General features: G+C 65.7%; 55 protein-coding genes, 5 tRNA genes and 1 pseudogene (2 of these 61 running past the window's edge). 53 read left to right on the top strand and 8 right to left on the bottom strand.

Translation table 11 applies throughout. The annotated features are described in order from the left end of the window. The 18 genes from rpoE to G332_RS0103540 all read left to right on the top strand — a co-directional run. On the top strand, nt 1-9 hold the 3' end of the coding sequence (gene rpoE / locus G332_RS0103625) for an RNA polymerase sigma factor RpoE (protein WP_019625631.1). Its footprint begins 573 nt before the window's first position; the window shows 9 of its 582 coding nt (coding positions 574-582); the start codon falls outside the window, past its left edge; its stop codon occupies nt 7-9. A 12-nt stretch (nt 10-21) separates the two neighbouring features. Further along, entirely contained in the window at nt 22-582 is a 561-nt protein-coding gene (locus G332_RS0103620; RefSeq protein ID WP_019625630.1) for a sigma-E factor negative regulatory protein, read from the top strand. Nucleotides 583-589: 7 nt separating this feature from the next. Further along, nucleotides 590-1579, top strand: coding sequence for a MucB/RseB C-terminal domain-containing protein (locus G332_RS0103615; protein ID WP_019625629.1), 990 nt, complete (start codon nt 590-592; stop codon nt 1577-1579). A gap of 40 nt (nt 1580-1619) precedes the next feature. Continuing rightward, a complete protein-coding gene (locus G332_RS0103610) occupies nt 1620-2108 on the top strand; it encodes a SoxR reducing system RseC family protein (RefSeq protein WP_019625628.1) in 489 nt (162 codons plus the stop codon). A gap of 234 nt (nt 2109-2342) precedes the next feature. Beyond that, on the top strand, nt 2343-3770 hold the full coding sequence (locus G332_RS0103605) for a DegQ family serine endoprotease (protein ID WP_019625627.1): 1428 nt from the start codon (nt 2343-2345) through the stop codon (nt 3768-3770). Nucleotides 3771-3873: 103 nt separating this feature from the next. Then, complete coding sequence (locus G332_RS0103600) at nt 3874-4113, top strand: glutaredoxin family protein (protein ID WP_017940958.1); 240 nt, start codon at nt 3874-3876, stop codon at nt 4111-4113. Next, complete coding sequence (lepA, locus tag G332_RS0103595) at nt 4110-5921, top strand: translation elongation factor 4 (protein ID WP_019625626.1); 1812 nt, start codon at nt 4110-4112, stop codon at nt 5919-5921. The genes G332_RS0103600 and lepA overlap by 4 nt, the downstream gene beginning before the upstream one ends. Before the next feature lie 66 nt (nt 5922-5987). Further along, complete coding sequence (gene lepB, locus G332_RS0103590; protein WP_019625625.1) at nt 5988-6758, top strand: signal peptidase I; 771 nt, start codon at nt 5988-5990, stop codon at nt 6756-6758. A 74-nt stretch (nt 6759-6832) separates the two neighbouring features. Then, on the top strand, nt 6833-7189 hold the full coding sequence (locus G332_RS0103585) for a DUF4845 domain-containing protein (RefSeq protein ID WP_019625624.1): 357 nt from the start codon (nt 6833-6835) through the stop codon (nt 7187-7189). Between the two features lie 38 nt (nt 7190-7227). Then, the gene (gene rnc, locus G332_RS0103580) at nt 7228-7905 is read left to right on the top strand and encodes a ribonuclease III (RefSeq protein ID WP_019625623.1); all 678 of its coding nucleotides are present in this window, start codon (nt 7228-7230) and stop codon (nt 7903-7905) included. Next, complete coding sequence (gene era, locus G332_RS0103575) at nt 7902-8822, top strand: GTPase Era (protein ID WP_019625622.1); 921 nt, start codon at nt 7902-7904, stop codon at nt 8820-8822. Before rnc ends, era begins: the two co-directional genes overlap by 4 nt. A 22-nt stretch (nt 8823-8844) precedes the next feature. Further along, complete coding sequence (locus tag G332_RS0103570) at nt 8845-9501, top strand: DNA repair protein RecO (protein WP_019625621.1); 657 nt, start codon at nt 8845-8847, stop codon at nt 9499-9501. A 32-nt stretch (nt 9502-9533) separates the two neighbouring features. Next, on the top strand, nt 9534-10301 hold the full coding sequence (gene pdxJ / locus G332_RS0103565; protein WP_019625620.1) for a pyridoxine 5'-phosphate synthase: 768 nt from the start codon (nt 9534-9536) through the stop codon (nt 10299-10301). Between the two features lie 5 nt (nt 10302-10306). Beyond that, the gene (gene acpS, locus G332_RS0103560; protein ID WP_019625619.1) at nt 10307-10690 is read left to right on the top strand and encodes a holo-ACP synthase; all 384 of its coding nucleotides are present in this window, start codon (nt 10307-10309) and stop codon (nt 10688-10690) included. A 437-nt stretch (nt 10691-11127) separates the two neighbouring features. Continuing rightward, on the top strand, nt 11128-12345 hold the full coding sequence (gene hflK, locus G332_RS0103555; RefSeq protein ID WP_019625618.1) for an FtsH protease activity modulator HflK: 1218 nt from the start codon (nt 11128-11130) through the stop codon (nt 12343-12345). Beyond that, the gene (hflC, locus tag G332_RS0103550; protein WP_019625617.1) at nt 12345-13226 is read left to right on the top strand and encodes a protease modulator HflC; all 882 of its coding nucleotides are present in this window, start codon (nt 12345-12347) and stop codon (nt 13224-13226) included. Before hflK ends, hflC begins: the two co-directional genes overlap by 1 nt. A gap of 117 nt (nt 13227-13343) precedes the next feature. Then, nucleotides 13344-14534: an ATP phosphoribosyltransferase regulatory subunit gene (locus tag G332_RS0103545; RefSeq protein ID WP_019625616.1), complete on the top strand. Its 1191-nt coding sequence runs from the start codon at nt 13344-13346 to the stop codon at nt 14532-14534. After that, nucleotides 14534-15835, top strand: coding sequence for an adenylosuccinate synthase (locus tag G332_RS0103540; protein WP_019625615.1), 1302 nt, complete (start codon nt 14534-14536; stop codon nt 15833-15835). The genes G332_RS0103545 and G332_RS0103540 overlap by 1 nt, the downstream gene beginning before the upstream one ends. 169 nt (nt 15836-16004) lie before the next feature. Here the strand turns inward: G332_RS0103540 and G332_RS0103535 are convergent. Continuing rightward, a tRNA-Leu gene (locus tag G332_RS0103535) sits at nt 16005-16091 on the bottom strand. Between the two features lie 376 nt (nt 16092-16467). Between G332_RS0103535 and rnr the strand changes: the two genes are divergently transcribed. From rnr to G332_RS0103460, 15 genes are all read left to right on the top strand, one after another. After that, nucleotides 16468-19041: a ribonuclease R gene (gene rnr / locus G332_RS0103530; RefSeq protein WP_019625614.1), complete on the top strand. Its 2574-nt coding sequence runs from the start codon at nt 16468-16470 to the stop codon at nt 19039-19041. Between the two features lie 97 nt (nt 19042-19138). After that, on the top strand, nt 19139-19936 hold the full coding sequence (gene rlmB / locus G332_RS0103525; protein ID WP_019625613.1) for a 23S rRNA (guanosine(2251)-2'-O)-methyltransferase RlmB: 798 nt from the start codon (nt 19139-19141) through the stop codon (nt 19934-19936). Between the two features lie 31 nt (nt 19937-19967). Then, nucleotides 19968-20747: a hypothetical protein gene (locus tag G332_RS0103520; RefSeq protein ID WP_019625612.1), complete on the top strand. Its 780-nt coding sequence runs from the start codon at nt 19968-19970 to the stop codon at nt 20745-20747. A gap of 43 nt (nt 20748-20790) precedes the next feature. Beyond that, nucleotides 20791-23733 (top strand): hypothetical protein, encoded by a 2943-nt coding sequence (locus G332_RS0103515; protein ID WP_019625611.1) that lies wholly within the window; start codon nt 20791-20793, stop codon nt 23731-23733. Then, nucleotides 23717-25147, top strand: coding sequence for a hypothetical protein (locus G332_RS0103510; RefSeq protein WP_019625610.1), 1431 nt, complete (start codon nt 23717-23719; stop codon nt 25145-25147). Before G332_RS0103515 ends, G332_RS0103510 begins: the two co-directional genes overlap by 17 nt. After that, on the top strand, nt 25113-25727 hold the full coding sequence (locus G332_RS0103505) for a hypothetical protein (RefSeq protein ID WP_019625609.1): 615 nt from the start codon (nt 25113-25115) through the stop codon (nt 25725-25727). Before G332_RS0103510 ends, G332_RS0103505 begins: the two co-directional genes overlap by 35 nt. Nucleotides 25728-25893: 166 nt before the next feature. After that, nucleotides 25894-26298, top strand: coding sequence for a 30S ribosomal protein S6 (gene rpsF, locus G332_RS0103500; RefSeq protein ID WP_019625608.1), 405 nt, complete (start codon nt 25894-25896; stop codon nt 26296-26298). A gap of 42 nt (nt 26299-26340) precedes the next feature. Continuing rightward, nucleotides 26341-26565: a 30S ribosomal protein S18 gene (rpsR, locus tag G332_RS0103495; RefSeq protein ID WP_019625607.1), complete on the top strand. Its 225-nt coding sequence runs from the start codon at nt 26341-26343 to the stop codon at nt 26563-26565. Between the two features lie 35 nt (nt 26566-26600). Continuing rightward, on the top strand, nt 26601-27527 hold the full coding sequence (locus tag G332_RS0103490; protein ID WP_019625606.1) for a hypothetical protein: 927 nt from the start codon (nt 26601-26603) through the stop codon (nt 27525-27527). A gap of 240 nt (nt 27528-27767) precedes the next feature. Continuing rightward, a complete protein-coding gene (gene rplI / locus G332_RS0103485; RefSeq protein ID WP_019625605.1) occupies nt 27768-28217 on the top strand; it encodes a 50S ribosomal protein L9 in 450 nt (149 codons plus the stop codon). A 79-nt stretch (nt 28218-28296) separates the two neighbouring features. Then, nucleotides 28297-29661 carry a replicative DNA helicase gene (gene dnaB, locus G332_RS0103480; RefSeq protein ID WP_019625604.1) on the top strand — a complete coding sequence of 455 codons (1365 nt, stop codon included), beginning with the start codon at nt 28297-28299 and terminating at the stop codon, nt 29659-29661. 8 nt (nt 29662-29669) lie between these two features. After that, a complete protein-coding gene (alr, locus tag G332_RS0103475) occupies nt 29670-30779 on the top strand; it encodes an alanine racemase (RefSeq protein ID WP_019625603.1) in 1110 nt (369 codons plus the stop codon). Nucleotides 30780-30813: 34 nt separating this feature from the next. After that, nucleotides 30814-32049 (top strand): O-succinylhomoserine sulfhydrylase, encoded by a 1236-nt coding sequence (locus tag G332_RS0103470; protein WP_019625602.1) that lies wholly within the window; start codon nt 30814-30816, stop codon nt 32047-32049. A 198-nt stretch (nt 32050-32247) separates the two neighbouring features. Continuing rightward, the gene (locus G332_RS0103465; protein WP_019625601.1) at nt 32248-34746 is read left to right on the top strand and encodes a heavy metal translocating P-type ATPase; all 2499 of its coding nucleotides are present in this window, start codon (nt 32248-32250) and stop codon (nt 34744-34746) included. 19 nt (nt 34747-34765) lie between these two features. Beyond that, complete coding sequence (locus G332_RS0103460) at nt 34766-35608, top strand: ferritin-like domain-containing protein (RefSeq protein WP_026340562.1); 843 nt, start codon at nt 34766-34768, stop codon at nt 35606-35608. 292 nt (nt 35609-35900) lie between these two features. Here G332_RS0103460 and G332_RS13845 read toward each other — a convergent pair. The 3 genes and pseudogenes from G332_RS13845 to G332_RS0103450 form a co-directional block, all read right to left on the bottom strand. Then, nucleotides 35901-36106 (bottom strand): annotated as a pseudogene (locus tag G332_RS13845) (hypothetical protein). A gap of 413 nt (nt 36107-36519) precedes the next feature. Next, nucleotides 36520-37269 (bottom strand): UDP-2,3-diacylglucosamine diphosphatase, encoded by a 750-nt coding sequence (locus G332_RS0103455; RefSeq protein WP_019625599.1) that lies wholly within the window; start codon nt 37267-37269, stop codon nt 36520-36522. 7 nt (nt 37270-37276) lie between these two features. After that, nucleotides 37277-37792, bottom strand: coding sequence for a peptidylprolyl isomerase (locus G332_RS0103450; protein WP_019625598.1), 516 nt, complete (start codon nt 37790-37792; stop codon nt 37277-37279). Between the two features lie 227 nt (nt 37793-38019). Between G332_RS0103450 and gltX the strand changes: the two genes are divergently transcribed. Beyond that, the gene (gltX, locus tag G332_RS0103445; RefSeq protein WP_026340561.1) at nt 38020-39453 is read left to right on the top strand and encodes a glutamate--tRNA ligase; all 1434 of its coding nucleotides are present in this window, start codon (nt 38020-38022) and stop codon (nt 39451-39453) included. A 30-nt stretch (nt 39454-39483) separates the two neighbouring features. Here the strand turns inward: gltX and folD are convergent, their stop codons facing one another. After that, complete coding sequence (gene folD / locus G332_RS0103440) at nt 39484-40347, bottom strand: bifunctional methylenetetrahydrofolate dehydrogenase/methenyltetrahydrofolate cyclohydrolase FolD (protein WP_019625596.1); 864 nt, start codon at nt 40345-40347, stop codon at nt 39484-39486. A 242-nt stretch (nt 40348-40589) separates the two neighbouring features. Here folD and G332_RS0103435 point away from each other — a divergent pair. The 5 genes from G332_RS0103435 (at nt 40590) to G332_RS0103415 (ending at nt 41659) form a co-directional block, all read left to right on the top strand. Then, nucleotides 40590-40666: transfer RNA gene (locus tag G332_RS0103435), tRNA-Pro, on the top strand. A gap of 69 nt (nt 40667-40735) precedes the next feature. After that, a tRNA-Arg gene (locus tag G332_RS0103430) sits at nt 40736-40812 on the top strand. A 37-nt stretch (nt 40813-40849) separates the two neighbouring features. Beyond that, nucleotides 40850-40925 (top strand) — tRNA-His (locus G332_RS0103425). 17 nt (nt 40926-40942) lie between these two features. Next, a tRNA-Lys gene (locus G332_RS0103420) sits at nt 40943-41018 on the top strand. Between the two features lie 188 nt (nt 41019-41206). Beyond that, entirely contained in the window at nt 41207-41659 is a 453-nt protein-coding gene (locus G332_RS0103415; RefSeq protein ID WP_369699369.1) for an RT0821/Lpp0805 family surface protein, read from the top strand. 95 nt (nt 41660-41754) lie between these two features. Here the strand turns inward: G332_RS0103415 and soxB are convergent, their stop codons facing one another. From soxB to G332_RS0103400, 3 genes are all read right to left on the bottom strand, one after another. Then, nucleotides 41755-43563 (bottom strand): thiosulfohydrolase SoxB, encoded by a 1809-nt coding sequence (gene soxB / locus G332_RS0103410; RefSeq protein WP_019625594.1) that lies wholly within the window; start codon nt 43561-43563, stop codon nt 41755-41757. A 136-nt stretch (nt 43564-43699) separates the two neighbouring features. Then, entirely contained in the window at nt 43700-45094 is a 1395-nt protein-coding gene (locus G332_RS0103405; RefSeq protein ID WP_051080524.1) for a M48 family metalloprotease, read from the bottom strand. Nucleotides 45095-45197: 103 nt separating this feature from the next. After that, on the bottom strand, nt 45198-45551 hold the full coding sequence (locus G332_RS0103400; RefSeq protein ID WP_019625592.1) for a hypothetical protein: 354 nt from the start codon (nt 45549-45551) through the stop codon (nt 45198-45200). A 189-nt stretch (nt 45552-45740) separates the two neighbouring features. Here G332_RS0103400 and G332_RS0103395 point away from each other — a divergent pair, with 189 nt between their 5' ends. From G332_RS0103395 to G332_RS0103330, 14 genes are all read left to right on the top strand, one after another. Next, nucleotides 45741-46070, top strand: coding sequence for a rhodanese-like domain-containing protein (locus tag G332_RS0103395; protein ID WP_019625591.1), 330 nt, complete (start codon nt 45741-45743; stop codon nt 46068-46070). A 141-nt stretch (nt 46071-46211) separates the two neighbouring features. Then, nucleotides 46212-46442: a sulfurtransferase TusA family protein gene (locus G332_RS0103390; RefSeq protein ID WP_019625590.1), complete on the top strand. Its 231-nt coding sequence runs from the start codon at nt 46212-46214 to the stop codon at nt 46440-46442. 189 nt (nt 46443-46631) lie between these two features. After that, nucleotides 46632-47306: a 4Fe-4S dicluster domain-containing protein gene (locus G332_RS0103385; RefSeq protein ID WP_017941141.1), complete on the top strand. Its 675-nt coding sequence runs from the start codon at nt 46632-46634 to the stop codon at nt 47304-47306. Nucleotides 47307-47349: 43 nt separating this feature from the next. Further along, nucleotides 47350-48756, top strand: a complete 1407-nt coding sequence (locus tag G332_RS0103380; protein ID WP_019625589.1) for a heterodisulfide reductase-related iron-sulfur binding cluster — start codon at nt 47350-47352, stop codon at nt 48754-48756. Nucleotides 48757-48779: 23 nt separating this feature from the next. Next, on the top strand, nt 48780-49808 hold the full coding sequence (locus G332_RS0103375) for an FAD-dependent oxidoreductase (RefSeq protein WP_019625588.1): 1029 nt from the start codon (nt 48780-48782) through the stop codon (nt 49806-49808). Continuing rightward, the gene (locus G332_RS0103370) at nt 49783-50619 is read left to right on the top strand and encodes a hypothetical protein (RefSeq protein WP_019625587.1); all 837 of its coding nucleotides are present in this window, start codon (nt 49783-49785) and stop codon (nt 50617-50619) included. Before G332_RS0103375 ends, G332_RS0103370 begins: the two co-directional genes overlap by 26 nt. Before the next feature lie 49 nt (nt 50620-50668). Continuing rightward, complete coding sequence (locus G332_RS0103365; protein ID WP_019625586.1) at nt 50669-51385, top strand: 4Fe-4S dicluster domain-containing protein; 717 nt, start codon at nt 50669-50671, stop codon at nt 51383-51385. Beyond that, complete coding sequence (locus tag G332_RS0103360) at nt 51378-52289, top strand: CoB--CoM heterodisulfide reductase iron-sulfur subunit B family protein (protein WP_019625585.1); 912 nt, start codon at nt 51378-51380, stop codon at nt 52287-52289. The genes G332_RS0103365 and G332_RS0103360 overlap by 8 nt, the downstream gene beginning before the upstream one ends. A 109-nt stretch (nt 52290-52398) precedes the next feature. Beyond that, a complete protein-coding gene (locus G332_RS0103355) occupies nt 52399-52845 on the top strand; it encodes a glycine cleavage system protein H (protein ID WP_019625584.1) in 447 nt (148 codons plus the stop codon). 8 nt (nt 52846-52853) lie between these two features. Continuing rightward, nucleotides 52854-53261 (top strand): DsrE family protein, encoded by a 408-nt coding sequence (locus G332_RS0103350; protein WP_026340558.1) that lies wholly within the window; start codon nt 52854-52856, stop codon nt 53259-53261. 37 nt (nt 53262-53298) lie between these two features. Then, nucleotides 53299-53736, top strand: a complete 438-nt coding sequence (locus G332_RS0103345; RefSeq protein ID WP_081618895.1) for a glycine cleavage system protein H — start codon at nt 53299-53301, stop codon at nt 53734-53736. A gap of 104 nt (nt 53737-53840) precedes the next feature. Continuing rightward, nucleotides 53841-55019 (top strand): radical SAM protein, encoded by a 1179-nt coding sequence (locus G332_RS0103340; protein WP_019625582.1) that lies wholly within the window; start codon nt 53841-53843, stop codon nt 55017-55019. Beyond that, the gene (locus G332_RS0103335) at nt 55012-56103 is read left to right on the top strand and encodes a biotin/lipoate A/B protein ligase family protein (RefSeq protein ID WP_019625581.1); all 1092 of its coding nucleotides are present in this window, start codon (nt 55012-55014) and stop codon (nt 56101-56103) included. Before G332_RS0103340 ends, G332_RS0103335 begins: the two co-directional genes overlap by 8 nt. 31 nt (nt 56104-56134) lie before the next feature. Continuing rightward, nucleotides 56135-56346, top strand: the start of a protein-coding gene (locus G332_RS0103330; protein ID WP_019625580.1) for an NAD(P)/FAD-dependent oxidoreductase. It continues 871 nt past the right edge of the window; the window shows 212 of its 1083 coding nt (coding positions 1-212); the start codon lies at nt 56135-56137; its stop codon lies off the right edge, out of view.

Below are 56346 nucleotides of genomic sequence, written 5' to 3'. Positions count from 1 at the left end.
GACAACTGAACGAGTAGCGCCATGAATGAACAAGTCTCCAAGAATGAACGTCTGTCGGCTCTGGTAGACGGCGAAACGGATGACTTCGAGACGCGTCGTTTGATGGATGAACTGGTGAAGTCGGAGCGGGACCGGGCTCGCTGGGAGCGGTACCACCTGATCGGCGACAGTCTGCGTGGCGGCATGCGGCGCACCGCACCCGCTCGTTTCATGGACGATATTCACAAGGCCCTGGCCGATGAGCCCGCGCTGCAGGTGGCACAGACTCCGGCGCACCCGCGCTGGCTGAAGCCCGTCGCCGGCACCGGTGTTGCTGCGGCCGTGGCCATGGTGACCCTGGTGGGCATGCAGATGATCGGTCCGGAATCCGGGTCTCCGGAGGCGGCGCCGGTCGTCAGTGAAAGTACGGCTCCCGCACAGGTGGCCGACGGGGCACAGCGTGTCAGTACCGGCGAGGCGCCGGGAAGCGAACGCGAGACCCTGGACCCGCGCTTTGCACGCTACCTCGAACAACACGCGGAACTGACCGGTCTGGGTTCTCCTGCGCTTGGGCGCGTACGCTATTCGATGGGCGACGAGTAACGCGATAATGCGCCGCAGTCTGCCGTTTGCCCTGGTGGCAGCCACTGCGCTCTGCTGGCTACCGCTTTCGTTGCTCGCCGGGGCTGCCTCCGCGAGCGACTGGTTGCAGCGCATGACGGCCAGCCTGCATGCCGAGAGCTACCAGGGGACCTTTGTCCTTCAGCGCGATGACCGACTGGACACCATTCGTGTCGTCCATGCGGCCGATAACGGCGGTTATCGCGAGCGCCTGGAAACCCTGACCGGCAGCCCGCGCGAGATCCTGCGTTCGGTTGATCGCCTGAGTGCCCTCAAAGGTGCCCGAGCCGACTCCAAAGAGGATACAGCGCCCCACTGGCCAGCCTCGGCGCCAGTGTTTCTCCTCAAGGGACACGATCGCTATGCCCTGGAGGATATGGGCATGGACCGCGTGGCCGGGCTCGATTGCCGGATGATCCTCGCGCGGGCGCTCGATACGTTGCGCTACAGCCATCGTTACTGCCTGCATGCCGATACCGCGCTGCCCCTGCTGAGCGAGCTCTACGCCGGGGACGGCGCCCTGCTGGAGCGCCTGGTGTTTACCGAGCTGGAACGCCTGGACGGGGTCCCTGATGATGCGCTGGAGCCCCGCCGCGCGGATGTCGAGCGGATCGAGGTGCGGGCCGACCGCGGCCACGAGAGGCTGGAATGGGATGACCGCACCGGCATGGGCGGGTGGGGCTTCAGCGGTCTGCCAGAAGGGTTTACGGCGATTGCGGCCACGGAGCGCCGTGTTGGTGAAGACGGCGCGCGGCAACGCCATTTCGTATTGAGTGACGGGCTGGCCTCGATCTCTGTTTATGTCGAATCGGGCCGAGGCGAACAGATGTTCGAAGGGACGACCCGTGCCGGCGCTACCCATGGTGCCGCGCGCTCCGTCGCCGGGCACCAGGTCACCGCAGTCGGTGATGTCCCGCGGCAGACCGTGCGGGGGGTGCTGGGTGCGGTGGTCTATCATCCTGGCGAGAAAGGCGAGTAGGGCGGCTATCCGCTGCGCTCGCGTCCCATGAATGTCCACCATGAGTGAATGGATTCGTGAACAGGGTACGGTGCTGGCGGTGGCCGGTTACGAGGCCCGTGTGCGTATCGAGCGGCAGTCGACCTGCGGCAGTTGCTCGGCCCGCAGTGGCTGTGGCAGCGGCGTTTTGTCGGAGGTTCTGGGGCGCAAGGCGGTCGAGGTGACAATCGGCCATCCCGGCAACCTGCAGCCGGGGGATACGGTCACACTGGGTGTTCGTGATCAGGCGCTGGTTTCCGGGGCTCTGGCGATGTATCTCCTGCCGCTCGCGGGACTGGTGGCGGCACCCGCCTTGCTGATGTGGGTTGCACCCGGTCTGAGCGAGGGCTATCACCTACTGGCCGGGGCCCTGGGGTTCACGGTCGGTCTGCTGGGCGTACGCGGCTGGCTGCGCCGCAGGGCCCCCGATCTGGCCCCGGTCTTACTGGAGCGTCACCCGTCTGCCGGTCGTCATCGCGTTGCCGCCCCCGGGGTGGTATCAAGAAACTGATCCGGGCGGGAACTTGCTTGTCCGATTCCTTCTCTAGGAGTTTGTCGGGTTGAGGCGATCGTCGCGAGCGTGTTGGGAGATTGAGGGCCTTTTTTCGGTCTCTTGAGGCGCACAGCGGGGCTATGCAGTGAGAGAGAGCGGAAATAGGGCCGTGCTCCCGCACGCGCAGCCGATCCGCCCCAAATCCGACAGGCTCCTGGAGCGATGAATCCACGTTTTTCCAATACGGGTTGGATGATGATGAAATCGATGCAATGGGCGCTGGTCGCCCTTACTTTTCTGGCCCTGTCGCTGCCGGCGTCCGCGCGCATGCTGCCGGACTTCGTGCCGCTGGCGGAGGAGCACAGCCCGGCGGTCGTGAATATCGCGACGACCCGCGAGAGCGAACGTCAGCATCGCGGTCAGATCCCGGATTTCGAGGGTACGCCGTTCGAGGATCTGTTCGAGCGGTTCTTCGGAAGCCCTGGCGGGGAGGAGGGACGTCGGGCCCCGGAGAGCTTTCAGCGTAACTCGCTGGGTTCCGGCTTCATCTACAGCGAAGACGGCTACATCATTACCGCAAATCACGTGGTCGAGGGGGCCTCGGAGGTTGTGGTGCACCTGTCCGACCGCCGCGTATATGACGCCGAGATCGTCGGAAAGGATCCACAGAGTGATGTGGCCCTGCTGAAGATCGACGCGAACGACCTCCCGACGCTGGCGCTGGGTTCCTCGGCCGATCTGCGCGTGGGCGAGTGGGTGCTGGCGATCGGTTCGCCGTTCGGCTTTGATCATTCGGTGACGGCCGGCATTGTCAGCGCCAAGGGCCGCAATCTGCCGACCGAGAACTACGTACCCTTTATCCAGACCGATGTGGCGATCAACCCCGGTAATTCCGGCGGGCCGCTGCTGAACATGGATGGCGAGGTGATTGGCGTGAATGCCCAGATCTACAGCCGTACTGGCGGCTTCATGGGGCTTTCGTTCGCGGTGCCGATCGAGATCGTGGAGGACGTGGTGCGCCAGCTGCGTGAGCAGGGCGAAGTCAGCCGTGGCTGGCTGGGCGTACTGATCCAGGAGGTCACGCGCGAACTCGCCGACTCCTTTGGCATGGACAAGCCCACCGGCGCCCTGGTCGCGCGGGTGCAGTCCGACAGCCCGGCGCAGAAGGCAGGCTTCGAGAGCGGGGATGTGATCCTTTCGTTCAACGGGATCGAGGTGCCCAACTCCTCGGCACTGCCGCCGATCGTCGGGCGCACGCCGGTGGGGACCGAGGTCGAGGTCGAGGTGCGCCGCGGGGGCGAGACCCTGACCCTCGAGGTCGAGATCGAGCGTCTGCCGGAAGATATCTCGGCCCAACGCGGTGGGCCGCGTCCGGAGCAGCCGGACCCGGTTCAGCCGCAGAGCCTTCTGGGAATGGTCCTGGAGCCGCTGGACCGTTCCGCGGCCGAGGAGCTGGATGTTACAGGTGGCCTGGTGGTGCGCGAGGTGGTCGATCACCCGGCGCGCGCGGCCGGGGTGCGTTCCGGTGATGTGATCGTGCAGATCGGGGGCGAGGCGGTGGATTCGCTGGAGACCCTGGAGCGCCTGCTCGACGCGGTCGGTGACCGCCGCACGGTGCCGGTACTGGTCTACCGGGGCGGTAATCCCACCTATATCGCCCTGCGCGTCCCGCGGGACTGATGCGACGGTTGTACCAACCCGGGCCGGGTCGGTGCGGCCCGGTCGCGGGGTTTGTCGTGTCCGGTGCTTGCCCCGGGGGGGCGGGCGTCATGCAGGGCCGGGCATGACCGAGCTGACGCTTTATCACCGCGAGAGCTGCGGTCTTTGCCATGACATGCTGGCCGAGATCATGGCGCTCAAAAGCCGTTATACTTTCGCGCTTACGGTCGTCGACATCGACGAGGACCCGGAGCTGCAGGCGCGTTTCAACGTCAAGGTCCCGGTGCTTGCGGTCGACGGCGACATTCTCTGCTGCCATTTCCTCGACCGAAAGGCACTGCTGGACCAACTGGCCCCTGCATGACCGAAACCCGTCTCACCCGTAATTTCTCCATTATTGCGCATATCGATCATGGCAAGTCGACGCTGGCCGACCGCCTGATCCAGGGCTGTCACGGCCTGACCGACCGCGAGATGTCGGAGCAGGTGCTGGATTCAATGGACCTGGAGCGCGAGCGCGGGATTACCATCAAGGCGCAAAGCGTGTCGTTGTATTACGACGCCCGGGATGGTCAGCGCTACCAGTTGAACCTGATCGACACGCCCGGACATGTGGATTTCTCCTACGAGGTCTCGCGCTCGCTGTACGCCTGCGAGGGTGCGTTGCTGGTGGTGGATGCCTCGCAGGGCGTCGAGGCGCAGAGTGTTGCGAACTGCTACACCGCGATTGACCAGGGGCTGGAGGTCGTCCCGGTGCTGAACAAGATCGATCTGCCGGCGGCCGAGCCCGATCGGGTGGCGGCCGAGATCGAGGACGTGATCGGTATCGAGGCCACCGACGCGCTGCGTGTCTCCGCTAAAACCGGTGTGGGCGTCGCCGAGTTGCTGGAAGAGATTGTGCGTCGCATCCCGCCACCGGAGGCTGCGGATCCCGAGGCCGCACCCAAGGCGCTGGTGATTGATTCCTGGTATGACAACTACCTGGGCGTCGTCGCGCTGGTACGGGTCAAGGCCGGACGCTTCTACGCGGGGCAGAAGATCAAGGCGATGTCGGTGGGGCGCGCCCACGAGGTCAGCCGCGTGGGAGTGTTTACACCCAAGCCGGTGGACCGCGAGACCCTCGAGGTGGGAGATGTCGGGTACCTGATCGCGACCATCAAGGACATCTCCGGGGCCAAGGTGGGCGATACCTTTACCGACTTCAACAAACCGGCCGACGAGCCGGTGCCGGGATTCCAGGAGATCCAGCCGCGGGTGTTTGCCGGCCTGTTCCCGGTCAGCGCGGACGATTTCAATGATCTGCGCGAGGCGCTGGACAAACTGCGCCTGAACGACGCTGCGCTGTCCTTTGAACCGGAGAGCTCGCAGGCGCTGGGCTTCGGCTTTCGCTGCGGCTTCCTCGGAATGCTGCACATGGAGATTGTGCAGGAACGCCTGGAACGGGAATACGACCTGGACCTGATTACCACCGCGCCCACCGTGGTCTACGAGGTAGAGCGCAACGACGGGGAGGTGGTTACGGTTCACAATCCGTCCGAGTTGCCTCCGACGAACGAGGTCGCGGAGATTCGCGAGCCGATCATCGAGGCCAACATCCTGGTCCCGCAGGAATACGTGGGCGCGGTGATCACCCTGTGCGTGGAAAAGCGCGGTGTGCAGACGAAGATGCAGTACCTCGGACGCCAGGTGCAGTTGTCCTATGAGCTGCCGATGTCCGAGGTGATGCTCGATTTCTTCGATCGGCTGAAGTCGGCCACTCGCGGCTATGCCTCGTTCGACTACCAGCCGTTGCGCTTTCAGCCGGCCCCGCTGGTGCGCGTGGATATCCTGATCAACGGCGATCGCGTGGATTCGCTCTCGGCGATTGTGCATCGCGACCATGCCGAGTCCCGTGGGCGCGAGATCATCGAGCGCATGGCCAAGATCATCCCGCGCCAGATGTACGAGGTCGCGATCCAGGCGGCGATCGGGTCCAAGATTATTGCTCGCGCGACGGTCAAGGCGATGCGCAAGAACGTGCTGGCCAAGTGCTACGGCGGCGACGTCTCGCGCAAGCGCAAGCTGCTGGAGAAGCAGAAGGCCGGCAAGAAGCGCATGAAGTCGATCGGCAAGGTCGATGTGCCGCAGGAGGCCTTCCTGGCAGTGCTGTCGGTGGACGATGACAAGAAATGACAATCCGTTCGCGACCCCGTTCGGGGGTGCGATCAGACCCGGCGGGTCGGTAAAAAAGGACGCGGTATGGCAAATCTCGAACTGATCCTGGTGCTGGCAACCGCCGTGACCGGCCTGATCTGGCTGGGCTGGGTGATCCTGCGCCGGCGTCGCAGCCCGGAGCGCCAGCGCGAGATGCCCTGGTTTGTGGACTATTCGCGCTCGTTCTTTCCGGTGCTGCTGATCGTGCTGATCCTGCGCTCGTTCGTGGCCGAGCCCTTCCGTATCCCGTCCGGTTCGATGATGCCGACCCTGCTGGTGGGCGATTTCATCATGGTCAGCAAGTTCACCTATGGAGTCCGGCTGCCGGTTACGCGGACCAAGATCTTTGACGTGCGCGATCCCGAGCGCGGGGAGGTGGTGGTCTTCAAGTATCCGCGCAATCCGCAGGAGGACTACATCAAGCGCGTGATCGGTCTGCCGGGAGACCATATCGCGTTCCGCGATCGCGTCTTGTACGTGAACGGTGAACCGCAGCCGGCCGAGCGTGTGGGGACCTTCGAGGGCGAGGGTTCCGGGCAGGTGATGTCAGGAGCGTCGATCCTGGAGGAGACGCTGGACGGGCGCACCTACAATACCCTGATGCGCGCGCAGCAACTCGGTGCAGATGGTTCCGTGACCGTGCCCGATGGCCACTACTTCATGGTGGGTGACAATCGCGACAACTCCAACGACAGCCGGTCCTGGGGGTTTGTCTCCGAGGATCTGCTGGTAGGCCGGGCCCTCTTTATCTGGCTGCATTGGGACTACAATGAAGGCCATCGGGACTTTTCCCGCATTGGTCAGGCGATTCGCTAGCCTGTCATGCCTGGGTGGCTGTCGCGGGCGTGGGGCAACAGGGGCAGACAATGATTAGACATTCCAGATATTCGATGCGCGGCGCGGGCGCCGTAACCATCCTGGCACTGATCTTTCTGGCGTTGCTGGTGGGTACCTTCGTGGTCAAGATGGGTACGCAGTACACCCAGTACTTGACGGTGCGTTCCATCATGCAGGACGTTGCCTCCCATACCGGGGCCGCGGAGAAGAGCGAGCGCGAACTCTGGCGCGAGCTCAATCGCCGTTTCCAGATCAATTCCGTGTATGACGGAATCAGTCAGGATCACTTCACCGTGACCGAGGACGGTGCCGGGCGCCACTTGCATGTGGAGTACGAGGTACGTCGCGAGTTTCTCGGCAATGTGGATGTGGTCGCGCGCTTCTCGAATACCGAAAGGCTTGCCCCGTAGGGGGTGGCCGCGTTGTTGTCCATCCCCGGGGGTATTTTGTGAGTCGTAACTTTCGCAGCCTGCTGCCGCCGGCCGTGCGCGACGGTGCAGGTGTGGGCCAGGCGCTGACTCACCGCAGTGCGGGCGGGCGCAACAACGAACGGCTCGAGTTCCTGGGGGACGCCGTGCTGGGGCTGGTGATCGCCGATGCCCTGTTCGAGAGGCTGCCCGATGCCCCGGAAGGTGATCTGACCCGCCTGCGGGCGGCCCTGGTGAATCGTGAATCTCTGGCGGCCCTGGCGCGGGAGACGGGGCTGGAAGGTACGCTCAATCTGGGGCAGGGCGAACGCAAGAGTGGCGGGCAGCGGCGTGATTCGATTCTGGCGGATGCGGTGGAGGCCCTGATCGGGGTGACCTATCGCGAGGCCGGCATGCAGGCGGCACGGGATTTTACCCTGGCGCTGTATGCCGAGCGTCTGGACGACCTGCCCTCGGCCGAGTCGCTCAAGGACCCCAAGACGCGTCTCCAGGAGCGCTTGCAGGGGCGTAATGCCGAGCTCCCGGTTTATGAGGTGCTGGAGGTGAGCGGCCCCGATCACAAGCGCCAGTTCACCGTGGCCGTGCACCTGCCGAGCCAGGGCTGGGCCCAGCGTGGGCAGGGCTCCTCGCGGCGCCGCGCCGAACAGGCGGCGGCCGAGGCCGCCCTGAAGCGTCTGCAACAGGTACAGGAACAATGAGCGAATCCGAAGCCCCGGAGTCCGCCGCCTCGCGTTGTGGTCTGGTTGCACTGATCGGCCGGCCCAACGTGGGCAAGACGACCTTGCTGAACCGTCTGGTGGGCGAAAAGCTGGCAGCCACCACGCGGCGCCCGCACACGACCCGCAACCGCATCCTCGGCATTGTGACCGAGGGGCAGGACCAGATCGTGCTGATGGATACCCCGGGGATCGACACCGAACGTACGCAGCTGGTGAACCGGGTCCTGAATCGCACCGCCAGTCATGCCCTGGCGGATGCCGACCTGGTCTGCTTCCTGGTCGAGGCGGGCCAGTTCAATCCGGGCGACGAGCGCATCGAGGCGACCATCCGGGACTCTGGCCGTCCGGCGCTGCTGGTGATCAACAAGGTCGACCAGTTTCGTGCCAAGGAGGAGCTGCTGCCCTTCATCGAGGCGCGCATGGCGGCCTTCGACTACGCCGGGGTGGTGCCGCTTTCGGCCCGCACCGGTTCCAACCTCGAAGGCCTGATCGCCGAGGTCCGGCAGCGTCTGCCGCAGGGCCCCTTCCTGTACGACCCGGAACAGCTTTCGGATCGGCCGGAACGCTTTCGCGCCGAGGAGATGATCCGCGAGTCGATGCTGGAGCATCTCGGGCAGGAGGTGCCCTATTCGGTTGCGGTACGCGTGGAGGACTGGTCCGACGAGCCTCGCACCACGCATATTGATGCCGTGATTCTGGTTGAACGTGACAGTCAGAAAGGCATCGTGATCGGCAAGGGCGGGCAGCGACTCAAGCGCATCGGCCAGGCCGCGCGCATCCAGCTCGAGCAACTGCTGGGGCGCAAGGTGATGCTGCGCCTGACCGTGCGGGTGGAGCCGGACTGGACCTGTAATCCGCGCGCCCTGCGCGAGCTGGGTATCGAAGAATCCCGGTGAGGCGCCCGACCCGGGACGAGCGATGAGCGCCGCCCCTGCCGTCACCCAGGGTGTGGTGTTGCATGCGCGTCCGTTGCGTGAAAACAGCCGCGTACTGGACCTGCTGACTGCGGAGGCCGGCCGCCTGTCGGCAGTCGTGCGGGGCAAGGCCGGGGCGGTGCAGCCCTTCGTCCTGCTGGACCTGGCCTGGCGCGGCCGCGGCGATCTGCCCACCCTCAGCGTCGCGGAACAGCAGCGCGTGTATCCGCTGACCGGGCGCGCGCTGGTCTGTGGTCTGTACCTGAACGAACTGGTGTTGCGCCTTTACCCGCGTGAGGCCCCGATCCCCGAGGCCCTGCCGGCATTGCTTTCGGGGTATGCCCGTCTGGCCGCCGGCGAGCGCGCCGACATGGTGCTGCGGCGTGCCGAATGGGCCCTGCTCGCCCCGCTCGATTCCGGGCTCGAACACCTGAACCCGGCCGAGCTCGAACCCGACCGCTGGTATCGCTACGACCCGTCCGGCGGGCTGGACGTGGTGGCCGCCGGGGGTGACGCGGCCATACCCGGGGTGGCCTTGCGGGCGCTGGCCAGCGGCCATGCGGTCCCGGATAATCTCGCCCGCATCAGCCGCGACTTCATGCGCCGGTTGATCGATACTCATCTGGCGGGCCGGCCGCTGCGAACCCGCGGTCTGCTGTAGTCCGGCAGTACACCATACAAGGGCCCTGCCTCATGTCGCATCCTGCTCCGCTCAAGCTTGGCGTCAACCTCGACCACATCGCCACGATTCGTCAGGCTCGCCATACCCCTTATCCCGACCTGATGCAGGCGGTACGGCTGGCGGAGGCCAGCGGGGCCGATTCCATCACCCTGCATTTGCGCGAGGATCGCCGGCATATACAGGATGACGACGTGTTCGGGATCAAGCCGCGCCTGAAGGTGCCGATGAATCTCGAAATGGCGGCCACCGAGGGCATGCAGGCCATTGCCCTGAAGCTGCGGCCGGAGGCCTGCTGCATCGTCCCGGAAAAGCGTGAGGAGCTGACCACCGAGGGCGGTCTGGATGCCGTCGGTCAGCTGGATCGCCTGCGTGCCTTTGTGGCGCCGCTGCGCGAGGCGGGGATCGAGGTCTCGCTGTTCGTGGAGCCGGATGTGCGCCAGCTGGAGGCCGCCGTGGCGATTGGGGCGCCGGTGGTGGAGCTGCATACCGGGTCCTATGCAAATGCCCGTGACGCCGCCGAGCGCGAACGCCTGCTGGCCGGCATCAACGATGCGGCAGCGGCGGGTCGCGACATGGGGCTGATCATCAATGCCGGTCACGGCCTGGACTACGACAACGTCCGCCCGATTGCGGCCAACCCCGTGTTCCATGAACTGAATATCGGCCATTCGATTGTGGCGCGGGCGCTGTTTACCGGTCTGCCCGAGGCGGTCAGTCACATGCGCGGGCTGATGGATGCGGCGCGCCAGGGCCTGCCGGCCGGACAATACCCGGTCTGAGCGGGATGATCCTCGGTATCGGGACTGATCTGGTCCAGGTCGCTCGCATGCGTGCGATGTGGGAGCGTCACGGCCGCCGCCTCGCCGAGCGCATCCTGCATCCGCTGGAGCAGGCCGATCTGCCATCTGTTGAACCGGCCGGGTTTCTGGCCCGGCGCTTTGCCGCCAAGGAGGCCCTGGCCAAGGCGCTCGGTTGTGGTATCGGGGCCGACATGGCGCTGGCCGAGGCGGGCGTCACCCATGACCCGCGCGGGCGTCCCGAGTTCGTGCTGGTCGGGCGGGTCCGGGCTACGGCGAATCGCCTTGGTGTACGCACGATCCATCTCAGCATCAGCGATGAATGCGAATATGCCCAGGCCTTCGTGGTCCTCGAGGGAAACACGGATTAATGCCACGCTCGCGTTGGCACCCCGGCGTTTTCCGAGACAAGGCGCGGTGCGCAGCGAGGAGGGGTTTGACCCGCCCGTTTCGGATGGATTCGGGGCGCGACGCCGGACCGGGGGAACCCGGGGTGCCAACCCCACAACCTGTTGAGAGCAGGGGCTCGGCCGCCTGTTGTTATCGAATACGGGCGCGCACAGCGTTGCGGCTCCTTTGTGCAGAATGACTGCACGACCGTCACCGTGCCTTGTGCGCACGCAAAAGCGACCAAGCAGCGAGTGTGTCCATTGATTCGTGTCCCTTTGGGGCAGCGAGTAACCCGTCTTTCCTTCCGGGCGTGGTTGCCCGGGTGGAGGCGGCTCCCTAGAATGTGTCTCCTTCTGCCCGCCGGCGTCCCAGGATGTTGACGCGGGCGCAGCCCTGAGCGAGCGACGGAGTTCAGTTCATGCCCTGGAACGAACCGGGAAACAACAACCGCGACCCCTGGAGCGGGGGTGGCGGTGGCCAGCGCGGAAGCGGTGGTGGCGGTGGCGGCAACCAGCAGCCGCCGGACCTCGAAGAGATGATGCGCAAGCTGTCTCGGCAGCTGAACGGCATCTTTGGTGGCGGCGGCGGTGACTCCGGTGGTTCCGGTTCCGGCGGCATGGGGCGCGGGTCGCAGGCCCTGATCAGCCTTGGTCTGATCATTGCCCTGGTGGTCTGGCTGGCCTCCGGCTTCCATATTATTTCGGAAGGCGAGCGCGGCGTCGTGCTGCGCTTCGGTGAGTTCCAGGAAGTGAAGACCCCGGGCCCGGGCTGGCATCTGCCGTATCCCATCGAGCGTATCGAGATCGAGAATGTCGATAACGTTCGGACGCTCGAGCATCGCGCGCTGATGCTCACCGGTGACGAAAACATCATCGATATCGATATTGCGGTGCAGTACCGCATCCTCGATCTGGTGGACTACCTGTTCAACGTGCGTAATCCGGACACCACCGTGAACCGGGTGATGGAGTCGGCCATCCGCGAACGGGTCGGGCGTTCCAACCTGGATTTCATCCTCGGTGAAGGGCGTGGCGAGATCGCCTCCGCTGCGCGTGTGGTGATGCAGGAAAGCCTCGACGCCTACGGTGCGGGGATCACGGTTACGGCCGTGTCCATGCAGCAGGCGCAGCCGCCGGAGCCGGTGCAGGAAGCCTTCGCTGACGCTATCCGGGCGCGCGAAGACGAAGTCCGGTTCCGCAACGAGGCCGAGGCCTACGCCAATGGCGTGATCCCGCGTGCCCGTGGTCAGGCGGCACGTATCCTCGAGGAGGCCGAGGGCTACCGCGATCAGGTGATCGCACGGGCCCAGGGTGATGCCTCCCGCTTCGACCAGTTGCTGGTGGAATATCAGCAGTACCCCGAGGTCACGCGCGATCGCCTGTACCTCGAGACCCTTCAGGACGTGCTGGAAGACTCCCGGAAGCTGATGCTGGACGTGGGCAGCAGCAACAACCTGATGATGCTGCCGCTGGACCAGCTGTTCAGTGGCACCGGTACCACGCGCCACGGCAATGACACCCCGACGCCGCAGCCGATCGACACGCGCCGCAGTGCCATGGGTACTGGCACTGGCATGAATCGTCTCGGCGGCAGCACGCGTGATCCGTCGGTCCAGCGTTCGCGGGAGGTGCGCTAATGGTACGCATAGCGGGTATTGCGGTCGTCGTGATCGCGATCGTGGTCGCACTCTCGACGTACACCGTCGACGAGCGCGAGCGCGTCATCAAGTTCGCCCTTGGCGAAATCCGGCAGGTGGACCCGGAGCCGGGTCTGCATTTCAAGTTTCCGCTGATCCAGAATATCGAGAAGTTCGATGCCCGGATCATGACGCTGAACATCCCGCCGGACCGGTTCCTGACCTCCGAGGCGAAGAACATCATTGTCGATTTCTACGCCAAGTGGCGTATTGATGATGTCGGCCAGTTCTTCCGCGCAACCCGCGGTGACGAACGCCTGGCCGAGGAGCGCCTGGCCCAGATCCTGCGTGACGGCATGCGAAACGAATTCGCCCGCTACGAGCTGCAGGAAGTGGTTGCCGGCGAGCGCCTCGCGATCATGGGCGCAGTACGCCAGACGGCGCTGGAGACCGCGCGTGAACTGGGTATCAACCTGGTCGACGTGCGTGTGCGCCGGATGGACCTCCCGGACGAGGTGTCGGAATCGGTGTACGAGCGTATGCGTGCCGAACGTGAACGTGTCGCCCAGGACTTCCGTGCTCGGGGCCAGGAGGAGGCCGAGCGTATTCGTTCGCGGGCCGATCGTGACCGGACGGTGATCCTGGCGAACGCCTACCGCGAAGCGGAAGAAATCCGCGGTGCCGGGGATGCCCGAGCGACCGAGACACTGGGTCGTTCGTTTGGTGCCGACGAGGAGTTCTTCCGCTTCTACCGCAGCTTGATTGCCTACCGCAGCAGCATGTCGGGCGAGAACAGCACCTTCATCCTGGAACCGAACTCCGAGTTCTTCCAGTTCTTCAATGCACCGGGTGGCGAACGCCCGGCCCCGCTGCCGCGCTAGCGCGGCAGCGGGCCTTCGGGCGGCCGAGGCCGCGTTTTAAGTGGCCGTATGTGTCGGGCCCGGATCTTCCGGGCCCGACTTTTGCCGGGTAGGGCACGGGACACGAGCAGGGACGAGATGACCGATATCAATCGCTGGCTGCTGCCGGACGGACTGGAGGAAGCCCTTCCGGATGCCGCACGCCGACTGGAATCCCTTCGTCGACGGGTGCTGGACCAGTTCGACACCTGGGGCTACGACCTGGTCATGCCGCCGCTGGCCGAGTATCTGGAGTCGTTGCTCACCGGCGCCGGCCATGCACTGGACCTGCAGACCTTCAAACTGACCGATCAGCTCACCGGGCGCATGATGGGTGTGCGCGCCGACCTGACCCCGCAGGTGGCGCGTATCGACGCCCACCGCCTGCGCGTGCAGGGCCCGAATCGTCTGTGCTACGTGGGCAGCGCGTTGCGGACCCGTGCCGATGATTGGTCGGGTTCGCGCAGCCCGTTGCAGGCCGGTGCCGAGCTGTTCGGTCACGATGGCCTCGACAGCGACCTCGAGATCATTCGCCTGATGCTGGCCACCCTGTCGGTTTGCGGGGTAACCCGGCCAAGCATGGATCTCGGCCATGTCGGCATTTACCGCGCCCTGGCGCGGGATGCGGGACTGGATGCGGCTCAGGAGCAGGAGTTTTTCGATCAGTTACAGCGCAAGAGTGTCCCCGAGATCGAGGTGACACTGGAGGCCTGGCAAGCCGCGGGGCTGGATGCCGCCGCGTGTGCCCGACTGCGGCGGCTGGTGGATCTGAACGGGGGTGCCGGGGTGCTGGACACGGCGCGGACGGCCCTGGCCGGGGCCCCTGCGGAAGTCGCGGCGGCACTGGATCACCTGCAGGCCGTGGTCGCGCGCCTGCAGGCCAGCGAGCCGGGGCTGGACCTGCACGTGGATCTGGCGGAGCTGCGAGGCTACGCCTATCACACCGGGCTGGTGTTCGCGGCCTTTGTGCCGGGGTCGGGTCAGGCCATCGCTCGCGGCGGGCGTTATAACGAGATTGGTCGGGTGTTCGGACGTGCCCGTGCCGCTACCGGGTTCAGCACCGATCTGCGCACCTTTGTCCGCGGCGACAGCGCCCGCGCACCGGAGGTGGGGCCGTGCCAGAGTGTGTGCGCACCCGCAACCGATGATGCGGCCCTGGAGGCCGCGATTGCCGACCTGCGCGAGCAAGGGGTTCGCGTCGTGCGCGAGCTGGAAGGACAGGAACTTGAATCGCCCTCGAATGCGCGGCTGGAGCTGCGCGACGGGGAATGGACGGTCGTGGAGCATTGATGCCGATGGGACGTTTCGTAGTGGTGCTGGGCAGCCAGTGGGGTGACGAGGGCAAGGGCAAGATCGTCGATCGTCTGACCGAGGATGCCGCCGCCGTGGTGCGTTTCCAGGGCGGGCACAACGCTGGCCATACCCTGGTGATCAATGGCGAGAAGACCGTGTTGCACCTGATCCCCTCCGGCATCCTGCGTGAGGGTGTCGAGTGCATGATCGGCAATGGGGTCGTGCTGTCGCCGGAGGCCCTGATCACCGAGATGGAACAGCTGGAGGCGAAGGGGGTGCCGGTCGCGGAGCGCCTGCGCCTGTCGGATGCCTGCCAGCTGATCCTCCCGTATCACGTGGCACTGGACCACGCGCGCGAGAAGGCGCGCGGCAAGGCGGCGATCGGCACGACCGGGCGCGGGATCGGGCCTGCCTACGAGGACAAGGTCGCGCGGCGCGGCCTGCGTCTGGATGATCTGTTCCATCGCGAGCGCCTGGCCGCGAAGCTGGGCGAGGTGATGGACTATCACAACTTCGCGCTGAAGCATTACTTCAAGGCGCCGGGTGTGGATCAGCAGGAGGTCCTCGAGCAGTGCCTGGCCCATGCCGAGCGCCTGCAGCCGATGGTGACGGATGTGGCCGGCCGCCTGCACACCCTGCGCGAGCAGAACAAGGACGTGATGTTCGAGGGGGCGCAGGGCACTCTGCTCGATATCGACCACGGGACCTACCCGTTCGTGACCTCGTCGAATACTACGGCGGGCGGGGCCTCCACTGGCTCCGGCGTGGGGCCCCGCGACATCGACTATGTTCTGGGTATCACCAAGGCCTACACCACGCGCGTGGGTGCCGGGCCGTTCCCGACCGAGCTGTTCGATAACATGGGCGAACATCTGGCACGTCAGGGCAACGAGTTCGGTTCCACCACGGGGCGCGCCCGGCGTTGCGGCTGGTTCGATGCGGTCGCGCTGAAACGGGCGGTCCAGGTGAACAGCATCAGCGGGCTGTGCATGACCAAGCTGGATGTGCTGGATGGCCTCGAGACCGTGCAGGTCTGTGTGGGCTATAACTGCGACGGCGAACGGCGCGAGGCGCCGCCCTCCGGGGCCGAGGCCTATGCCGCCTGCACGCCCGTCTACGAAGAAATGCCGGGCTGGCAGGAGTCGACTGTGGGCGTGCGCGAATACGATGACCTGCCGGCCAATGCGCGCGCCTATCTGGAGCGGCTTTCGGAGGTGGTCGGGGTGCCGATCGACATGATCTCTACCGGCCCGGATCGCGACGAGACCCTGGTTTTGCGCGACCCCTTCGACGCCTGATTCGCGACGGCTGACCCGCGCGGCCGGATGGCGGCGGGGGCCTGCCCGGTGATGGCCCGGGCAGGCCCTTGCCGGTGTGGCCAGTCAGCAGGCGCACACACGAAACGGCCCTCCGGGCTTCATGCTCGGATGACGTGGTGTGTGCAATCGGGGTTCGAGAAGCCGAAGATGGTGCCGAGGAGAGGACTTGAACCTCCACGAGCTTTCGCTCACTAGCACCTGAAGCTAGCGCGTCTACCAATTCCGCCACCTCGGCACGAGGTTGGAGCGCCGGTTCGAGACCGGGTCCTGCGCTTCAGGAGCGCGCAATATAGATCGCAGCCCCGGGTCTGTCAACGCCCCCACGCACGAAATCCGCATATGCCGCATAATGGGGGCCGGGAGTACCGATGAACCCACAGGCCCGCACCGCCCTCCGAGTGAGCCGGTCGGTCGCGCCGGGGTGCGGACTTGCCTCCGCCAGGCCTTTTGCCTGCATCGGCCCGGGCCGCCGGGTACCGCTGGCCGTTGCCGTTCCCGAAGAGGGATGGGCGCGGACGTGTTCTTTGCCGCGAGCAGTGCCCGATGCCTCCCCCGCGCCGCACGGCCTTTTGACCGTAGCAGGCCACCGAATCACCCAACGAGTTTTGTGAATGCCAAGAAAACACCGCAAGCCCGCCGTCGATCCGAATTTCGAGCGCGAGGCGCAGAAGTACGACAACCCCATTCCGAGTCGCGAGTTCATCCTCGGGCTCCTGCAGCAAGCGGACAATCCGCTTTCCTATGACGATATCGCCGAACGCCTGGAGATCGACGACGATGATCGTCTGGAGGCCCTGCGCCGCCGCCTGAAGGCGATGGAGCGTGACGGGCAGGCGCTTTGCAACCGCCGCGGCGCCTATCTCCCGGTCAACCAGGAAGACCTGATCCGCGGGCGCGTGATCGGGCACCCGGACGGTTTCGGGTTCCTGGTGCCGGACGAGCAGGATGACGACCTGTTCCTGTCGCCGCGCCAGATGCGGGGCGTGTTCCATGGGGACCGCGCCCTGGCACGGGTGATGGGCGTGGACCGCCGTGGTCGCCGCGAGGGCGGGATCGTGGAAGTGCTGGAGCGCAACACGACGCAGGTGGTCGGGCGCCTGCGCATCGAGGACGGTGTCGGCATCCTGACTCCGGACAACAAGCGCATCACCCATGACATCCTGGTGCCGCCCGATGGCCTGGGCGAGGCAGCGGACGATCAGATTGTGGTGGTGGGAATCCGCGAGTCCGCCTCGCGTACCGCGCGCCTGAAAGGCGACGTGCTGGAGGTGCTGGGCGAACACATGGCCCCGGGCATGGAGATCGACATCGCGATCCGCGCCCATGGCCTGCCCCACGAGTGGCCGGACGAGGTGACTGCCGCGGCGGATGAGCTGGGTGCCGAGGTGGCCGAGAAGGACAAGAAAGGGCGCCTGGATCTGCGTGACAAACCTTTTGTGACCATCGATGGCGATGATGCCCGCGATTTCGACGATGCCCTGTACTGCGAGCCCGAAGGGAAGGGTTGGCGGGTGTGGGTGGCGATTGCCGACGTGTCGCATTACGTCGAGCGTGACGCGGCGCTGGACCGCGAGGCGCGTACCCGCGGTACCTCGGTGTACTTCCCCGACAACGTGATCCCGATGCTGCCGGAGGCCCTGTCCAACGGACTGTGTTCCCTGAACCCCGAGGTCGATCGCCTGAGCATGGTCTGCGAGATGGAGGTCGGCGCGCGCGGGGCGCTGAAGAGCTACCGCTTTCACGAGGGCCTGATCCGTTCGCACGCACGCCTGATCTACGAGGACGTGGCGGCGATGCTGGGCGGCGACAAGCCCCTGCGCGAAAAGAACGCACATGTGATGCCACACCTGGAGTCGCTGTACCGGGTCTTCAAGGCATTGCATGCGGCGCGCAATCGGCGCGGCGCGATCGACTTCGATACCACCGAGACGAAGATTGTCTTCGGCCAGGATCGCAAGATCGAAAAGATCGTCCCCACCGAGCGCACCGACGCCCATCGCCTCGTCGAGGAATGCATGATCATGGCCAATGTGGCTGCGGCGCGTTTCCTCAAAAAGCACAAGGTGCCGGCCCTGTACCGTATCCACGATCAGCCGCCGACCGAAAAGATCGAGGAACTGCGCGAGTTCCTGAACGGGGCAGGTCTGACGCTGGGCGGCGGGGACGAACCCGGCCCGCGCGATTACACCGCGGTGTTGAAGGCCGCCCGTGAGCGGCCTGACCAGCAGCTGATCCAGACCGTGCTGCTGCGCTCGTTGAGCCAGGCGGTCTACGCGCCGGAACTGGATGGGCACTTCGGCCTGGCGCTGGACGACTACGCCCACTTCACCTCGCCCATCCGGCGTTATCCGGATCTGCTGGTCCATCGAGGCATTCGTCATGTCCTGCGCCAGGGCAGCCGCAAGGCCTTCCCGTATTCGCATGGCGACATGGAAAAGCTGGGCGAGCATTGCTCCATGGCCGAGCGCCGCGCCGATGATGCCACGCGCGACGCCGTCGCCTGGCTGAAGGCCGAGTACATGCAGGACAAGGTCGGCGAGGTCTTCGAAGGTGTCGTCTCCGGGGTCACCGGCTTCGGCCTGTTCGTGGAGATCAAGGACGTCTTTATCGAAGGCCTGGTGCATGTGACCAGCCTCGACAACGACTTCTACCATTTCGATCCGGCGCGCCACTCTCTGACTGGGGAACGCGCTGGCCGCGTCTTCCGCATCGGCGATGAACTGAAGGTGCAGGTTGCTCGGGTCAGCCTCGACGATCGCAAGATCGACCTCGCACTGGCGCGGGAGCCGGGCGAGCAGGCCCCGCCCGCAGCGTCACCAAAGAAGCGCAGCCGCCGCAGCAAGCGCAAGAAGGATGCGGAAGCGCCCGCACCGGCGCCCGTGGACAACGCGGCCGAGCCCGGTACCGAGGCGGAGGCCACCCCGGCACCGAAGAAGAAGCGGCGGCGTCGTGGCGGACGCCGCCGTGGTGGTGGCGATGGCGAGACTGCCCCCGTGACGGACCGCCCGGCTGACGGGGCACAGGAGGAACACGTGCCGGATGCGCCCGAGCCCGGTAACGAGGCCCTTCCGCCCCCGTCTCCGGAGACCGACAAGGATGGCAATACCATCGTCGAGCCGGAGGCTGAGACGGGCGGGTCCTCTCGTTCACCGCGGCGCCGGGGCCGGCGTCGGCGTTCCTCCTGAGTCGGGCCATGGCGCGGCGGTGGCATGGCCCAATGCCGGGCCCTGGCAGCTGGATGCCGGATCCTCGCGACCGCCTCCCGGGCACCGGGGGCGGGGCATGAGCCGGAGCGGCCAAGGTGGCAAGTCCGGCAAGGGCGCCCGGGCCGAGACCTTCGGCGGGATCCATGCGGTCGCGGCCGTCCTGCAGCATGCCCCGCAGCGCATCAAGCGCCTGCAACTGGCCACCGACCCGGTGGAGCCGGCGCTGGAGCGTCTGCTGCAGCGCGCGCAGGGACTCGGGATCTCGGTCGAACGGGTCGGGCGCGAGCGTCTGGATCAGCACCACCCCGGGTTCCAGAATCAGGGCGTGATCGTTCACTGCACGCCGCGCCCGGTGGTCGACGAAAGGGGCCTGATCGCGCGCGTTCGGGATGGCCTCGATCTGGTGCTCGCCCTGGATGGCGTGACCGATCCGCATAACCTGGGGGCCTGTCTGCGCACGGCGGATGCGGCCGGCGCCGGTGCAGTGGTGATGCCACGCCATCACAGTGCGGCCCTGACCCCGGCCGCAATCAAGGTCGCCTCGGGGGCGGCCGAGACCGTGCCGGTGGTCAGCGTCGGGAATCTCGCCCGGACCCTGGCCAGCCTGAAGGATGCCGGCATGTGGACGGTCGGGTTGGCCGGCGAGGCGCAGCAAAGCCTGTACCAGGTCGATCTCCGGCCCCCGACCGTGCTGGTGATGGGGGCCGAAGGCGAAGGCATGCGGCGTCTCACGCGCGAAGCCTGCGATCACCTTGCCCGCATCCCGATGGAAGGCACGGTGGAGAGCCTGAACGTCTCGGTGGCGACCGGGGTCACGCTGTTCGAGGTCCGGCGCCAGAGGCTCGGCGCTGCGGGGGCGGGTCAGCCGGGCTGATCCGTCGGGGAACCACGACTCGGGACCGGCGATGACGCTGCAGGGATATCTCGATCGCATCGTGCGCGGCGAGGCGCTCAACTACGAGGCCTTCCTGAAGTGCCTGCCGCAGGAGGTGCGCGCCCGGCACCGCCGGATGTTCCGCACCACGCGGGTGGGCGGGCGCTGGAAGGTCGAGGTCCCGGACGCCGGCGACTGGGAGCGCCTGCTGGCCTTGGCCCGGCGCCCGGCCAGCCGTGCGGAGGCGGCGCGGCAGGGCGACTCGCACCGCCATGACACCGCAGTGTCGTATCTGCTGGTCCACCACCACGGGCTGGAGGATGAACGCCCCGCGGTGGTCTACCTCGCGCCGGGTATCTGCCGCCAGGGCTTCCAGCGCAAGCGCCGGGCTCTGGTGATCGAGAACGAGGAGAATTTCTTCCGCCCGCGGGCGATGCTGGAGCTGGCCTCGCGGTTCCGCGACGAGGTGCTGGATCCTGCCGGCACCGACGTGGTGCTGGGCGGAGGGAACCGGGTGCTGCGGCCGCTGGTGCGCGAGTGGCTGGCCGGCTACGAGCAGGTACTGTGCGCATTCGACTGCGACCCCGGCGGGCTGGCGATGTATGCCGGGCTGCGGGAACACGCGGGCCCGGCGGTGGAGTTTCTGCAGCCGGCCGACTGGCGGCCCTGGCATCCCTGTTTCCGTCGCCCGCCGGACTCCACCGCGTCGCTGGCCGGCGCGATCCGGCGGGCGCAGGACCTGGAACTGGATGGCCTGGCGGCGGCGTTTTCCGCGACCCGTCGCTTCATGGAACAGGAGATGCTCCTTTGAGGCGGCCGTGGCCGCCGGGGCGGCGTTTCCCGGGAGAGTGGCGATGAGCAGCAACCCGTTTCGCTTCGAGATCCGGCGCCTGGTGCTGGTGGACTCCGCGGGCTTCTGCTACGTGGAGCTCCCGGTGGACCGGCATGCCCTGCTGCTGGGCAGCGGCAATCTGGGCAAGTCCAGCCTGCTGAACGCCCTGCGGCTGTTCCTGCTGCCGGAGAACAACTTCCGCAAGAGCCAGCGCAAGTTCGGTTTCCGCAACTCGCGCTCGGGCACCGGCTACACCAACGAGGAAAGCTTCCAGCACTACTTCCCGAGCCGGCACAGCTTCCTGATCATGGAGGTGCTCAATCCCGCTGGCACCCACTGCCAGATCCTCCATCGCAACCGCGATCTCGGCTACGGGCGCATCTTCGCGCCGGTGCCGTGGGCCGACCTGCGACCGCTGTTCTGGTGCGCTGACGACGACCCCGACGGGATCGGGCGCGCGGTGCCGGAGCTGTCGGTGAAGACGGTCTCCGAGGCGGTGCGCCGGATGGCACCGCGCGATGTCCTGTTCGCCCAGGACCGCGACCGCCTGCGTTCCCTGCTGTACGCCAGCGACCTGATGTCGGACGACGCGATGCGCTACAGCGTGCTGCCGCTGGCGGATGCGGACGACCGCAGCGTCGAATCGCTGCGCACGCTGATCCTGCTGCTGTTCGAGATGCGTGCCGACGAGGCCGCGATGGCGCGGGCCGTAGCCAGCATCGTCGAGGCCGACAAGAAGTTTTCCAGCGATGCCCTCGACCTCGACATCGACCAGTTCCTGCAGCGCCACCAGCAGCTGAAGAAGGAGCACGAGCACCTGACGCGGATGGAGAAGGAACGCCGCCGCTTCGACCAGCTGGCCGCGCACTACCACGAATTTCGCGAGAAGGCCGGGGCGCGGGAGGCCTTCGCGGCGTTCGGTGCCGGGCTCGTCCGGGCCCAGGAGGAGGCGCGACGCGAGCGCGAGCGGGCGGCCGCGCAGATGGAGAGTCACCGCGGTGTGGTCGACACCCTGGAGGACGAGTGCCGCGACATCGACAGCCGGCTTGCGCAACTGGCGGGGGCCGTGGAGACCCACCAGCGCCAGTTCGACCAGTACAGCGCCGTCCGCCGCGACGGCGAGACCCTGCGTGCGCGCTATCCGGCCGACCTGTCGCTGGACGAGGTGCGCGCGCAGCGCGAACAGGAGCTGGCGGAGGAGACGCGCCACCTGAATGCCCTGCGTAACGAGGCGGCGGCCGAGCAGCAGCGCACCCAGCTGGCCGCGCAGATCGAGCGGCTGGAGCAGGAACTGCAGGAAGCGGAGGCCCGTGCCCGGCGCGCCCGGTGGCAGCTGCATCATCAACTGCCGGAGGCGGTGGCCGCACCCCTGGGCGCGGTACAGCCGCGCCTGCTGCAGGCCAGCCCGGGCCGCGCGCTGGAGACGGGGGAGATGGAGGTCATGGCGGCCTTCGCGCGGCTGCTGGAGCAGCGCCCGGAGGGCTATGCCTGGTTCGACGAAAGCTTCGCCGCGCAGGCGTCGGCGGGGCAGGACCCGGAGGCGCGCCGCGCGGCACTCGAGGAGCAGCTGGACGCCCGCCGCGCGCGCCTCGCGGAGCTCTCTCCGGAACAGTCCGGCACGCTGGATCGTCCCGGACGGATCCGCAAGTCGGAGCGCGTGGTCGCGGAGATCGAGGCCTCGCTGGCACTGCTGGAGAAGCTGCCGGCGGCGGAGGTCAACATCCGCGAGGCGGAGCAGGCACTGGCCGGGTGCCGCGAGCAGCAGCAGGAGCTGGAGGTGCAGCAGCGCGCGGCCAGCGAGCGGCGCGAGGAGGCCCGGGCGCGGCTGGCCGAGGCGCGCAGCGCCCTGGGCGCGGTGGAGGCGCGCCAGGCGCGGCTGGAGGAGCTGCGGCGACGGGTCGAGCGGCTGCAGCGCCAGGCGGGTGGCGCCACGGCGGAGGCGGAGCCGCTGCCGGCGGCCGGGATCACCTCTGAGCGGCTGGATGCGATCGAACTGGATCTCGAGGATCTCGAGCTGCGCCGCCGCGAGATCCTCGAAGCGCTGCGCTACTTCGCGCAGGCCGGGATGCTTGTCGAGCACGCCGAGGCGCTGTACTACGAGTACCCGGATGCCGGGGTGCTCGCGGCCGCCTTCGAGGAGCTGCGCGTGGTGTTCGCGGAGCTGCCGGAACAGCGGCGGCTGCTGCAGGAGCGGATCGGCAGTCACAACGAGAGCGTCGCCAGCTACCGCCAGGCGCTGAAGGTGAACGCCGAGCATGTCGAGCGTTTCCAGCGCCGCCTGAACACGGAGCTGGAGGGAGTCGCGATCAACGACCTCGCCGAAGTCCGCGTCGACATCCATTGCGATCCGCGCTTCCGCAACCTGGTGGAGGAGTCCGAGGCCCTGGACCCGTACTCCGGCGAGTTGCTGTCCGATGCCTTCTACGAACGCCTGCGGGTGTTCGTGGCCGAGTTCTTCGATCCCGCCGAGGGGGCGCGCCACGGCTGTCGCCTGACCATGGACCGGATCATCACCGGCATCAGCTACCGCACGCGCAAGCACAACGAGACCGGCATGGAGAGCAAGAGCCAGTCGACCTCCACCACCATGCTGATCAACCTCGAGCTGGTGCGGCGCCTGCTGCAGGGCGTGCTGGCGCCCGGGGTGGCACTGTCGTTCCCGCTGGTGCTCGACGAGGTCGCCAACGTCGACGTCGGTCAGATCCCCGGATTGCTCGAGCGCCTGCAGCATCAGGGGTTCAACCTGTTCGCGGCGGCCACCCACAGTGCCAGCAGCGAGCTGATTCACCAGATCGGGCGCCATTGCGAACTGGGCCGGATGCACACCCGTCAGCCCTACGACAAGCGGCGCACAGTGGTGTTCTGGGGCGGGGCCGAGGGGTTCACCCACGGCGAGGCGGCGGCCCGGTGGCTGGATCACGAGCAGTTCGCCCTGCTGGAAGAGGACGATGGCCAAGCGCTTTAGCACCCTGGAGACCACACGCCTGGCGTTCGAGCACGCCGGGGCCCTGTTTCCCCTGATCCAGCGCATGGACCACGCAGGGGTGCGCTACATCCCCGAGCACGAACTGGTGCGCGAGGTCCGGCGCTACACCCGCGATCGCGATGCCCGCGTGCGCCAGCGCCTGGAGCTCGCGTTCAGTGCCGACAACCTGTTCCAGTGCGGGCTAGTGGTCGATGCCGACAAGGTAGCCGGCGAGCGGCGTCTGGTGCTGCACGAGGCGCTGATCGGGTTGCTGCGCACCTGCAACGAATCCCTGTACCAGGAGCTGACCGACGCCCGCCTGCGCGGGCGGCTGGTCGGGCTGTGGAATGCCCGGCAGCGCCTGGCCGGTTCCAGTTTCAGCGACGTCGACCCCGATTACACCGAACTGTTGGACGACCTGTTCGACCAGCTGAGCCACCTGGTCGGACTGGTGCGGCAGAACATCCGGCGCATGCAGGCCATCAGCCGCGATCTGGCCGACATCTCGGGCGACGCCAGCCGCGCACCGGAGGAATTCCAGCGCTTTCGCGGCGACCTGCTGGGGCGCATCGCCGATCTCTACGAGCGCCACATCAAGCCCACGCTCGCTTTTCTCAATCGCGACGTGCAGCTGGAGGAGGGCGAAAACCTGTTCGCGACCCTCGACGGCATCCAGCAACTGCTGGAGCGGCATGACAAGCTGGCCGCCGCCGACCAGGTCTTCCGCTCCGGGCTGAGCCTGAACGCCGCCTACAAGCCGATCCAGCAGGTTGCCCGCGAGGTGGATCACTTCCTGCGCAAGACGCGCACCGGGATGCTCCAGTACAACGCGATGGAACATCACTACCAGCGCCTGCTGGAGGCCCACCGCCGTACCCGCACCCAGGATCTGCGCCGGACGCGCCTCGATGGCGGGGCATTCGCGCGGGACAACCGCTTCGTGCTGGGCCTCAAGCGCCGCGGCCGGCCGCGCCCTTATGCCTTCGGCTCCACCACCAGCTACTACCGCATGCTGTTTTCCGAGCTGGAGCTGCGCCTGGCCGACCTGCGCCGCGCCCACGAGGCGCCCGTGCTCCCCGAGGTCGCCGCCCGCCGCCAGGGGCCGCGTCGGGATCTCGAGCGCTCGCGCCGGCTGTATGCCTGGATCGACTCGCTGGAACTGCGCCCCACCGGCGACCTGGTGGCCGAGCTGCACGGCCGGCTGGAGGGCGTGGTCGATGGCTATGTGCTGCCGGACCTGCTGGCCTGCGTGCAGCGCCTGGAGCGCGAGCCGCGTCCGGGGCTGGAGCTGCGGGTGCTCAACCGCTTTCGCACCCTGACCGCCACCGATGGCGATACCTGGGTCTATCGCCGCCGCCAATTGCTGGAGACATCCCCCGATGACCGAGAGCGCGCCCAACACGCCGCCGACTGAGCCGGTGCGCGGTTTCGCCGGCATCCACCCCGACCACAGCGCCGCGATCTACCGCCAGCTGGTGGCGGGCCAGGTGCTGCTGCGCCAGGTCTACAACCCCGACCGCGGCGCGCTCGAGGACAACCCGTTGTACAACGTCGTCTACGGCCACCTCGCGCATTTCCGCGAGCTGTATCGTCACCTGGGTCTGGAGCTGGTGTTCGACGAGCGCGGCGGGTTCTTCTACCTGCGCGAGGGGAGCGACGACGAGTCGGAGGAACATGACGAGAACGCCCTGAAGGTGCAGGTCGTGCTGCTGCTCATCGGCCGCTATTACGCGCGTACCGGGCGCGACCTGCAGTATCTCGGGCGTCCCGATGCCGGGCTGGCGCAGGACGACCTCGAGGCCCTTGCCGCCGACGCCGAGTACCGCGACCTGCTGGCGACGGCCCGCATCGACAAGGGCTGGGACGAGGCCATGGACTTCCTGGTGGCCCGCCACTTCGCCTTCCGCACCGGCGCTGCGCGCTACATCCTCAGCGCGGCCGGCATGCGCTTTCTCGAGCAGCTGGTCGAGGAATACGAGTACTCGCGCGCCTGATGCGGCCGCGCCCCGAGGCGGCCGGGCGGTCGCCGCCTCCCGGCGGCTTGTTGTTGTGCGTGGCCTGGTATATGGTATTGCGCTTTTCTGCCCGGCCGGCATCACCGGCGGGCCGAACCCTTGCCTCACCGCGCGTCGGGAGGCTGTTACCCGCAAGGAGTTCAGCATGCGTCACTACGAAGTCGTATTCCTGGTCCATCCGGACCAGAGCGAGCAGGTCCCGGCCATGATCGAGCGCTACAAGGGGCTCGTCGAAGGCCACGAGGGCACGATCCACCGCCTGGAAGACTGGGGTCGCCGTCAGCTGGCCTACCCGATCCAGAAGCTGGTGAAGGCCCACTACGTGCTGATGAACATCGAGGCCTCGGAAGAGGCGATGGAAGAGCTGGCCAGCGCCTTCCGGTTCAACGACGCCGTGCTGCGCCATCTGGCCATGCGCATGGATGAGGCCGTGACCGAGACCTCCCCGCTGGCCAAGGGCCAGGACGAAGAGGGTGGCAAGGGCCGTCGCCGCGAGCGCGATGATGAGGGCGGCGAGTCCGCTTCCGACGGTTCGGCAGCTGCCGAATAAACCACGCGCGTTCGTTCACCGAATTGTTCTAGGAGATCCGAAATGGCCCGTTTTCCGCGTCGCCGCAAGTACTGCAAGTTCACCGCCGAAGGCATCGATCACATCGATTACAAGGATCTGAACCTGCTGAAAGGTTTTGTGACCGAGACCGGCAAGATCGTTCCCAGCCGTGTAACCGGCACCAGCGCCAAATACCAGCGTCAGCTGGCGACTGCCGTGAAGCGTGCGCGCTTCCTGGCGCTGCTGCCGTATAGCGATAACCACTAAGTCCGGCGCCGGTTCGCCGGGGCCTTGATCGCAACATGCGTGCTCTTGCCGAGTTCGCGATGAAGAGCAGGGGGCGCGCCGTGGGCGCGGTCTCCGGCTTTGGCATTGCGGGACTGTTCCTCCCTCCGGTTGCGTTTCTGGGCAGTGCGCTTGTTGCCCTGGTGGGTCTGCGCATCGGTCTGGGGCAGGCGCTGCTGGTCACGGTGCTGGCCGCTCTGGGCCTCGGGGTGGCGATGTTCTTCCTCACCCCGGGTGCCCCGTTGTTCGCGGGTGTGCTGGCCGGCGTGGTGCAGTGGGCCCCGGTGGCCCTGCTGGCGGAGCTGCTGCGCCGTACCATTTCGTGGCGGCTGACCCTGCAGGCGGGCGCGGGTTTGGCCGGGCTCGGGGTTGTACTGGTCCATCTGGTGGTCCCGGACCTGGAGGCCGCCTGGGCGGAAGCAGGCATGGTGCTGCTGGGCCCGTTGATGGAGGGCAGCGCCACCGGCGTGCAGGAGCTGGAGGCCGGGCTGCGGCGTGCCGCGCCGTACCTGACCGGCCTGATGGCCGGCATCGTATTGCTGAGCATGGCCCTGGGACTTCTGCTCGGACGCTATTGGCAGGCCCTGCTATACAACCCCGGGGCATTCGGCGAGGAGATCCGGGCGCTGCAGTTTGGTCGGGGCGCGAGTGCAGCCACGCTGGTGCTGGCGGGGATCGGGCATCTGGGGCCGATCCCGCTGGCCACTGAACTGGCGTTTATACTGGCGATCCTGTTCTTCCTTCAGGGTATTGCGCTGATGCATGCGCTGACCTTTCGCCAGGGCATGAGCAGTTTCTGGCTGGTGGGGATGTACGTGCTGCTGGCCCTGGCGTTGCCGCAGATGTTCCTGCTGCTCGCCACCATCGGGGTGATCGACGCCTGGGCAGATATCCGTTCGCGGTTGGGGCCGGGGCAGCCGGGTGGCAACGAACCAAATTCGTGAGACCGGTCCGAGACCGGTGTAGAATGCGCGCCTGGAGGGAAACACTGATCAATGTAGACACGCGGGCTGGCACCGCGGGTTTTCCGAGACAAGGCGCGCCGTGCAGCGGGTAATGGTTTTACCCGCCCGTTTCTGATGAATTCGGGGCGCAGGCGAGATCGGGGACCCGGGCTCCCAACGTGAGTGTACATCGATCAGTGTTTTCCTATGGGCTGATCAAACGTTACAGGAATACCAAAGATGGAAGTCATTCTGCTGGAAAAAATCGATAACCTGGGCACCTTGGGCGACCGCGTCACCGTGCGTCCGGGGTTTGCGCGCAACTTCCTGTTGCCGCAGGGCAAGGCCAAGTTTGCCACTCCTGAAAACATCGCCGAGTTCGAGGCACGTCGAGCCGAGCTGGAAAAGGCCGCAGCCGAGGCCCTGGCCGCCGCCGAGGCACGCAAGGCGCAGCTGGAAGATACCGTTCTGGAGATCACGGCCAAGTCCGGTGGTGAAGGCAAGCTGTTCGGTTCCATCGGCCCGGCCGATATTGCCGACGCACTGACTGCCAAGGGCACCGAGGTGGAGAAGAAGGAAGTGCGCATGCCGGAAGGCCCGCTGCGTACCACCGGCGAATTCGAGATCGGCGTGCACCTGCATTCGGACGTGGATGTGGACATCCGCGTTGTCGTGATCGGCGAAGAGTGATCTGCCGGATGTCGGGAGGGTGGCCCCGGCGGGTCGCTGATACCCGGCACCCGTTCGGGGTGACGGGGGGCGCTCGCGCATGACCCCCAACCCCCGTATTCCTCCGCATTCCGAGGAGGCCGAGCAGTCCGTACTCGGTGGGCTGATGCTGGACAATGCCGCCTGGGATCGGGTGGCGGACCGCATCACCGCGGAAGACTTCTATCGTCATGACCACCGCCTGATCTTCCGGGCGGTGTCTTCGCTGGCGGATCGCAACGCCCCCTTCGACATGGTCACCGTGTCGGAGCAGCTCGACCGTACGGCCGAACTGGAAGAGGCCGGGGGCATGGCCTATCTCGGGCGGCTCGCATCCGAGACCCCCAGTGCCGCGAATATCGTGGCCTACGCGGATATCGTCCGTGAACGCTCCATACTGCGCTCGTTGATCTCGGTCGGTACCGAGATTGCCGATTCGGCCTATCGCCCGGAAGGCCGGGATTCCAAGGAACTGCTGGATATCGCGGAACAGAAGGTGTTCCGCATTGCCGAGCAGGGTGCGCGTGGTGCCCAGGGCTTCCGTGGCATGAAGCCGTTGCTGGCGGCGGCGGTCAATCAGATCGAGGAGCTTTATGAAAGCGACAACCCGATCACCGGGGTGGCGACTGGCTATGAGGACCTCGATCGCCTGACCTCCGGGTTGAACCCAGGCGACCTCGTGATCGTGGCGGGACGCCCGTCCATGGGCAAGACCTCGTTTGCGATGAATATCGCCGAGTACGTGGCCATGAAGAATGCCGAACCGGTCGCGATCTTTTCCATGGAAATGCCCGGTGAGCAGCTGGCCCTGCGCCTGCTGTCCTCGATGGGGCGGATCAACCAGCAGAAACTGCGTTCCGGGCGCCTGGAAGATGGCGACTGGCCACGGCTGACGAGTGCGGTGCAGATGTTGTCCAACGCACCGCTGTTTATCGATGACACCCCGGCACTGTCACCAACGGAGCTGCGCGCCAGGACGCGGCGGTTGATGCGTGAGCACAAGGGGCTGAAGCTGATCGTAGTCGACTATCTGCAGCTGATGCAGTTCCCGGGCAGTGGTGAGAGCCGCGCCCACGAGATCTCGGAGATCTCGCGCGGGCTGAAGGCGCTGGCGAAGGAACTGGATGTGCCGATGATCGCGCTTTCGCAGCTCAATCGTTCGCTGGAACAGCGCCCGAACAAGCGCCCGGTGATGTCGGACTTGCGTGAATCAGGAGCGATCGAGCAGGACGCGGACATCATCGCCTTTGTCTATCGGGACGAGGTGTACAACGACGAATCCCCCGACAAGGGCACGGCCGAGATCATTATCGCCAAGCAACGTAATGGCCCGATTGGCACCGTACGCCTGACCTTCCGGGGCCAGTTCACCCGTTTCGAGAACTATGCACCGGATGTCTATGGCGAGGTTGGCCAGCCGGCCTGAAACGCGGCGTGAAACGCGCAGCCAGCATCCAGCTCCACCCCGAGGCACTGCGGCACAATCTGGCCGTGGCGCGTCGTCTCGCGCCCGGTGTCCCCATGTGGTCGGTGGTCAAGGCCGAAGGTTATGGCCACGGCCTGCTGTGGACGGCCGAGGCCCTCGCCGGAGCAACCGATGGCCTGGCCGTCTCGCAGGTCGGCGAGGCTCGGGTCCTGCGCGAGGCCGGCTTTGGCGGCCCGTTGCTGGTGCTGCAGGGACCGCGCGATGCCGCTGAGACGCGTGCTTGCCACGAGCTGGGCCTGGAGCCGGCAATCCACGAGGTCGCCCAGCTTGATCATCTCGACGCGGCCTCGGTCCGGCTGCCCAGCGTGTGGGTCAAGCTCAACACCGGCATGAACCGCCTTGGCTTCGATCCGCTGGATGCCGAAGCGGTGGCCCGCCGCCTGGGCGCAGCCGGCCACGGCGGCGTTGGTCTGCACTGGATGACTCATCTGGCCTGTGCCGACGAGCCGGAACATCCGTTAAATGCCCACCAGCTGGAGCGCTTTGGCTCTGTGGTCGCGTCGCTGCCGGGGCAGGCCAGCGTGGCCAACTCTGCGGCGCTGTTCGCAGGCTGGGGGCGGGCGCCGGGGCTGGGCTCTGCGCGCGCGTGCTGGGCGCGGCCCGGGATCATGCTCTACGGCGCGCATCCTGCCTCGGTTCCACCAGAGGCACCCCCGGAGGGGCCGCAGGCTGACCTGCGCCCGGCAATGACGGTGCAGGCCCCGATCATTGCGATTCAGCCCCTCGAGCCGGGCAGCACGGTCGGCTATGGCGCGACCTGGACCGCTGCTGCACCCGGCCGCGCCGGCATCGTGGCCATGGGCTATGCCGATGGCTACCCGCGGCATGCCCCGTCGGGTACGCCGGTGCGGGTGGGCGACCGGCTTTGCCCGCTGATCGGACGCGTGTCCATGGACATGCTGGCGGTGGATCTCTCCGGGGTGGCGGATGCGCGGGTCGGGGACCGGGCCACCCTGTGGGGCGAAGGTCTGCCCGTGGAACGTGTCGCGCGCGCCGCGGGGACGATCAGCTACGAGCTTCTGACGCGGGTGGCCGACCGTCTGCAGCCGGTGCGCTGATACACTGGCGCACCCCGGATTTCAGGATGCTGCGATGACCGATTTCGATACCGACCCGTTCGACCCCGAGGCTTGCGCCCGCGAATGGTTTGACCCCCGGGATTATGACCCGCAGACCGTAGCCATCCGCCACGGCTACCGGCGCACGCCGGAGGGCGAGCATTCCGAGGCGATCTTCCCCACCTCCAGCTTCGTGTTCGGTTCGGCTGCCGAGGCCGCCGCGCGATTTGGCGGCGAGTCCCCCGGCAACATCTATTCGCGTTTCACCAACCCCACGGTGCGCACCTTCCAGGATCGTCTGGCCGCGCTGGAGGGGGGCGAGGCCTGCGTGGCCACCGCCTCCGGCATGTCCGCGATCCTCGCGACCATGATGGGCCTGCTGAAGGCCGGCGATCACGTGGTCTGCTCGCGGTCGGTCTTCGGCACCACCACGGTGCTCTTCAACAACTACCTCGCCCGCTTCGGCGTCGAGGTGACCTACGTCGAGCTGTCGAACCTCGAGGCCTGGGAGGCCGCCACCCAGCCGAATACCCGGCTGTACTTCTGCGAGACGCCGTCCAACCCGCTGGGCGAGGTGGTGGACATCGCCGCGCTGGCGGCGATCGCGCATCGGCATGACGCGCTGCTGGCGGTGGACAACTGCTTCTGCACGCCGATCCTGCAGCGTCCGCTGGATCTGGGCGCCGACATCATCATCCACTCGGCGACCAAGTTCCTCGACGGCCAGGGGCGCTGCCTGGGCGGCGCGGTGGTCGGCGACGCCGAGCGCGTGGGCAAGGACGTCTACGGCTTCCTGCGCACCGCCGGGCCGACGCTGTCGCCGTTCAATGCGTGGGTGTTCCTCAAGGGGCTGGAGACCCTGGCCCTGCGTATGCGCGCCCACAGCGACAACGCCCTCGCCCTGGCGCAGTGGCTGCAGGCCCATCCGAAGGTCGCCGCCGTGCATTACCCGGGGCTCGAATCGCACCCGCAGCACGCGATCGCGCGGCGCCAGCAAAGCGGCTTCGGCGGGGTGCTGAGCTTCGAGGTTGCCGGCGGGCGCGAGGCCGCCTGGTCGGTGATTGACGCAACGAAATTCCTGTCGATCACCGCGAACCTGGGCGATACCAGGACCACCATTACCCACCCGGCCACCACCACCCACGGCCGCGTGGACCCGGACAAGCGCGAGGCCCAGGGCATTACCGAGGCCCTGGTGCGGGTTGCGGTTGGGCTGGAGGCGGTCGCCGACATCCAGCGCGACCTGGCGCGCGGGCTCGACGCTCTCTGACCCCTTTCATCTCGCCCCGGGGTATGGCGGCGAGCTCGATTCTGGCTCTGGCTGCTCGTTGTCGCCGTGGGGTAGCCGGTATCGCGGGTGGTCAGCCGGTTGGCAACTCGCCCGCCGGGGGACTACAACACCGGGAGGAGTGCGGCTGGAGCAACCGGTTCGATCAACGGGGTGCAGTAACCGCTCAGGAGCGACCCGATGGTGCAGGAGCCACCGCAGTGGCGTGAGGCAGTGGTGATCGTCCCCGGCATGGGGTCGGACCACTGCGCGGGGATCGTCCGCGCGGCACTGGAGAAGACCTCGGGCGTGGCCTCGGTGGAGACCAATATCGCCCGCCACCGGGTGACCGTGGGATACGACCCGGAGCAGGTGGACCCGCAGGCGTTGCGGGCCGCCGTGGAGGGGGCCGGCTACGACGTCGCCCAGGTGGAGGGCGAAACGGGCGCCGCCGGTCCGGTGCGTCTGGTGGTGCCTGGCATGGGGTCGGATCACTGCGCGGGGATTGTGCGCGGTGCGATCGAGAAGCTGGACGGCATCCAGGCAGTACGCACCAACATCGGCGATCACCGTGTGACCGTGGAACCCGGTCCCGGAGGCCCCGACGCCGAGGCCCTGCGCGCTGCGGTCGAGGGGGCCGGGTATAACGTGGCGGCGGTGGAGACCGAGGAGGCCGGCAGCGAGGCGGACGACGCCGAGATCGACGCGGCCTATCTGAAGCAGGCCTGGCGCCGGCTGTGGATCGCGATGATCCCGACCGTCGCGATCATGGCGCTGATGATGCCGCACATGTTCTGGCAGGAGATCCCCGGCTATCTGCTGATCATCGCCGTGCTGGCCTTCCCGGTAGTGTTCATGGCCGGGGGTGCGGCCACCCACCGTTCGTCCTGGCGCGCGCTGAAAAGCGGCAGCCTCAACATGGACGTGCTGATCTCCATGGGCTCGCTGCCGCCCTACCTGCTGGGGCTGATCGGCTTCGTCTACCCGATGACCTCGTTCATCGAGATGGCCGTGACCATCATGGCCTTCCACATGCTCGGGCGGTACCTGGAGTACCGTGCCAAGGGCGAGGCCTCCTCGGCGATCCGCAAGCTGCTGGACCTGGGTGCGAAGACGGCCCGGGTCGAACGCGATGGCGAGGAGGTCGAGGTGCCGGTGAAATCGCTGCAGGTGGGCGAGGTGATGATCGTGCGCCCGGGCGAGAAGATCCCTACCGATGGCGAGGTGGTCGCCGGCGAGAGCACGGTGGACGAATCCATCGCCACCGGCGAGTCGGTGCCGGTGGACAAGGCCGAGGGCGATAGCGTGCTCGGCGCGACCCTGAACCAGCAGGGGCGGCTGAAGGTGCGTGCGACCCGCGTGGGGGCCGACACCTTCCTGTCGCAGGTGATCCGTCTGGTGAACGAGGCCCAGGGTTCGCGGGTGCCGGTGCAGGAGCTGGCGGACCGCATCACTGCACGTTTCGTACCGGCGGTGCTGGTGATCGCGCTGGCCGCGTTTGCAGCCTGGCTGGCGTTCTCCGGGGCTCTGCAGCCGATCCTGATCTGGGGCGAGGGCTTCCTGCCCTGGGTCGACTCGGAACGGCCGCCGATCGTGCTGGCTATCCTCGCGGCCATTGCCGTGCTGGTGATCGCCTGCCCCTGCGCGCTGGGGCTGGCCACGCCCACCGCGCTGATGGTCGGCTCCGGCATGGGGGCCGAGCGGGGTGTGCTGATCCGCTCGGGCTCCGCGATCCAGACGCTGAAGGACATCCGCGTAATCGTGCTCGACAAGACCGGGACCCTCACCCGCGGGCAGCCGGCACTGACCGACGTGATCGCGGCCGAGGGCTTCGATGACACTCGCGTGCTGGGCGCGGCCGCGGCCGTGGAGGCCGGCTCCGCGCACCCCCTGGCCGAGGCCATCGTGCAGGGTGCGCGCGATCGGGAGCTGGCGGTCGCCGAGGTTGACCGGTTCCAGTCGCACACCGCGCGCGGGGTGGAGGCCCACCGCGACGGCGAACGCGTCCTGGTCGGCAGCCAGCGGCTGCTGGAGGAGCAGGGCCTGGATCCCTCCGGCCTGCTGGAATCGCTGCGGCAGCTCGAGGATGCCGGCAAGACCGCGATGCTGGTGGCCATCGGCGAGCGACCGGCCGGCATCGTCGCGGTCGCCGACACGCTCAAGGAGGAGTCGCAGGCGGCCGTCGAACAGCTGCATGGCCTCGGCATCCGCTGCGTGATGGTCACCGGCGACAACGAGCGCACCGCCAACGCGGTGGCCGCACAGGTGGGGATCGACGAGGTCCGCGCCGGCGTGCTGCCGGAGGGCAAGGTCGAGGCGATCCGCGAACTGCAGGCCGAGTACGGCGACCACGTGGCCATGGTCGGCGACGGCATCAACGATGCCCCTGCGCTGCAGCAGGCAAACGTGGGCATCGCGATCGGGGCCGGCGCGGATGTAGCCATTGAGGCCGCCGACGTGACCCTGGTGCGCGGTGAGCTGACCAGGGTCGTCGAGGCCGTCCGGCTCTCGCGCCTGACCTTCCGCAAGATCGTACAGAACCTGTTCTGGGCCTGGGGCTACAACTCCGCCGCGATCCCCATCGCCGCGGTCGGCCTGCTGCACCCGATGATCGGCGTGATCGCGATGACCGCCAGTTCGCTCTCGGTCATCGGCAACTCCATCCTGCTGCGCCGCAACATGCCGACCGACGAGCGCTGAACGGGTATCCTTGGCCGCCATGAGCCAGCCGATCACCCATCCCGCGAGCCCGGATCTCTACCGAGCGGCCGAAATGGCGCTGCGCGAGTGCGATCCCGAGACCAAGTGCGAGCGCGTGTTGGCGCTGATGGACGCCTGGTGGGCCGATGAGCTGGAGGCGCTCGCAAGTTCCGGGCCGGAACGGTTGGAGGTGCCCGGGCGTCCGGAACGGCCGGTGCTGGTGCACCCGCGCGAGCTGCCGCGTCGCGGGCTGCACACAACGGCCGGGCGGGTAGCCCTGGTGCACGCGGTCGCGCATATCGAGTTCAACGCGATCAATCTGGCGCTGGATGCCGTCTACCGCTTTCGCGACATGCCGGAACCCTTCGTCAGCGACTGGCTGCAGGTGGCGGCCGAGGAGGCGCGCCATTTCCGGCTGTTGCGTGCGCGGCTCCACGAGCTGGGAGCGGACTACGGCGACCTGCCGGCCCACAACGGGTTGTGGGAGGCCGCACTCGCGACCGACCACGACGTAATGATCCGCATGGCGCTGGTGCCGCGCGTGCTGGAGGCGCGCGGGCTGGACGTCACCCCCGGCATGATCGAGCGCCTGACGGCGGCGGGCGATCACGCCACCGTGGCGCTTCTCGAGATCATCCAGCGCGAGGAGGTCGCCCACGTGGCGATCGGCACGCGCTGGTTCCGCGAGCTGGCCCACGCACACGGGCTCGACCCCGAGCCGTTGTTCCTCGAACTGCTGGCCGAGTACATGCCGGGCCGCGTACGACCGCCCTTCGCCCATGCCGCCCGCCGCGCCGCCGGCTTCACCGACGCCGAGATGGCGCAACTGGAGGCCCAGGCCACCGCCGAACCATCGCCATAGCCGTGGTCTGAGGGGCTCTATGCCGCTTTCGGGCCGAGGTTGATTTGGGACCCGGTGTTTACGTGCCTTGGTCCGGCCGCCTGCCTTGTAGTGGCTGGTCCTGGCTCGGCCTCGGGTGTTTACGGTGCCTTCGATCCGCATACTGCCTGGCGCTGACTCGCCAGCGCGCCCCGAGGCACTTTCTTGCTTGCCCAAGAAAGTGCCCAAAGAAGGGCACCCGGATTCCGCCCGGGAACCTTGCTCCAGGGCCCTCGGGCCGGCGGCGCTGAACTCGCTACGCCTGCGGCTTCGCTCAGACATCCAGCGCCTTCTCCCGGCCCGAGCACCCTTCCGCAAGGGGCTCCATACGGGAAGCGAAGGTCACAACCAAACGTATTCCCGCGTTTGCGCCTAACCATATACAACGCCGCCCGAAAGCCCCCGGCGCCCGCTCGCGGGCGCGGCACGCAACGGCCAAAGGCCGAGCGTGCCCAGAATGTCGGAAGACCCAGCCTTCATCCACTGGCAAGACCGTCGGGATGGCCGGTGTCTTGACCTTGAACCCCCGTTGTCGTCGCGCCGAGTGGAGAGGGTTTTCGCGGGATTCAAGGCGCTGGATGTCTGAGCGGAGCCGAAGGCGTAGCGAGTTCAGCGCCGCCCGCGAAAACCCTCGCAGCGAGGGAAACCCCGGCCCGCACAGCGGGCCGGGGTCGCGGCAGTCGGGCGTGTTTCTTGGTGACTTCTTTGCACGAGCAAAGAAGTCACTCGGGGCGCGCTGGCGAGTCAGCGCACGGCAGTATGCGGACCGAAGGCACCGTAAACACCCGAGGCCGAGCCAGGACCAGCCACTACAAGGCAGGCGGCCGAACGAAGCCGCCGTAAACACCGACGACGAACCATGCCCAGCCGTGCAACGGCGCGAAGCGCGTGGTTCAGGCGTGCAGCAGGTACGCCGGGTAGGGCGAGCCGTCCAGCTCGCGCAGGATGGGACCGGTCGCCGCGACTTCCAGATAACCCGGGTGCTCGTCCCAGGCCGGGAGCACGCAGCGCTGTCGGGGCTGACCGTCGACCGTCAGGTCGTGGATCGCGGGGCGATGGGTATGGCCATGAATCATCAGCGGGACATCGGCGTCGCGGAAGGTATCCGCCACGGCGTTCGCATTCACGTCCATGATGGCGTCGGTCTTGATGCGCCCGCTCTCGCGGCTGGCGGCGCGCATGGCCTCTGCCTGGCGGATGCGTTCTTCCAGGGGATGGGACAGGAAGCCCCGTTGCCATTCACCGCTGCGCACCTGCTGGCGAAAGGCCATGTGCTCGGTGTCGTCGGTGCACAGGGAATCGCCATGCAGCAGCACGGCGGGCCCGCAGGGCAGGGCCGCATGCAGCGGCTCGGGCGCCAGCTGCATCCCCGCCCGTTTGGCATAGTCCGGGCCCAACAGAAAATCCCGGTTGCCATGGATGAAGGCGACCGGGATATTGAGTGACTTGAGGGCGTTGGCCAGCTGTTCGGCGGCTGTGAAGCCGGCGTCATCGCCAACCCAGTATTCGAACAGGTCACCGAGGATGTACAGCGCCGAGGCGCTGCGCGCCGGTCCCTGCAGGAAGGCGAGTGTGGCCTCCAGCAGGGGGCCAGGTTCGCGATCCAGGTGCAGGTCGGAGATGACCAGGGCCGGCGCGCTCAAGGGGGTATCAGTCCGCGACGCGCGTCACGCTCTGCAGGATGACGGGTTCCTGCGGCACGTCCTGGTGCATACCGGAACGTCCGGTCGGAACGCCTTCGATCTTGCGTACCACGTCCATGCCCTCGGTGACCTTGCCAAACACGGCATAGCCCCAGCCCTGGGTATTCGGGGCGGTATGGTTGAGGAAATCGTTGTCGTTCACGTTGATGAAGAACTGCGCGGAGGCCGAATGCGGATCCTGGGTGCGCGCCATGGCGATCGCGCCGGTCTCGTTCTTCAGGCCATTGTCCGCCTCGTTGCGAATCGGGTCGCGGGTGGGCTTCTGGCTCATGTTTTCGTTGAAACCGCCTCCCTGGACCATGAAGCCCGGGATTACGCGGTGAAAGATGGTGCCGTTGTAGAAGCCGTCATCCACGTAGGCGAGGAAGTTGGCAACCGTCTCCGGCGCGGCCTCGGCGTTGAGTTCCAGCACGATGCGGCCATGGTTGGTTTCGATCGCGACTTGCGGGTTGGTATTGGCCATGGGGGCTCCTGAAAAAAGCAGTAGGGCAACAAGGGCGGTGGCCAGCGCAATGGCAAGCCAGGTGCGGATGCGTTGCATGGTTCTGACCTTCGTAGAATTCGAGGCGCGAATGGTACCCGCCACCGGCGAGGCCTGCCAGCCGACACACTCGGAAGAAGCGGTTTGCACCCGCGCAGCGCCCGGAGCGTGGGGGGCGGTGCTGGTGGGGTCGGCGGTGCTTCGCTACCATGCGCGCAATGACCAAGACGATGACCCGAACCCGTTTCGCTCCCAGCCCCACCGGATTGCTGCATCTGGGCAATGTGCGCACCGCGCTGTTCAGTGCCCTGCTGGCGCGGTCGCGCGGGGGGCGTTTCCTGTTGCGCATCGAAGATACCGACGCCGAGCGTTCGCGCCCGGAATTCGTCGATGCCCTGCAGCGCGATCTGCACTGGCTGGGCCTGGACTGGGACGAGGGTTTCGGGGCCGGGGGTGACGCCGGTCCCTATGCGCAGTCCGAACGCGGCGAACTCTACGCGGGCTATTACCGGCAGCTGACCGCTCAGGGGCTGGCCTATCCGTGCTTCTGTTCGGCCGCCGAGCTGGACCGCGGGCGCAAGCGCATGCGCGCCCAGGGCAAGCCGCCGCGCTATCCCGGGACCTGTGCCCACCTGAGCGCGGAGGAGGCGGCGCGCCGCGAGGCCGAGGGGCAGAAGTCGACCCTGCGCTTTCGCGTCCCGCTGGGCCGGACGATCCGTTTCGAGGACGGGGTGCGCGGCCCGGTCAGCTTCCGCACCGACGAGATCGGCGACTTCGTGATCCGCCGTTCCGACGGCACGCCCGCCTTCTTCTTCTCCAACGCGATCGACGATGCCCTGATGGGCGTGACCGACGTGGTGCGTGGCGAGGACCATATCGCCAACACCCCGCGCCAGATGCTGCTGCTGGAGGCGCTGGGGCTGGCGGCGCCGGCCTATCATCATCTGCCGCTGGTGATGGGGCAGGACGGGGCGCCGCTGTCCAAGCGCAATGGCTCCGCCAGCGTCGAGGAGCTGCGCGCCGATGGCTACCTGCCGCTGGCGATCCTGAACCACCTGGCGCGGCTCGGGCATCGCTTCGAGTCGGACGAGTTGCTCTCGGCCGAGGCGCTGGCGGCCGGTTTCAGCCGCGAGCGGATCGGGCACAGCGCGGCCCGGCATGATCCGCAGCAGCTGGAGCACTGGCAGTCGGAGGCCCTGCGCGGGCTGTCGGACGAGTCACTGCAGGCCTATCTGGAAGCGGCCGGTGTGCTCGAGGGGGTCGCCGCCGACGAGCGCCCGGCCCTGGCGCGCCTGCTGCGAGACAACATCAGCCGGGCGGCCGAGGCGCCGGTGTGGGTCGCGGCGTTCGCGGCTGACCCGATGCCGTACAGCGACAGCGCCCGCCAGGAGCTGTCGGGGGCCGGGGCGGAGTTCTATGGCGCGGCGCTGGCGGCGCTGGATGACGTCGAGGACTTTCCGGCGCTGGCCAGGGCCGTGGGGGCCGCGACCGGTGCCAAGGGGCGCAAGCTGTTCATGCCGCTGCGCGCGGCCCTCTCCGGGCAGACCTTTGGTCCGGAGCTGCCGCGGATCTGGGAGTATCTGGGGCGCGAGCGGGTGCGGGCGCGGCTGCGGGCCGCGCAGGAGATTGCCGCGGCCGGTTGAGTGGGGTTCCGCACGAGCCCGGGGGCGTCGTCAGCCGGCCTCGTGGGTCCCGAAGGCGCGGGCGCGCAGGGTATTGTCCAGCAGCATCGCGACGGTCATCGGGCCCACTCCGCCCGGTACCGGGGTGATCCAGGCGGCCTTTTCGGCCGCTGCATCGAATCCCACGTCCCCGGTCAGGGTGCCGTCATCGCGCCGGTTGATCCCGATGTCGATTACGGTGGCGCCGGGTTTGATCCAGTCGCCTGTCACCAGTCCGGGTTTGCCCGCGGCCGCGATGACGATGTCCGACTGGCGGGCGATGGCCGCCGTATCCGGCGTGAAGCGGTGGCAGATGGTCGGAGTCGCGCCGGCCAGCAGCAGCTCCAGCGCCATCGGGCGTCCGACGATGTTGGAGGCACCGATCACGCAGGCGGTGCGGCCCTTGAAGGGTTCCTCGATATGACGCAATAACTGGATCACGCCCCAGGGGGTGCACGGGCGCAGGCGCGGTACGCGCGCCACCAGGCGGCCGACGTTGTACGGGTGAAAGCCGTCGACATCCTTGGCCGGGGCGATGCGCTCGATGACCGTCTCCGGGTCGATGTGATCCGGTAGCGGGAGCTGCACCAGGATGCCATCGATGGTGCGATCGGCGTTGAGCTGGTCGATCAAGGCCAGCAGGTCGGTTTGCGGCGTGCCCGCCGGCAGATCGTAGGAGTGCGAGACGACCCCCACCTGTTCGCAGGCCTTGCGCTTGTTACGTACGTAGACCTCGGAGGCCGGGTTGGTGCCCACCAGTACCACCGCAAGACCCGGTGGTCGCAGGTCGCGGGTGGTCATGGATTCGATCTCGGTCGCGATCCGTGCGCGGTGGCTTTGCGCGATTGCGCGTCCGTCGATGATCTGGGCCGTCATGGGATTTCGCCTTGGTGGAATGCCCGCGATCTTCCCATGGCCGGGGCGGCCGCTCAAGCGCGAGGCGCGGGGGCGGCGGCAGTCGGCGTTGCCGGGCGAGAGTCGTTACGGTCGCGAGGGAAGAGCGGTGGTGTCCTGAGCCGCAGCGGTTGCGTAATCGCACCCGTGATCTTGACCGGGTGCCCCCTGCGGCGATAGACTCCTGCGCTCGCTGTGTAGGCCCTTTTGCGGGGACGGCTCGACGGGGTATAGCGCAGTCTGGTAGCGCGCCTGCTTTGGGAGCAGGATGTCGGGGGTTCGAATCCCTCTACCCCGACCAAACCTCTCCCGGTCTGGACTTCGGGCAGGTTCGTAACCAGGGTGCAAACACCCTGTGCTCGGCGGCAATGCGCTCGTAGCTCAACCGGATAGAGCATCGGCCTTCTAAGCCGACGGTTGCAGGTTCGAGTCCTGCCGGGCGCGCCAGCGCCGCCCAGAGTATGGATCTGTACAGCGCACGGTGGTGACCGTAGCTCAGTTGGTAGAGTCCCGGATTGTGACTCCGGTTGTCGTGGGTTCGAGTCCCATCGGTCACCCCATCCCCTTCTTTTTGCGGGGGCCGTTAGCTCAATTGGTAGAGCAGTGGACTCTTAATCCATTGGTTGTAGGTTCGATTCCTACACGGCCCACCATTATGTTTCCAGTGTTTTTGTTCTTGCGGCCGGATTGCGGGCGTGAGCGACTTTGCGTGTCCAGGATTTGAATCTGCCCCGGATTTGAAGCGTTCCTTGGTGGTTTTCACCTTGTGTTCAGCCGCCACCCGGCAGTCTGACGTATGGAAGTTGCCAAAGGTGGCCGCGTGCCGCCGGGAGAATGAACGATGCACAGATGGGCAATGGCAGGATTGCTGGCGGTCTCGGTGGCGTTTCTGGCGGGTTGCCAGACGGCGAGCAAGCAGCAGACCGGCGCGGTGATTGGCGGTGCGGCCGGGGGCGTGATCGGCAGCCAGATCGGTGGCGGGCGTGGCCGCACGGCGGCAATCATCGCTGGAACGCTGGCGGGTGCCGCGATCGGGGGATCGGTGGGGCGCAGCATGGACGATGTCGACCGCATGCGGGTGTCACGCACGCTGGAGACGACGCCCGACCATCAGGCCTCGACCTGGCGCAACCCGAATACCGGGCATGAGTACCGGGCAACCCCCACCCGGACCTATCGTTCGGCAGGCAAGGACTGTCGCGAGTATCAGGTGCAGGCCACGATCGAAGGCCGCCCCGAGACGATTACCGGTACGGCCTGCCGCGATGAGAGCGGTCGCTGGGTGGATGCCTGAGGCACGGCGGACTGCACAAAAGCCCCATACAAAAAAGCCCCGCAATGCGGGGCTTTTGCGTCCCGGGCGGCCCCGGGCGGGAGGATACAAACGGATCAGGCGCGGCGGTACATGTCCTCGGTGGTGGGGACAAAGCCGAGGTTGTCCGTACCGATGCCTTTGACCTTGGGCTCATTGAGGTCGCTGATGCGCACGCCATCGGTCTGATTGCGCAGGTAGTCGGCCACGCTGTCCCAGATCATGGCACCGGTGCCGCCGGCCGGTTCCTGCTGCACGCTTGCCCAACCGGCAACGACGTATTCCTTGTCCGGGTCGACCTTCTCGCCGCCCAGTTCCATCTCGGAGATTCGGTCGCCGACCTCGGCCTCCGGGTTGATCGCGTACTTCAGGCCGCCCACGCGGACCATGTCGCCACCTTGCTGGTAGAACGGGTCGGCATTGAACAGGTTGTCGGCCACGTCTTCCAGGATGTCTTTGATCTGCGCGCCGGTCATGGCGTTTCGGGTGGTCTCCGGATAGGTCAGGCCGGTCTGGTCCATCACGTGTTCGAAGGTGATCGGCATGCCCGGGAGTACGGTCGTGCCCCAGCGGAATCCCGGCGAGAACGCGATCTGGGCGTCGTGGACCTCCATCAGCGCATCGCAGATGAGCTGGTCGAAGGTGCCGTTGAAATTGCCGCGGCGGAACAGCAGGTCCTCGGCGACAGCCAGTTCCTCGGAGAGCTTTGCCTCCATGTTGAACATCTCGCCGCGGTAGTTGACTTCGCTGTTGCGCATGTTGTGGATGAAGGTCGCCATCCCCGGGTCTTCCGGCAGCAGCTCCGCGAAGACCGGCACCAGGCGGTATTCCCAGTCCTTGATTTCGCCATCGCGGAAGTCGAAGTCGAGCACGCCGACGAATTTCGCGTTGGAGCCGGCATTCGTGACCAGGCAGCGGCCGCCGTCGGGGCGTTCGATCGGCATTGGCTGGGGCACGGCATCGTGGGTATGGCCGCCCATGATGGCGTCCAGGCCTTCGATCATGCCGGCCATCTTGATGTCCACGTCCATGCCGTTGTGCGACAGGGCGACCACGATCTCGGCGCCTTCGGCGCGTGCGGCGTTGACCTGCTCCTGCATGTCGTCCGGACGGATGCCGAAGGACCATTGCTCGACCATCCAGCGCGGGTTGGCGATCGGTGTGTAGGGGAAGGCCTGGCCGATCACGGCCACGTTGACGCCGTTGAGTTCGCGGATCACGTACGGCTTGAAGATGCGGTCGCCCCAGTCCACGTCGCGCACGTTCTGGGCGACGAAGTCGATCCCGGCGTCGGCGAAATCGCCATTGACGACCTCTTCCACCCGGTCGGCCCCGTAGGTGAATTCCCAGTGGCCGGTCATGATGTCGACGCCCAGTTGCCTCTGCGCGTCCACCATGTCCTGGGCATTGGTCCACAACGCCGTGCCGGACCCGCCGCCCCAGGTATCACCACCGTCCAGCAACAGGGAATTCGGGCGCGAGTCGCGCAGCTTCTTGATCAGGGTCTTCAGGTGCGCAAAACCACCGACGCGACCGTACTGCTCGGCCGCTTCCATGAAGTTCAGGTTGGTATAGGCGTGCGCGTGGATGCTGTCGCGCTCGATGTTGTAGTGCTTGAGGAAGTGCTCGCCAACGATATGGGGTGGGCGATTGCGCATCCCGGCTATGCCGAGGTTCACGTTCGGCTCGCGGAAATAGATCGGTTTCAGCTGGCCGTGACAGTCGGTGTAGTGCAGCAGGTGTACGTTGCCGAAGCGGTCCAGCGTGTCGTACGGGTCGCCCGCTGTGACGGCCTTGTTGTCACTGCAGGCGGCGGTGCCGAGCGGGAAACCGGCAGCACTGGCGGCGGCCAGCAGTTGCATGAATTCGCGACGTGAGATGTGCATGAAGGGGCCTACCTCTCTCTTTCAGGTGGGTGATGAGGGCAAAGAACCGGAAACGAACCGTTGTTATAGACGAAGCGCTCGCCGCTCACATTCCCCGTGGTGCCGGAAGGCAGAAAGGTGCTGACCGCCCGGGCGATCAGCGGCGGTCTTCGCGTGCCTTGCGTGCCGTCTCACGCGCGGTGTTGCGCTTGTCTTCGATACGCTGGCGGTCGCGTTCGCTCGCATCGGAGGCATCCATGGCGGCCTCGAACTGGCGCACGGCTTCCTCGTACTGGGCGCGGTGAAAGAAGTATTCGGCCATGGCCTCACGGCTGGTGGCCACGTAGCCGGCTGCGTCCGCGATATCCGCCTGCAGGCGCAGGAGTTCGGGGTTCGGGGCGTGTTCCTGACGCACCATGTCGGACAGGATGCGAATGGCGCGATCCGGCTGATCCAGGTCGCGGTAGACGCGCGCCAGCCGTTCCCGGATCACGGGGTGCCCGGGGTAGACTGCATCCAGGTCCTGCAGTCTTTCCAGTGCCGCCGTGTGTGCCTCTTCTGCGCGGAGCAGGGCAATGAAGGCGAGTTCCAGCGTCAGCCCGGGGGCATCACCCGGGTCGATCCGTTCCAGCTGCTCACGGGCCCGGGGTGTCTCGCCGCGCTCGAGAAACGCCACGGCCGCGCCGTAGCGTTGGGCGGGTGTCGTCGAATCGGTAGCGCGGAAGCGTTCCAGGGTGCGTCTGGGGTCTTTCAGTGCCTGGGAACGCGCCTGCATCCAGTGGAACTCGGGCCCGCGGTTGCGGGTATCGCTGGCGGTCATCTGGCCGGCCCGGTTGCGGGCATCCGTAATGCGATCGAGTGTGACCGGGTGAGTGCGCAGGTATTCCGGCACCTGATCGCCGACCCCGCGCGCGAGCTCCTGCAGGCGTTCAAAGAAATCGGCCATGGCGTTGGGGTCAAAGCCCGTGCCCTGGAGGATCTGCATGCCTACGCGGTCGGCCTCGGCCTCGTTCGCCCGGGTAAAGTTGATCTGCTGCTGGATGCCGCCGGCCAGGCTGCCGGTGATCATCGCGGATCCGAGCGTCGGGTCGATGGTCGACGCCAGCACGCCGGCCAGAATCGCCAGGCCAGTGGTGAAGTTGATGTCACGTCCGCGCGCGAACATGCGCGCCAGGTGGCGCTGGGTTATGTGGGCAATCTCGTGCGCCAGGACTGCGGCCAGTTCGGCCTCGTCGCGCACCTCCAGGATCAGCCCGGTGTGCACGCCGATGATGCCGCCGGGCATCGCGAACGCGTTCACCTGGCCGTTGTCGATCGCCAGGAAATAGAAGGGGCCATCGGCATCCCGTGCATTGGCGAGCAACTGTCGCCCCAGGGAGTCGATGTAGAAACTGATCTCGGGGTCCGTGACCAGCGGGGCGCTGCGGTGTACCTCGCGCAGCAGGGAGCGGCCGAGTTCGCGTTCTTCCGCGGGGGTCAGAACCCCTCCGGATGCCTCGCCCAGATCGGGCAGGGATACGCCGCTAGAGTGAGCGGGCGAGGCTGCCAGCATGACCAGCGCGAGTAACGCGGTCAGCAGAAAATGCACAAGGGCTGGCCCACCGCGGGGACTGGCGGGCGCCAGCCCCACTGTGCGGTGATGCCGTGGGTACTGGTTACTTGCCAAGCCCCGGGGCCGAAGAGTAGGCGCGCATGCTGTCACGGGTTTCCCACAGCTTGGGCTTCAGCATCGCCTCCGGCACCATGAATTTCTTGCGGTCCAGCACCTTGTGCGTGCGAACGATCTTGACGACATCGTCATAGCTCATCTTGAACAGCAGGCCCACATCGCCACCGGAGGTGCGGCGCGCAATCATGTAGTCATCCTGCATGTCGTGCACATAGATGTTGGCGGGGCGCAGCTTGCCATTCTCGTCTTTAAGCGTGACGGCATAGTGGCCGTCTACCTGGAATTCGCTCTTGTCCACCGGGATATCCTCCGCGAAGCAATGAAGCTGTGCATTATGCATCAGCGTTTTCTTAAGCGCTGGGGACGATAGCAGAACTTTCGGGCCCGGGCGACCATCCACCCAGCGCCATTGTTGCCAGTTTGCATTTGCGCCCGGTTTCGCTATGCTCCGCGCCCACTCCAATCCTCCATGCCCGCTGGAGCGGCCGTGGTGCGAGTTCAACTTTTACCATCTGACCCGGAGCCTGACGTGTACGGATTCAGCGAGATAACCCCGGATGAGCTCGAGCAGTGGCGCAGCGAAGGCCGCAAGTTTCGGCTGATCGACGTGCGCTCGCCGGGCGAGACTGGCCGTGGCGTGATCCCGGGCGCGGAACTGATCCCCCTGGTCAGTCTGCCGATGCGCAAGGACGAGTTTGCCAGCAACGATACCGCCCTGGTGATTTATTGCCAGAGTGGCGCGCGTTCCGCACAGGCCTGTGCCTTCCTGGCGCAGCAGGGCGTGGACTGTGCCAGCAGCCTGCGTGGTGGCATCGTCGGCTGGGCTCGGTCCGGCAAGCCCGTGGTAAACCCTGATTAGAATTCGGTTGTATTCCAATTCCGATTCGCCTATAAGTGGGGGATTCGGTTGGTAACGGTCCGGTCACGGCCGGCGCCCACTGGTGGGCCGAAACGGACTGCAGTACCCGGCTGATAAATGCACTCAAAGGAGAACTGAACGATGGCCAACTTTGATCAAGAACTCGATGCCTCCGGCCTGAACTGCCCGCTGCCCATCCTGCGTGCCAAGAAGGCGCTGGCTGCGATGGATGCCGGTCAGGTTCTGCACATCATCGCCACCGACCCGGGTGCGGTGAAGGACTTCCAGGCGTTCGCCAAGCAGACCGGCAACGAACTGATGGAGCACAAGGAAGAGGGCGGCAAGTTCTACTTCCTCATGAAGAAGGCCTGAGGGCGCTCAAAGTGCTCGATTCGGGGCGGCAGCCTGCACGGGTTGTCGCCCCGAATCCTGAAAAAACGACGGTTGCCATGCGGTAACTGGATTGGCGCCTGGACGAGGTCTAGGCTGGCTGCGCAAGGTTCACAAGAAACCTGCATCGCCAAAAGCGAAGAGGTGTGAGATATGGCGACATACGCTGAGATGCAGCAAATCTTCGACGATATTCGCGGAGATTTTCGCTACGACCACGAGCTCAATGGCTGCTTGAACTGCGGGATCTGCACGGCCACGTGCCCGTCCGCCCAGTTCTACGACTACTCGCCGCGCGAGATCGTGCAGCTGCTCTGGACCGAAAACGTCGAGCAGATCTATGACGCGATGCAGGAAAAGATCTGGGCCTGCGCCCAGTGCATGACCTGTGCCGCGCGCTGCCCGTTCAAGAATTCCCCCGGTGGCCTGGTTGCGATCATGCGCGAGGTGGCCATCAAGCATGAAATGCAGTCCGCCAAGGACGTGCTGCGTCCGTTTGGCCGCGTCATGCTCAAGCTGATTACGACAGGTAACCAGCTGTCGCCTGACATGATCCAGCCTGACCACTTCCCTGACTGGGGCCCCAACATCCAGAAGGTAGAAGGCGATCTGCGCATCCTGCGCAAGGCGATTCCGGTGAAGACGCTGCAGACGGTCGAGACCGCCTGGGAAGTGTCGCTGAAGACCTCGGTCGAGATGTACACCATCTGGGAAATGACCGGTGTCCTGAAGTCCCTCGAGCTTATGGACGAGAATCTCTTCGACGTAATCGAAGACTTCATCGACGAGAAGCGCGAGGACTACGAAGACTGGCTCGAGGAGCAGGAAGAGGAAGACGACGAGTAAGTCGCTCGCCGCATTCCGGTTCCAAGACATCAGGAGAAGCGTTATGAGTGAACAGACCCCAGGCAATCACAACCAGAATGGTGAAGGCGCCGGTGCCGGTACCATGAAGCCCGGTTTCCACAACACCGACGGTCAGGGCGTCGCCGGTCACGGTTCGTTCTTCCAGTCGACCGATTTGTCGAAGGAAGACGCCGTCAAGGCGACCGACTGGGTGCGCAAGCACGTTGACCGCCGCACCATCGACCTCGGCGACCGTATGGATGACATCCGTGAGCATATGTACGAGCTCGAGAAGGATGGTCAGATCATCGTTCACCGCATTAACGATGAACACGAGCCACAGATGGTGCAGACGCTGTTCGGCTGGGACAAAAAGGTCCCGACCAAGCAGCTGTGGCACCACAAGTCCTGCGGCCAGTGCGGCAACATCCCGGGCTACCCGACCTCGCTGCTGTGGTTCATGAACAAGTTCGGTTTCGAACCGGGCAAGGACTACCTCGACGAGACGGACCAGACTTCCTGCACCGCGTGGAACTACCACGGTTCCGGTATCGGGAACGTCGAGTCGTTGGCGGCAGTGTTCCTCCGGAACTTCCATCAGGCCTACGTCTCCGGCAAGCAGCACGGTCACGAGCTCGGTCACTTCTACCCGCTCGTGCACTGCGGCACCTCCTTCGGTAACTACAAGGAGATCCGCAAGTACCTGGTCGAGTCCGCCGAGCTGCGCGAGAAGGTCACCAAGATCCTCGGCAAACTGGGGCGCCTGGTTGACGGCAAGCTGGTCATCCCGGAAGAGATCATCCACTACTCCGAGTGGGTGCACGTGATGCGCAACCGCATCGCATCCGAACTGCAGACCATCGACGTCTCCAATATCCGCACCACCGCGCACGTGGCCTGCCATTATTACAAGATGGTGCACGAGGACGCGGTCTACGATCCGTCCGTGCTGGGTGGTAACCGTACCGCGATCATCACCTCCACCGCCCAGGCTCTGGGTGCCCAGGTGATCGACTATTCGACGTGGTACGACTGCTGCGGCTTCGGCTTCCGCCACATCATCTCCGAGCGCGAGTTCACCCGCTCGTTCACGATGGATCGCAAGATCCGCGTGGCCCGCGAGGAAGCCAACGCCGACGTGATGCTGGCCAACGACACCGGCTGTGTCACCACGATGGACAAGAACCAGTGGATCGGCAAGGCCCACAACCAGAACTTCCAGATCCCGATCATGGCGGAAGTCCAGTTCGCGGCCCTGGCCTGCGGCGCGGACCCGTTCAAGATCGTGCAGCTGCAGTGGCACGCATCCCCGTGCGAAGACCTGGTCGAAAAGATGGGCATGTCCTGGTCCGAGGCCAAGAAGACCTTCCAGGAATACCTGAAGGAGGTCGAGGCCGGGAATATCGAATACCTCTACAATCCTGAACTCGCTTACGGGGGCAAGGTCTGATGCAGCAAGATACCGTTCTAGTAGTGGGTGGTGGGCCGGCCGGTCTGGCCGCCGCCGCCAATGTCACCTCGGCCGGCTTCAAGGCCGTGATGGTCGAGAAGGAAGATGTCCTGGGTGGCGCTCCGATCCTGTCGGGCTATGCCAAGTTGGTCCCGTCCGGCGAGTGGGCGAAGGATGCCATCGGCCGCATGGTGAAGCGTGTGGAAGATGATTCCAGCGCCACCGTGCACAAGGGCGCCAAGGTTGAGAAGCTGGAAGGCGAAGCCGGTAACTTCACCGCCACGCTGACCAACGGCGAATCGGTCCAGGCCGGTGCCGTGGTGCTTGCCACCGGGTTCACCCATTTTGACTCCATCAACAAGCCGGAATGGGGCTTCGGTACCTACGAAGACGTCCTGACGACGACCCAGATGGAGCAGATGGTCGCCTCCGGGAATATCGCTTGTCCGTCCGACGGCCGCGTGCCGGAGCGGGTATGCATCCTGCTTTGCGTCGGTTCGCGTGACCGTCAGATCGGCCGCGAGTGGTGCTCCAAGATCTGCTGCACCGTCTCTGCCAATCTGGCTATGGAGATCAAGGAACTGTCGCCGGAAACGGACGTATTCATCTACTACATGGACATCCGTACCTTCGGCCTGTACGAAGACAAGTTCTACTGGAAGTCCCAGGAAGAGTTCAAAACCAAGTTTGTGAAGGCCCGTATTGCGGAAGTCACCTCCTCCGGTGACGGTCGCCTGCTGGTTAAGGGTGAAGATACCCTGGTCAAGCGTCCGATCATCATTCCGTTCGATATCGTCGTGCACGCCATCGGCATGGATCCGAATGCCGACAATCCGGAGCTCTCCCAGGTCTTCGGTGTCGGTCTCGAAAAGCACGGCTTCATTGAAAAGGCTGAGCAGTACACCAATACCTGTGGCACCACGCGTAAGGGGATTTACTCCTGCGGTGCGGCCTATGGCCCGGAAACGATCGACGATTCGATCGCCCAGGGCGCTGCGGCCGGTGGGCGCGCGGTGGCGGATCTGCATGCGCTGGTTCAGAAAGCCGGCTGAGGTCGTCAGCGACGAAGCGGCTTCGGGGCTCGCCCCGGAGCCGCTGCAGGTTACCTTTGACAAGGAGATCCTCGCGACTAAGCTCAACAGTCTGAACGAGGCCATCGCGGAAGCCGGTGGCGTCGACGGGCTGGAGACGTTCATCGAGGCCTTGCGGTCCAAGCACGAGGTGTTTGCCGCCATAGTGGCCAAGGGTGACGAGATGGACGCGCAAGACCTGCGCACCCTCGCCGGACTGGTGTTTGCGGTTCGCCGGAAGCTTGGCACGGTGATGGGTGAGCATCAGGGCGCGTTGGTTGAGGGTCTGCGCGCCCTGGTGCGTGCGGATTCTGATCCCGATTCTCGGCTGGTGGTGTTCGCCGATCTGGGTGGCGAGGACAAGAAGCTCCGGCGCGGATTCTGGGACTTCGGGGCCGAGATCCTGCACTTCGCCGATCCCGAAGCGGTACCACTGGCAACGCGCTGGGTCTGGGATACGGGCACGACGACAGGGGCGCTGCGCGAGTTCATCCGTGGCAACGATACCCTGCGGTCCATCCCGATTGGCGAGTCGCTGGGTGCGGTTGAAGGGGCCCGACGGTGGTTCTTCGAGGCACTGGCGGAGGAAGGCTTCTATCGCGATCTGCCGTTTGTAACGGATCTGGTCTGGGTGCAGGCCTATTCCGATTACGCCCGGTCACTGTCCATGAGTCTGGGCATGATCGACAACCAGTTCGGGGGCAAGCAGGACCCGCTGGAACTCGGGGTCAAACTCCTGGGGATTGATTCCTCGGAAGGTCGCCTGAAAGGACACGATGCGTCGCTGCATTGAATAACGGAACGAGTTTGAGCCTGGCTACACAGGTTTTCGGAGAGACGTCATGGCAATACATGAAAAGGCACTGATCGAGGACGAGCGCCTCCAGCAGCACGACGAGCTGGTGGTGGACGGTGTGGATGTGTCCGGTCACTGGAACACCATGATCGCGCCGCGCACCGTCCGCGATTACGACGACGATTTCGAGGCGAAGATCCAGAATTTTGCCGGTGGCGAGAACGTTCATCGCTGCTGGCAGTGCGGGTCCTGCACCAATTCCTGCACCATGTATGCGCAGAATGTGCAGTTCAATCCGCGCTACTGGATCTACCTGACCCGCCTGGGCATGAAGGAAGAGCTGGTCAAGGACAAGGACATCATCTGGCAGTGTGTGTCCTGCAACAAGTGCACCAACATCTGCCCGAAGGACGTGAAGCCCGAGGGCGTCATGAAGGCGCTGGCGCACTGGATGGAAGAGGAAGGGATCACCGAAAAGGCCCCGTCCACGCATTTCGACGAAGAATTTGCCGATCAGATCTACAAGACCGGCCGCATCGAAGACTCGAAGGTGATGCAGAACTTCTTCAAGAAGACCGGCCAGCCGCTGGTTCAGGAATGGATGAAGATCTTCGTCTTCCGCATGATGAAACACCTGCCGGTGAAGCACCTGATGACCATGGGCTTCAACACGGTACATACGCCGCGCACCAAGTCCTGGGGCAAGACCGGGGACGTTCTGAAGAACTACGTGCGTGAACAGAAGGAGGCCGCTCATGGCTAAGGTTGCTTACTATCCGGGTTGCGCGCTCGAGGGCTCTGGCGGTCCGTACGACCGCTCCACCCGCGTGCTGGTGAAGGCGCTGGGGCTCGAGATGGAGAACCTGCGGGACTGGAACTGCTGCGGCGCGATGGAGGTGAAGAACGTTCATCCGATGCTGCAGACGTATCTTTCCGCGCGGAACATGGCCATCGCATCCGAGCAGATGGGGATGGACACCGTGATGGCGCCTTGCAACGGTTGCTACCACAACCTCAAGAAGGCCGAATACGAGACGGCGACCTCCGAGGACGCCATGAACACCGTCCAGGACCTAGCGCGCAAGTCCGATGACCCGGTGTACACCGGTGACGTGCGGACCCTGCACCTGCTCGAGTGGCTGATGGAGGAACTCGGCCCCGAGGGCATCAAGCAGAAGATGACGAAGAGCCTGAACGGCATCAAGATCGCCAATTACTACGGCTGCATGTATACGCGTCCGCGCCAGATCTTCCCCGAGAAGGATAATGGCCCGGGTTCGGATTCCAGTTACCAGCCGCATTTCATGGATGATCTGCTGGGCGCCGCCGGTGCGGTCAATGTGGACTTCCCGTTGAAGACATCGTGCTGTGGTGGGGCGCATACCCTGTCGGATTCCGATACCTCGACCCAGCTGGTACTGAACCTGCTGCAGTCGGCCGAGGACTCCGGTGCAGAGGTCATCGCGACCGAATGCCCGACCTGCCACTCGGGTCTGGAGATGCACCAGGTCCGTGCCGAGACCGAGTTCGGGATCAAGACCGAAGTCAAGGTGCTGTATTTCACGCAGCTGCTCGGGCTCGCCATGGGTTTGTCCCCGCGCAAGCTGGGTATTCACGAAAACGTGAGCGACTCGGTGGGGCTGTTGAAGGAGAAGGGGGTCATCTGATCCCCCGATCCCATGCGTTGCATGGCGTATAGTTAAGTGCAGAAGACGGGCGCGTGGCGCCCGTTTTTTGTGGAGGCGAGGGCACAAGGTCCCGGGTACGAGGCGAAACATGGATTGCAACGGCTGCGAGTTTCACCCTGAACTGTTCTACGACGACGAGTTCCAGATCTGGCTGCGGCGCGAGGATGACGACACGCTGACGGTCGGGATGACGGACCTCTCCCAGACTATCGCGGGCAAGATTATCCATGTGCGCGTGCGGCGTCCGGGGACGCGCAGACCGCCCGGGAAGCCGGTCGCGACGATCGAGAGCGGGAAATGGGCGGGTCCCATTCCGAATTTCATCGACTGCAAGATCGTCGAGGGGAATGAGGACGTGCTCGAGAATCCGGTATTGTTGAACTCAGACCCCTACAATGCCTGGATCGCGCGGGTGGAGCCCATCAACGGCGTGGAAGCAGCGCTGGAGGAATTTCTAACCGGCGATCGGGCCGAAGAAGGCTACTGCAAACGCGCCAAGGATGACGATATCCAGTGCCAGCGCAAGCTGCGGTGATCAGACTGATGACGAATCTCGACGACGACTACTATCTGGACAACGACGAGCAGACGGTCGTGATCATCATGACTTCCGGGCCGTCGACGCCGAATCGCTGCGCGACCCCGTTCTATCTGGGGGCGGTGATGGCCTCGATGGATGTGGACGTGCACATCTTTTTTACGATGGAAGGGGTGCGTCTGATGGAGAGGGGGGTGGCCGACGACCTGCGCGCCATGGAAGATGGCAAGCTGATCAAGGATTTCATCCAGGACGCCAAGCGTGCCGGGGTGCAGCTTCATGTTTGCCAGCCCGCTTTGCCGGGGTATAGAATCGACGCGTCTTCGGATCTCGTCGACGAAGTCGATGAAGTCAATCGGGCGAGCGAGCTAGCGGACCTGATACTACGCAGTGATAAAACGATTACGTTTTAATTTTCCCGCTTTATTTTGAATATTCCTGGAGGAAGACATGGGTGCAGTTCGGGGTTGTGATATTCCGGAAGATCTGATGTACAACGTTGAAAACAACGTCTGGGTGCGCAAGGAAAGCGACGGAACCGCCACCGTGGGCCTGACTTCCTACGCCTGCTCGCTGGCCGGCACCATCGTGTCCTTCACCCCGAAGAAGGTCGGCAAGACCGTGAAGAAGGACAAGTCCTGCACCACCGTCGAATCCGGCAAGTGGGTGGGGCCGGCGAAGACCCCGGTGACCGGTGAAGTCACGGAAACCAACGAGAAGGTCGCCGCCAACCCGGGCCTGATCAACGAAGATCCCTATGGCGAAGGCTGGCTGATCAAGTTGAAGCCGGAAGACTGGGACGGCGAAGTGGGTGACCTGAAGACGGGTTCGGACGCGCTGGCCGCGTTTGAAGCCAAGATGGAAGCGGACGGTTTCGGCGGCTGCTGATTCGGTCTGAAGAAGGGCCGCCACCCCCAAGGGTCGGCGGCCCCTTTTTTTCGGGAATACCCGAGTAAAACCTTCAAGAAATTCGCCGACCCCGGAGTACGCCCATGACAAGCTGGAATGATGTAATCCAGCGGGTAGAGCCCCTCGAGGATATCCCCGTCGATCCGTCGCTGGTTGATGACCTCCAGCATAGCCTGCGCGACGGTGCGGACCCCGGGTCGGTGCATTTCTACACCCCGACGTTCAAGTCCTATCAATCCAGTGAGCTGGCGGACTGCGGGAAGAGCGCCTGGCCGGCCATGTCTATCACGGGTGGCGATTGCAAGCTGGCCTGCGATCACTGCAAGGCGAAGATCCTGGAGCCGATGATCCCCGTCCGCACCCCGGAGGATCTGTGGCGCCAGGTCAATCAGGTGATCGAGTCCGGAGCCCAGGGCATGTTGCTGACCGGTGGGTCGAACCATCGCAACGAGGTGGAGTACGACCCGTTCTATCCGACGATTCGACGCATCAAGGACGAGTTCCCGGACTTTCGGATCGCGATGCACACCGCGCTGGTGGATGACAACATCGCAGTATCGATGGAGCAGGCGGGTATCGACGCCGCGATGATGGACGTGATCGGTGCCCAGGACACGATCACGCAGGTCTATCACCTGCGGCGCAGTGTGGACGACTTCGAGCGGACGCTCGAAAGCCTTGTAAACACCAACATGAAGGTGGTGCCGCATATCGTCGTGGGCTTGCATTACGGCAAGCTGCTCGGCGAGTGGAACGCGCTCGAGATGCTGGCCCGCCACCTGCCCGACGCCGTGGTGCTGGTGGTGGTGATGCCGTTCTACGCGCCGGCCAGCCGCCCGTTCGAGACGCCGGACGTGCACGCCGTTGGGCGCTTCTTCCACGATGCGCGCGAACGCCTCGGTGACACCTCGCTGTTGCTGGGTTGTGCCCGGCCACCGGGTGCCGCCAAGAGCCAGATCGACAGCTACGCCGTGATGGCGGGGCTGTCCGGTATCGCGCATCCGGCCGAGGGGGTGGTGGAACTGGCAGCGCGCCTGGGCAAGAAAGTCCGTGTGACGCCCGCCTGCTGCTCCATCGCCGTGGGCGACGAGGTAATGGCGGAAGATGCCGGCGCCGGCAGCGGCGTGGAGCTGGACCTGGATACTATCGTGGCCGAGGAGGGCCGGCGCCGGGAGCAGGAGCGCAAGGCGCGGCAGGGCCTGGGAGGCATCCGCATCGTCACCGAAGGCAACGTCGCGGCCGGAGGGGGTTGCCATGTCTGAACGCGATTCGAACAGCCTGCGCATTCTGGATACCGGCTTGCGTCGGGCGGCCGAGAACATGGCCTTCAACCGTTCGCTGCTGGAGTGTCACCAGGAAGGGATCTCTCCGCACACCCTGCGCTTCCTGCAGTTCGAGCCCTGTGCGCTGGTGGGTTTCCACCAGAATGTGGACCAGGAGATCAATACCGAGTACTGCAGGGAAAACGGTATCGCGATTCAGCGCCGGATTACCGGCGGCGGCGCGATTTACTTTGATGCCACCCAACTGGGCTGGGAGCTGTATCTGGACAAGCGCTTCCTGGGCACCGCGGACATGGGGCAGATCGCGGCCCGCATCTGCAATGCCGCGGCGGCGGGCATGCGCGCGCTGGGCGTGGATGCGCAGTTCCGGCCGCGCAACGATATCGAGGTGGATGGTCGCAAGATCTCGGGGACCGGCGGGGCGTTCGACGGCGACTCGGTCATGTACCAGGGCACGCTGCTGATCGAATTTGATGTGGAGGATATGCTTCGCATCCTGCGTATCCCGGCCGAGAAGCTCTCCAACAAGGCGATCGAGTCGGCCCGAGATCGGGTCGTCAACCTTGCCACCTTGCTCGTGGAGATGCCGGAGCTGGATGTGATCAAGGATGCGATCGCCTCTGCCTTTGCCGAGGAGTTCGGTGTTCGCACCGAGGTGGCCGACCTGTTGCCTGCGGAACGGGCCGCATTCGATGAGGCCCTGAAGGAGATCGACAGCGACGAGTGGGTCTATCAGCGCAATCGTCCGGCGACCGATGCCCCGCTGTTCGAGTCCATCTACAAGTCGGATGGCGGCCTGATGCGGGTGGGTGTCGCCCTTGACCCCGAGCGCAAGCGCCTGAAGCAGTTGTGGATTACCGGGGATATCTTCGTGAAGCCTGCGCGTACCATCGCCGATCTTGAGGCGGCCTTGCGCGATACCCCGCAGGCGGAGATGGAGGATCGTGTCCGCGCCTTCTTTGCCGAACGCGATGTGGAGATGCTGCAATTGAGTGTGGATGACATCATTGCGGCCATCCAGTCTGCGTTTGCCGAGGCCGAGGTCGAACAGGCGGCTGAATGAACAGGTTCGTATCCGTTCGGAGACTCGGCTGATGTTGCCGCAACAGGTTGATGTGCTGGTTGTGGGGCTGGGGCCCGGCGGCGCCTCGGCCGCGCGGGTGTGCGCCGGCGCCGGATTGTCGGTGCTCGCGATTGAACGCAACAAGGCCTTTGGCGAACCGGTCCAGTGTGCCGAGTTTATCCCGAACCCCATGGGCGCCTATGCTCAACCGGAAGGCGTGTTGTTGCAGCGCATCGATTCGAT

The organism is Thioalkalivibrio sp. ALJT (assembly GCF_000381825.1).
GTDB lineage: Bacteria > Pseudomonadota > Gammaproteobacteria > Ectothiorhodospirales > Ectothiorhodospiraceae > Thioalkalivibrio.
The sequence above is the reverse complement of the archived record's forward strand: the minus strand, read 5'-3'. Positions and strand labels throughout refer to the sequence as shown.

Excerpts from the sequence above, each read along its gene's own strand:
- G332_RS0103620 (WP_019625630.1), top strand. The coding sequence starts at position 22 with ATGAATGAACAAGTCTCCAAGAATGAACGTCTGTCGGCTCTGGTAGAC.
- G332_RS0103615 (WP_019625629.1), top strand. The coding sequence starts at position 590 with ATGCGCCGCAGTCTGCCGTTTGCCCTGGTGGCAGCCACTGCGCTCTGC.
- G332_RS0103610 (WP_019625628.1), top strand. The coding sequence starts at position 1,620 with ATGAGTGAATGGATTCGTGAACAGGGTACGGTGCTGGCGGTGGCCGGT.
- G332_RS0103605 (WP_019625627.1), top strand. The coding sequence starts at position 2,343 with ATGATGATGAAATCGATGCAATGGGCGCTGGTCGCCCTTACTTTTCTG.
- G332_RS0103600 (WP_017940958.1), top strand. The coding sequence starts at position 3,874 with ATGACCGAGCTGACGCTTTATCACCGCGAGAGCTGCGGTCTTTGCCAT.
- lepA (WP_019625626.1), top strand. The coding sequence starts at position 4,110 with ATGACCGAAACCCGTCTCACCCGTAATTTCTCCATTATTGCGCATATC.
- lepB (WP_019625625.1), top strand. The coding sequence starts at position 5,988 with ATGGCAAATCTCGAACTGATCCTGGTGCTGGCAACCGCCGTGACCGGC.
- G332_RS0103585 (WP_019625624.1), top strand. The coding sequence starts at position 6,833 with ATGCGCGGCGCGGGCGCCGTAACCATCCTGGCACTGATCTTTCTGGCG.
- era (WP_019625622.1), top strand. The coding sequence starts at position 7,902 with ATGAGCGAATCCGAAGCCCCGGAGTCCGCCGCCTCGCGTTGTGGTCTG.
- G332_RS0103570 (WP_019625621.1), top strand. The coding sequence starts at position 8,845 with ATGAGCGCCGCCCCTGCCGTCACCCAGGGTGTGGTGTTGCATGCGCGT.
- pdxJ (WP_019625620.1), top strand. The coding sequence starts at position 9,534 with ATGTCGCATCCTGCTCCGCTCAAGCTTGGCGTCAACCTCGACCACATC.
- acpS (WP_019625619.1), top strand. The coding sequence starts at position 10,307 with ATGATCCTCGGTATCGGGACTGATCTGGTCCAGGTCGCTCGCATGCGT.
- hflK (WP_019625618.1), top strand. The coding sequence starts at position 11,128 with ATGCCCTGGAACGAACCGGGAAACAACAACCGCGACCCCTGGAGCGGG.
- hflC (WP_019625617.1), top strand. The coding sequence starts at position 12,345 with ATGGTACGCATAGCGGGTATTGCGGTCGTCGTGATCGCGATCGTGGTC.
- G332_RS0103545 (WP_019625616.1), top strand. The coding sequence starts at position 13,344 with ATGACCGATATCAATCGCTGGCTGCTGCCGGACGGACTGGAGGAAGCC.
- G332_RS0103540 (WP_019625615.1), top strand. The coding sequence starts at position 14,534 with ATGCCGATGGGACGTTTCGTAGTGGTGCTGGGCAGCCAGTGGGGTGAC.
- rnr (WP_019625614.1), top strand. The coding sequence starts at position 16,468 with ATGCCAAGAAAACACCGCAAGCCCGCCGTCGATCCGAATTTCGAGCGC.
- rlmB (WP_019625613.1), top strand. The coding sequence starts at position 19,139 with ATGAGCCGGAGCGGCCAAGGTGGCAAGTCCGGCAAGGGCGCCCGGGCC.
- G332_RS0103520 (WP_019625612.1), top strand. The coding sequence starts at position 19,968 with ATGACGCTGCAGGGATATCTCGATCGCATCGTGCGCGGCGAGGCGCTC.
- G332_RS0103515 (WP_019625611.1), top strand. The coding sequence starts at position 20,791 with ATGAGCAGCAACCCGTTTCGCTTCGAGATCCGGCGCCTGGTGCTGGTG.
- G332_RS0103510 (WP_019625610.1), top strand. The coding sequence starts at position 23,717 with ATGGCCAAGCGCTTTAGCACCCTGGAGACCACACGCCTGGCGTTCGAG.
- G332_RS0103505 (WP_019625609.1), top strand. The coding sequence starts at position 25,113 with ATGACCGAGAGCGCGCCCAACACGCCGCCGACTGAGCCGGTGCGCGGT.
- rpsF (WP_019625608.1), top strand. The coding sequence starts at position 25,894 with ATGCGTCACTACGAAGTCGTATTCCTGGTCCATCCGGACCAGAGCGAG.
- rpsR (WP_019625607.1), top strand. The coding sequence starts at position 26,341 with ATGGCCCGTTTTCCGCGTCGCCGCAAGTACTGCAAGTTCACCGCCGAA.
- G332_RS0103490 (WP_019625606.1), top strand. The coding sequence starts at position 26,601 with ATGCGTGCTCTTGCCGAGTTCGCGATGAAGAGCAGGGGGCGCGCCGTG.
- rplI (WP_019625605.1), top strand. The coding sequence starts at position 27,768 with ATGGAAGTCATTCTGCTGGAAAAAATCGATAACCTGGGCACCTTGGGC.
- dnaB (WP_019625604.1), top strand. The coding sequence starts at position 28,297 with ATGACCCCCAACCCCCGTATTCCTCCGCATTCCGAGGAGGCCGAGCAG.
- G332_RS0103470 (WP_019625602.1), top strand. The coding sequence starts at position 30,814 with ATGACCGATTTCGATACCGACCCGTTCGACCCCGAGGCTTGCGCCCGC.
- G332_RS0103465 (WP_019625601.1), top strand. The coding sequence starts at position 32,248 with ATGGTGCAGGAGCCACCGCAGTGGCGTGAGGCAGTGGTGATCGTCCCC.
- G332_RS0103460 (WP_026340562.1), top strand. The coding sequence starts at position 34,766 with ATGAGCCAGCCGATCACCCATCCCGCGAGCCCGGATCTCTACCGAGCG.
- G332_RS0103450 (WP_019625598.1), bottom strand. The coding sequence starts at position 37,792 with ATGGCCAATACCAACCCGCAAGTCGCGATCGAAACCAACCATGGCCGC.
- gltX (WP_026340561.1), top strand. The coding sequence starts at position 38,020 with ATGCGCGCAATGACCAAGACGATGACCCGAACCCGTTTCGCTCCCAGC.
- folD (WP_019625596.1), bottom strand. The coding sequence starts at position 40,347 with ATGACGGCCCAGATCATCGACGGACGCGCAATCGCGCAAAGCCACCGC.
- G332_RS0103415 (WP_369699369.1), top strand. The coding sequence starts at position 41,207 with ATGCACAGATGGGCAATGGCAGGATTGCTGGCGGTCTCGGTGGCGTTT.
- soxB (WP_019625594.1), bottom strand. The coding sequence starts at position 43,563 with ATGCACATCTCACGTCGCGAATTCATGCAACTGCTGGCCGCCGCCAGT.
- G332_RS0103405 (WP_051080524.1), bottom strand. The coding sequence starts at position 45,094 with ATGCTGGCAGCCTCGCCCGCTCACTCTAGCGGCGTATCCCTGCCCGAT.
- G332_RS0103400 (WP_019625592.1), bottom strand. The coding sequence starts at position 45,551 with ATGCATAATGCACAGCTTCATTGCTTCGCGGAGGATATCCCGGTGGAC.
- G332_RS0103390 (WP_019625590.1), top strand. The coding sequence starts at position 46,212 with ATGGCCAACTTTGATCAAGAACTCGATGCCTCCGGCCTGAACTGCCCG.
- G332_RS0103385 (WP_017941141.1), top strand. The coding sequence starts at position 46,632 with ATGCAGCAAATCTTCGACGATATTCGCGGAGATTTTCGCTACGACCAC.
- G332_RS0103380 (WP_019625589.1), top strand. The coding sequence starts at position 47,350 with ATGAGTGAACAGACCCCAGGCAATCACAACCAGAATGGTGAAGGCGCC.
- G332_RS0103370 (WP_019625587.1), top strand. The coding sequence starts at position 49,783 with ATGCGCTGGTTCAGAAAGCCGGCTGAGGTCGTCAGCGACGAAGCGGCT.
- G332_RS0103365 (WP_019625586.1), top strand. The coding sequence starts at position 50,669 with ATGGCAATACATGAAAAGGCACTGATCGAGGACGAGCGCCTCCAGCAG.
- G332_RS0103360 (WP_019625585.1), top strand. The coding sequence starts at position 51,378 with ATGGCTAAGGTTGCTTACTATCCGGGTTGCGCGCTCGAGGGCTCTGGC.
- G332_RS0103355 (WP_019625584.1), top strand. The coding sequence starts at position 52,399 with ATGGATTGCAACGGCTGCGAGTTTCACCCTGAACTGTTCTACGACGAC.
- G332_RS0103350 (WP_026340558.1), top strand. The coding sequence starts at position 52,854 with ATGACGAATCTCGACGACGACTACTATCTGGACAACGACGAGCAGACG.
- G332_RS0103345 (WP_081618895.1), top strand. The coding sequence starts at position 53,299 with ATGGGTGCAGTTCGGGGTTGTGATATTCCGGAAGATCTGATGTACAAC.
- G332_RS0103340 (WP_019625582.1), top strand. The coding sequence starts at position 53,841 with ATGACAAGCTGGAATGATGTAATCCAGCGGGTAGAGCCCCTCGAGGAT.
- G332_RS0103335 (WP_019625581.1), top strand. The coding sequence starts at position 55,012 with ATGTCTGAACGCGATTCGAACAGCCTGCGCATTCTGGATACCGGCTTG.